This is a genomic window from Segniliparus sp. (assembly GCF_051660745.1).
Lineage (GTDB): Bacteria > Actinomycetota > Actinomycetes > Mycobacteriales > Mycobacteriaceae > Segniliparus.
This window is the reverse complement of the sequence record NZ_JBOFQF010000029.1, coordinates 1-52,434: the sequence shown is the minus strand read 5'-3', so window position 1 is coordinate 52,434 and position 52,434 is coordinate 1. Positions and strand designations below refer to the sequence as shown.

The 52,434-nt window shown below is 67.4% G+C and carries 57 protein-coding genes; 35 read left to right on the top strand and 22 right to left on the bottom strand.

The genetic code is table 11. The features are described 5' to 3' along the window. Both ACRC20_RS10210 and ACRC20_RS10205 read left to right on the top strand, forming a co-directional pair. Positions 1-986: DUF222 domain-containing protein (locus ACRC20_RS10210; protein ID WP_438686268.1), on the top strand; the 986-nt coding region annotated here is incomplete at its 5' end. A gap of 9 nt (positions 987-995) precedes the next feature. Continuing rightward, entirely contained in the window at positions 996-2,606 is a 1,611-nt protein-coding gene (locus tag ACRC20_RS10205; protein WP_438686267.1) for a recombinase family protein, read from the top strand. A 116-nt stretch (positions 2,607-2,722) separates the two neighbouring features. Here the strand turns inward: ACRC20_RS10205 and ACRC20_RS10200 are convergent, their stop codons facing one another. After that, the gene (locus ACRC20_RS10200; protein WP_438686266.1) at positions 2,723-3,178 is read right to left on the bottom strand and encodes a helix-turn-helix domain-containing protein; all 456 of its coding nucleotides are present in this window, start codon (positions 3,176-3,178) and stop codon (positions 2,723-2,725) included. Positions 3,179-3,456: 278 nt separating this feature from the next. On the opposite strand from ACRC20_RS10200, the gene ACRC20_RS10195 reads away from it, so the two are divergent. The 5 genes from ACRC20_RS10195 (at position 3,457) to ACRC20_RS10175 (ending at position 7,321) form a co-directional block, all read left to right on the top strand. Continuing rightward, positions 3,457-3,729, top strand: coding sequence for an exonuclease V subunit alpha (locus ACRC20_RS10195; RefSeq protein ID WP_438686265.1), 273 nt, complete (start codon positions 3,457-3,459; stop codon positions 3,727-3,729). Then, positions 3,726-4,019 carry a hypothetical protein gene (locus ACRC20_RS10190; protein WP_438686264.1) on the top strand — a complete coding sequence of 98 codons (294 nt, stop codon included), beginning with the start codon at positions 3,726-3,728 and terminating at the stop codon, positions 4,017-4,019. Before ACRC20_RS10195 ends, ACRC20_RS10190 begins: the two co-directional genes overlap by 4 nt. Further along, positions 4,016-5,887 (top strand): alpha/beta hydrolase, encoded by a 1,872-nt coding sequence (locus tag ACRC20_RS10185; protein ID WP_438686263.1) that lies wholly within the window; start codon positions 4,016-4,018, stop codon positions 5,885-5,887. Before ACRC20_RS10190 ends, ACRC20_RS10185 begins: the two co-directional genes overlap by 4 nt. A 101-nt stretch (positions 5,888-5,988) precedes the next feature. Further along, a complete protein-coding gene (locus tag ACRC20_RS10180) occupies positions 5,989-6,516 on the top strand; it encodes a hypothetical protein (RefSeq protein WP_438686262.1) in 528 nt (175 codons plus the stop codon). Positions 6,517-6,943: 427 nt separating this feature from the next. Continuing rightward, positions 6,944-7,321: a hypothetical protein gene (locus ACRC20_RS10175; protein ID WP_438686261.1), complete on the top strand. Its 378-nt coding sequence runs from the start codon at positions 6,944-6,946 to the stop codon at positions 7,319-7,321. Here ACRC20_RS10175 and ACRC20_RS10170 read toward each other — a convergent pair. After that, a complete protein-coding gene (locus tag ACRC20_RS10170) occupies positions 7,311-7,877 on the bottom strand; it encodes a hypothetical protein (protein WP_438686260.1) in 567 nt (188 codons plus the stop codon). The two genes, ACRC20_RS10175 and ACRC20_RS10170, sit on opposite strands and share 11 nt — an antisense overlap. A gap of 128 nt (positions 7,878-8,005) precedes the next feature. Between ACRC20_RS10170 and ACRC20_RS10165 the strand changes: the two genes are divergently transcribed. The 5 genes from ACRC20_RS10165 (at position 8,006) to ACRC20_RS10145 (ending at position 12,424) form a co-directional block, all read left to right on the top strand. Next, positions 8,006-8,290, top strand: coding sequence for a hypothetical protein (locus ACRC20_RS10165; RefSeq protein ID WP_438686259.1), 285 nt, complete (start codon positions 8,006-8,008; stop codon positions 8,288-8,290). A gap of 90 nt (positions 8,291-8,380) precedes the next feature. Further along, the gene (locus tag ACRC20_RS10160) at positions 8,381-9,397 is read left to right on the top strand and encodes an AAA family ATPase (RefSeq protein ID WP_438686258.1); all 1,017 of its coding nucleotides are present in this window, start codon (positions 8,381-8,383) and stop codon (positions 9,395-9,397) included. Positions 9,398-10,869: 1,472 nt separating this feature from the next. After that, the gene (locus ACRC20_RS10155; RefSeq protein ID WP_438686257.1) at positions 10,870-11,634 is read left to right on the top strand and encodes a hypothetical protein; all 765 of its coding nucleotides are present in this window, start codon (positions 10,870-10,872) and stop codon (positions 11,632-11,634) included. 134 nt (positions 11,635-11,768) lie between these two features. Then, a complete protein-coding gene (locus tag ACRC20_RS10150; protein WP_438686256.1) occupies positions 11,769-12,149 on the top strand; it encodes a hypothetical protein in 381 nt (126 codons plus the stop codon). After that, positions 12,149-12,424 carry a hypothetical protein gene (locus ACRC20_RS10145; protein WP_438686255.1) on the top strand — a complete coding sequence of 92 codons (276 nt, stop codon included), beginning with the start codon at positions 12,149-12,151 and terminating at the stop codon, positions 12,422-12,424. Before ACRC20_RS10150 ends, ACRC20_RS10145 begins: the two co-directional genes overlap by 1 nt. Positions 12,425-12,759: 335 nt before the next feature. Here the strand turns inward: ACRC20_RS10145 and ACRC20_RS10140 are convergent, their stop codons facing one another. The 4 genes from ACRC20_RS10140 to ACRC20_RS10125 form a co-directional block, all read right to left on the bottom strand. Further along, complete coding sequence (locus ACRC20_RS10140; protein ID WP_438686254.1) at positions 12,760-13,836, bottom strand: D-alanine--D-alanine ligase family protein; 1,077 nt, start codon at positions 13,834-13,836, stop codon at positions 12,760-12,762. Then, the gene (locus ACRC20_RS10135; RefSeq protein WP_438686253.1) at positions 13,833-14,831 is read right to left on the bottom strand and encodes an NAD(P)H-dependent glycerol-3-phosphate dehydrogenase; all 999 of its coding nucleotides are present in this window, start codon (positions 14,829-14,831) and stop codon (positions 13,833-13,835) included. The genes ACRC20_RS10140 and ACRC20_RS10135 overlap by 4 nt, the downstream gene beginning before the upstream one ends. A gap of 71 nt (positions 14,832-14,902) precedes the next feature. Next, positions 14,903-15,178 (bottom strand): hypothetical protein, encoded by a 276-nt coding sequence (locus ACRC20_RS10130; protein WP_438686252.1) that lies wholly within the window; start codon positions 15,176-15,178, stop codon positions 14,903-14,905. A gap of 180 nt (positions 15,179-15,358) precedes the next feature. Then, positions 15,359-15,838 carry a hypothetical protein gene (locus ACRC20_RS10125; RefSeq protein WP_438686251.1) on the bottom strand — a complete coding sequence of 160 codons (480 nt, stop codon included), beginning with the start codon at positions 15,836-15,838 and terminating at the stop codon, positions 15,359-15,361. A gap of 186 nt (positions 15,839-16,024) precedes the next feature. Between ACRC20_RS10125 and cofC the strand changes: the two genes are divergently transcribed. Further along, positions 16,025-16,708 (top strand): 2-phospho-L-lactate guanylyltransferase, encoded by a 684-nt coding sequence (gene cofC, locus ACRC20_RS10120; protein WP_438686250.1) that lies wholly within the window; start codon positions 16,025-16,027, stop codon positions 16,706-16,708. A gap of 12 nt (positions 16,709-16,720) precedes the next feature. On the opposite strand, the gene ACRC20_RS10115 is transcribed toward cofC, so the two are convergent. Then, positions 16,721-17,374 carry a TetR/AcrR family transcriptional regulator gene (locus ACRC20_RS10115; protein ID WP_438686249.1) on the bottom strand — a complete coding sequence of 218 codons (654 nt, stop codon included), beginning with the start codon at positions 17,372-17,374 and terminating at the stop codon, positions 16,721-16,723. 78 nt (positions 17,375-17,452) lie between these two features. On the opposite strand from ACRC20_RS10115, the gene ACRC20_RS10110 reads away from it, so the two are divergent. The 6 genes from ACRC20_RS10110 (at position 17,453) to ACRC20_RS10085 (ending at position 25,120) form a co-directional block, all read left to right on the top strand. Continuing rightward, complete coding sequence (locus tag ACRC20_RS10110; RefSeq protein WP_438686248.1) at positions 17,453-18,322, top strand: hypothetical protein; 870 nt, start codon at positions 17,453-17,455, stop codon at positions 18,320-18,322. Between the two features lie 34 nt (positions 18,323-18,356). After that, a complete protein-coding gene (locus ACRC20_RS10105; protein ID WP_438686247.1) occupies positions 18,357-19,781 on the top strand; it encodes a cytochrome P450 in 1,425 nt (474 codons plus the stop codon). Between the two features lie 50 nt (positions 19,782-19,831). Continuing rightward, positions 19,832-22,006: an RNA degradosome polyphosphate kinase gene (locus ACRC20_RS10100; RefSeq protein WP_438686246.1), complete on the top strand. Its 2,175-nt coding sequence runs from the start codon at positions 19,832-19,834 to the stop codon at positions 22,004-22,006. 1 nt (position 22,007) lies between these two features. Beyond that, positions 22,008-22,967: an NUDIX hydrolase gene (locus tag ACRC20_RS10095; RefSeq protein ID WP_438686245.1), complete on the top strand. Its 960-nt coding sequence runs from the start codon at positions 22,008-22,010 to the stop codon at positions 22,965-22,967. 50 nt (positions 22,968-23,017) lie between these two features. Further along, positions 23,018-24,751 (top strand): alpha/beta fold hydrolase, encoded by a 1,734-nt coding sequence (locus ACRC20_RS10090; protein WP_438686244.1) that lies wholly within the window; start codon positions 23,018-23,020, stop codon positions 24,749-24,751. A gap of 90 nt (positions 24,752-24,841) precedes the next feature. Continuing rightward, positions 24,842-25,120 (top strand): hypothetical protein, encoded by a 279-nt coding sequence (locus tag ACRC20_RS10085; RefSeq protein WP_438686243.1) that lies wholly within the window; start codon positions 24,842-24,844, stop codon positions 25,118-25,120. Positions 25,121-25,135: 15 nt separating this feature from the next. On the opposite strand, the gene ACRC20_RS10080 is transcribed toward ACRC20_RS10085, so the two are convergent. From ACRC20_RS10080 to argC, 4 genes are read right to left on the bottom strand one after another with little or no spacing between them, the layout of a single operon-like run. After that, positions 25,136-26,317, bottom strand: a complete 1,182-nt coding sequence (locus tag ACRC20_RS10080; protein WP_438686242.1) for an acetylornithine transaminase — start codon at positions 26,315-26,317, stop codon at positions 25,136-25,138. After that, positions 26,314-27,198 (bottom strand): acetylglutamate kinase, encoded by an 885-nt coding sequence (argB, locus tag ACRC20_RS10075; protein WP_438686241.1) that lies wholly within the window; start codon positions 27,196-27,198, stop codon positions 26,314-26,316. The genes ACRC20_RS10080 and argB overlap by 4 nt, the downstream gene beginning before the upstream one ends. 32 nt (positions 27,199-27,230) lie before the next feature. Next, the gene (gene argJ / locus ACRC20_RS10070; protein ID WP_438686240.1) at positions 27,231-28,427 is read right to left on the bottom strand and encodes a bifunctional glutamate N-acetyltransferase/amino-acid acetyltransferase ArgJ; all 1,197 of its coding nucleotides are present in this window, start codon (positions 28,425-28,427) and stop codon (positions 27,231-27,233) included. Then, positions 28,424-29,467, bottom strand: coding sequence for an N-acetyl-gamma-glutamyl-phosphate reductase (argC, locus tag ACRC20_RS10065; RefSeq protein ID WP_438686239.1), 1,044 nt, complete (start codon positions 29,465-29,467; stop codon positions 28,424-28,426). Before argC ends, argJ begins: the two co-directional genes overlap by 4 nt. Before the next feature lie 115 nt (positions 29,468-29,582). Here argC and ACRC20_RS10060 point away from each other — a divergent pair, with 115 nt between their 5' ends. From ACRC20_RS10060 to ACRC20_RS10050, 3 genes are read left to right on the top strand one after another with little or no spacing between them, the layout of a single operon-like run. Further along, positions 29,583-30,530, top strand: coding sequence for a tat pathway signal sequence (locus tag ACRC20_RS10060; protein ID WP_438686238.1), 948 nt, complete (start codon positions 29,583-29,585; stop codon positions 30,528-30,530). 14 nt (positions 30,531-30,544) lie between these two features. After that, complete coding sequence (locus ACRC20_RS10055) at positions 30,545-31,429, top strand: serine hydrolase (protein WP_438686237.1); 885 nt, start codon at positions 30,545-30,547, stop codon at positions 31,427-31,429. 10 nt (positions 31,430-31,439) lie between these two features. Next, the gene (locus ACRC20_RS10050; RefSeq protein WP_438686236.1) at positions 31,440-32,006 is read left to right on the top strand and encodes a hypothetical protein; all 567 of its coding nucleotides are present in this window, start codon (positions 31,440-31,442) and stop codon (positions 32,004-32,006) included. A gap of 12 nt (positions 32,007-32,018) precedes the next feature. Here the strand turns inward: ACRC20_RS10050 and dxs are convergent, their stop codons facing one another. Together dxs and ACRC20_RS10040 are read right to left on the bottom strand one after the other, a co-directional pair. Continuing rightward, positions 32,019-33,938: a 1-deoxy-D-xylulose-5-phosphate synthase gene (gene dxs / locus ACRC20_RS10045; RefSeq protein ID WP_438686235.1), complete on the bottom strand. Its 1,920-nt coding sequence runs from the start codon at positions 33,936-33,938 to the stop codon at positions 32,019-32,021. A gap of 9 nt (positions 33,939-33,947) precedes the next feature. Continuing rightward, on the bottom strand, positions 33,948-35,963 hold the full coding sequence (locus ACRC20_RS10040) for an APC family permease (protein ID WP_438686234.1): 2,016 nt from the start codon (positions 35,961-35,963) through the stop codon (positions 33,948-33,950). 82 nt (positions 35,964-36,045) lie between these two features. On the opposite strand from ACRC20_RS10040, the gene ACRC20_RS10035 reads away from it, so the two are divergent. Both ACRC20_RS10035 and ACRC20_RS10030 read left to right on the top strand, forming a co-directional pair. Further along, positions 36,046-36,714, top strand: a complete 669-nt coding sequence (locus ACRC20_RS10035) for a potassium channel family protein (RefSeq protein ID WP_438686233.1) — start codon at positions 36,046-36,048, stop codon at positions 36,712-36,714. Then, positions 36,711-37,367 (top strand): potassium channel family protein, encoded by a 657-nt coding sequence (locus ACRC20_RS10030; protein WP_438686232.1) that lies wholly within the window; start codon positions 36,711-36,713, stop codon positions 37,365-37,367. Before ACRC20_RS10035 ends, ACRC20_RS10030 begins: the two co-directional genes overlap by 4 nt. 120 nt (positions 37,368-37,487) lie before the next feature. Here the strand turns inward: ACRC20_RS10030 and ACRC20_RS10025 are convergent, their stop codons facing one another. Beyond that, complete coding sequence (locus ACRC20_RS10025) at positions 37,488-37,865, bottom strand: OB-fold nucleic acid binding domain-containing protein (protein ID WP_438686231.1); 378 nt, start codon at positions 37,863-37,865, stop codon at positions 37,488-37,490. Between the two features lie 88 nt (positions 37,866-37,953). On the opposite strand from ACRC20_RS10025, the gene ACRC20_RS10020 reads away from it, so the two are divergent. Beyond that, positions 37,954-38,664: an alpha/beta fold hydrolase gene (locus ACRC20_RS10020; protein WP_438686230.1), complete on the top strand. Its 711-nt coding sequence runs from the start codon at positions 37,954-37,956 to the stop codon at positions 38,662-38,664. On the opposite strand, the gene ACRC20_RS10015 is transcribed toward ACRC20_RS10020, so the two are convergent. Next, positions 38,661-39,344 carry a DUF3710 domain-containing protein gene (locus tag ACRC20_RS10015; protein WP_438686229.1) on the bottom strand — a complete coding sequence of 228 codons (684 nt, stop codon included), beginning with the start codon at positions 39,342-39,344 and terminating at the stop codon, positions 38,661-38,663. The genes ACRC20_RS10020 and ACRC20_RS10015 overlap by 4 nt on opposite strands. A 63-nt stretch (positions 39,345-39,407) precedes the next feature. Beyond that, a complete protein-coding gene (gene dut, locus ACRC20_RS10010) occupies positions 39,408-39,878 on the bottom strand; it encodes a dUTP diphosphatase (RefSeq protein ID WP_438686228.1) in 471 nt (156 codons plus the stop codon). Positions 39,879-39,901: 23 nt separating this feature from the next. Here dut and ACRC20_RS10005 point away from each other — a divergent pair, with 23 nt between their 5' ends. After that, positions 39,902-40,381, top strand: a complete 480-nt coding sequence (locus tag ACRC20_RS10005) for a DUF3093 domain-containing protein (RefSeq protein WP_438686227.1) — start codon at positions 39,902-39,904, stop codon at positions 40,379-40,381. Here ACRC20_RS10005 and ACRC20_RS10000 read toward each other — a convergent pair. Next, positions 40,378-40,677: a DUF4193 domain-containing protein gene (locus tag ACRC20_RS10000; RefSeq protein ID WP_438686226.1), complete on the bottom strand. Its 300-nt coding sequence runs from the start codon at positions 40,675-40,677 to the stop codon at positions 40,378-40,380. The two genes, ACRC20_RS10005 and ACRC20_RS10000, sit on opposite strands and share 4 nt — an antisense overlap. Positions 40,678-40,831: 154 nt before the next feature. Here ACRC20_RS10000 and cei point away from each other — a divergent pair, with 154 nt between their 5' ends. After that, positions 40,832-41,464, top strand: a complete 633-nt coding sequence (cei, locus tag ACRC20_RS09995; RefSeq protein WP_438686225.1) for an envelope integrity protein Cei — start codon at positions 40,832-40,834, stop codon at positions 41,462-41,464. On the opposite strand, the gene ACRC20_RS09990 is transcribed toward cei, so the two are convergent. Next, the gene (locus ACRC20_RS09990; protein ID WP_438686224.1) at positions 41,461-42,363 is read right to left on the bottom strand and encodes an inositol monophosphatase family protein; all 903 of its coding nucleotides are present in this window, start codon (positions 42,361-42,363) and stop codon (positions 41,461-41,463) included. The genes cei and ACRC20_RS09990 overlap by 4 nt on opposite strands. Positions 42,364-42,468: 105 nt before the next feature. Between ACRC20_RS09990 and ppgK the strand changes: the two genes are divergently transcribed. From ppgK to ACRC20_RS09975, 3 genes are all read left to right on the top strand, one after another. After that, on the top strand, positions 42,469-43,251 hold the full coding sequence (gene ppgK, locus ACRC20_RS09985; protein ID WP_438686223.1) for a polyphosphate--glucose phosphotransferase: 783 nt from the start codon (positions 42,469-42,471) through the stop codon (positions 43,249-43,251). 47 nt (positions 43,252-43,298) lie between these two features. Next, positions 43,299-44,666 carry an RNA polymerase sigma factor gene (locus ACRC20_RS09980; protein ID WP_438686222.1) on the top strand — a complete coding sequence of 456 codons (1,368 nt, stop codon included), beginning with the start codon at positions 43,299-43,301 and terminating at the stop codon, positions 44,664-44,666. Between the two features lie 109 nt (positions 44,667-44,775). Then, positions 44,776-45,729 carry a YihY/virulence factor BrkB family protein gene (locus ACRC20_RS09975; RefSeq protein ID WP_438686221.1) on the top strand — a complete coding sequence of 318 codons (954 nt, stop codon included), beginning with the start codon at positions 44,776-44,778 and terminating at the stop codon, positions 45,727-45,729. A gap of 7 nt (positions 45,730-45,736) precedes the next feature. Here ACRC20_RS09975 and ACRC20_RS09970 read toward each other — a convergent pair whose 3' ends face one another. Next, on the bottom strand, positions 45,737-46,006 hold the full coding sequence (locus ACRC20_RS09970; RefSeq protein ID WP_438686220.1) for a DUF3039 domain-containing protein: 270 nt from the start codon (positions 46,004-46,006) through the stop codon (positions 45,737-45,739). Positions 46,007-46,042: 36 nt separating this feature from the next. Here ACRC20_RS09970 and ACRC20_RS09965 point away from each other — a divergent pair, with 36 nt between their 5' ends. The 3 genes from ACRC20_RS09965 (at position 46,043) to ACRC20_RS09955 (ending at position 48,295) form a co-directional block, all read left to right on the top strand. Then, a complete protein-coding gene (locus tag ACRC20_RS09965) occupies positions 46,043-46,375 on the top strand; it encodes a DUF3099 domain-containing protein (RefSeq protein ID WP_438686219.1) in 333 nt (110 codons plus the stop codon). Between the two features lie 74 nt (positions 46,376-46,449). Then, on the top strand, positions 46,450-47,595 hold the full coding sequence (locus ACRC20_RS09960) for a sigma-70 family RNA polymerase sigma factor (RefSeq protein WP_438686218.1): 1,146 nt from the start codon (positions 46,450-46,452) through the stop codon (positions 47,593-47,595). A 10-nt stretch (positions 47,596-47,605) separates the two neighbouring features. Continuing rightward, positions 47,606-48,295, top strand: coding sequence for an iron dependent repressor, metal binding and dimerization domain protein (locus ACRC20_RS09955; RefSeq protein WP_438686217.1), 690 nt, complete (start codon positions 47,606-47,608; stop codon positions 48,293-48,295). A 9-nt stretch (positions 48,296-48,304) separates the two neighbouring features. On the opposite strand, the gene ACRC20_RS09950 is transcribed toward ACRC20_RS09955, so the two are convergent. Then, a complete protein-coding gene (locus ACRC20_RS09950) occupies positions 48,305-49,303 on the bottom strand; it encodes a DUF4192 domain-containing protein (RefSeq protein WP_438686216.1) in 999 nt (332 codons plus the stop codon). A gap of 115 nt (positions 49,304-49,418) precedes the next feature. On the opposite strand from ACRC20_RS09950, the gene ACRC20_RS09945 reads away from it, so the two are divergent. Next, positions 49,419-50,360 carry a PAC2 family protein gene (locus ACRC20_RS09945; protein WP_438686215.1) on the top strand — a complete coding sequence of 314 codons (942 nt, stop codon included), beginning with the start codon at positions 49,419-49,421 and terminating at the stop codon, positions 50,358-50,360. Here ACRC20_RS09945 and nrdR read toward each other — a convergent pair. After that, positions 50,357-50,818 carry a transcriptional regulator NrdR gene (gene nrdR, locus ACRC20_RS09940; RefSeq protein WP_438686214.1) on the bottom strand — a complete coding sequence of 154 codons (462 nt, stop codon included), beginning with the start codon at positions 50,816-50,818 and terminating at the stop codon, positions 50,357-50,359. The genes ACRC20_RS09945 and nrdR overlap by 4 nt on opposite strands. Positions 50,819-50,885: 67 nt before the next feature. Further along, positions 50,886-51,254, bottom strand: a complete 369-nt coding sequence (locus ACRC20_RS09935) for a hypothetical protein (RefSeq protein ID WP_438686213.1) — start codon at positions 51,252-51,254, stop codon at positions 50,886-50,888. Positions 51,255-51,642: 388 nt separating this feature from the next. On the opposite strand from ACRC20_RS09935, the gene lexA reads away from it, so the two are divergent. Beyond that, positions 51,643-52,389, top strand: coding sequence for a transcriptional repressor LexA (lexA, locus tag ACRC20_RS09930; RefSeq protein WP_438686212.1), 747 nt, complete (start codon positions 51,643-51,645; stop codon positions 52,387-52,389). Positions 52,390-52,434 lie beyond the last annotated feature (45 nt).

The following is a 52,434-nucleotide window of genomic DNA, read 5'->3' as shown; positions in this document are numbered from 1 at the left end:
GAACCGGTTCGGCGGTGAGGGATTTGTTCGCCGCGCTCGCAGAAGTGGAGCGCGAGGAGTCCCTGCTGCTCTCCCGGAAAGCGGTGCTGGTGGCGAGGATCGCCGAGAAGGTCGCGGAGCGCCAGATCGTGGAGGAGCGTCAGTGCGGGAAAGGGATTTTCTCGTTCGCGACCCGCGAGGCGGTGTTGTTGGAGCTCGGCCCGGCGCTCGGGGTTTCGTCTCGCGGCGCGGAGGCGATGCTCTCCTTCGCGGAAGACATGACGGTCAACTACCCGAAACTCGGGGCGAAGCTGGCGGCGGCCGAAATCACGGCGAAAGCCGCCCGGTTTATCGGGGAGAACCTGGGCTTCGCGCCCGCGCAATGCCGGGAAGAACTCGACGCGTGGCTCGCGGCGCAGGCGCCGCGTTGGCGCATGTGCTCGTACGGGAAGATCTCGCACTTGATGGAAGCCCAATTTCTGAGGCTCGACCCGGAGTGGTGCAAGCAGCGTCGCGAACGCGCCCACAGGCAACGTGGGTTCTTCATCACCCCGATCAGTGACGGCATGGCGGACCTGCGCGGGACGATGCCCCTCGAACAAGCCGCCGAGCTGCGCGAGCGGCTGACCCAGATCGCCAACACCGTGTGCCCGAAGGACGGCAGGCCCTTGTGGACCAGGCACAGCGACGCATTAGCTGTCCTCGGGAGCGACGAAGAACAGCTCGTCTGCGAATGCGACAGGCCAACTTGCGAAGCGGCCCGACGGCCCCAGCATCAGCCGAAGAACATCGAACTGATCGTCCAACTCCCCGCCCTCGTCGGAAAAGCAGAACTCCCCGCATTGCTGGACGGAGCCCCGATTGACTCCGAGCTGGCGCAAATGTTGGCGAAAGCAGCCAAACGAATCAAATTCACCACCACACCAGACCAATACAAACCCACACCCACAGTCGAAACCCACGTCAACGCACGCGACCAGCACTGCCGATTCGCCAGTTGTGCATAATTACCTCCCATGAGCAAGCGGGCATTGATCGACATTCGGTTGTCGCGGTTGACGGACGCGACGACTTCGCCGGAACGGCAGCTGGATGACAGTCGAACCCTGTGCGAGCAGCGTGATTACGTGATCGTGGGGTCTGTCGAGGATCTGGACGTGTCGGCCACGCTCACGTCCCCGTTCGAGCGCCCCGCGCTTCAGGAGTGGATCGGGGACGGCAAGAACGACCACGGGCGGATGCACGAGATCGACGTGTTGGTGTTCTGGCGGATGGACCGCGTCGTACGGCATGTGTTCGACATCTTGGACTTGATGCGCTGGTGCCAGGCGCATTCGGTGAAGCTGGTCAGCGTCAAAGAGCCGTTCCTGGATTTCGACTCCCCGTACGGGATGCACAGCGCGATGTCGATCGCGTGGGTGGCGCAGATGGAGTCGGCGGCGAACTCGGAGCGCAGCTCGTCGGCGGCCCGGTTCAACACCAGGGCCGGGAAGTTCCGGGGCGGCACCCCGCCGTGGGGGTATCTGCCGGACAAGTCGTCCGGGCAGTGGCGCTACGCCCCGGACCCCGTGCAGGTCGCGGCGATCTTGGAGGCGGTCACGCGGATTTTGGACGGGGAGTCGTTGCGGTCGGTGGCGCACGACTTCACCGCGCGGGGCGAGTTGACCCCGCGCGACCGCTTCGCCCAGGCGCAGGGGCGCGAGGTCAAGGGCTACCAATGGCAGATCCGTGTCATGCAGCGAGCGCTCAAGTCCCCCACTCTCTTGGGCCAGATCGTCGTGCGGGAGGCCGCGACAGACGACGAGGGGCGCGCGCTCCGCAATCATCGGGGCCGCAAGATCGCGGGGCCTCAGACCGTGGTCCGCGACGACGACGGGTCCCCGGTGGTGCGCTCCGAGCCGATCCTCACCAGAGACGTGTTCGACCGGCTGCAAGCGGAGCTTCAGAGCCGTGGGCAGGGGCAGCGCAAAGGCCAGCGCGAGAAGAGCGACAGCCTCTTGCTGCGGGTCCTCTCGTGCGGGGAGTGCGGCAGGCCGATGTACCGGCACGCGGGCGATCAGGGCCGCCAGCAGCGCTACCGGTGCGCCTCTAGTGTGAACCGTGAGCCGTGCGGCAACCGCTCTGTGACACTCGACCACGCCGACACATTCCTGAACGAGAACCTCCTAGACCTGTTCGGCGACTCCGAACGGCGAGAGCGGACGTGGGACGCGGGGTCGGACCACTCCACCGAGCTCGCCGACATCGACGCCACGTTGGCGGACCTCACGGACCAGCTCGGAAGCGCGGCGTTCCGCAAAGGAACACCCCAACGCGACCGACTGGACCAGCGCATCACGGCCCTCGCGGGCCGTCAGACCGAACTCGCCTCGCGCGCGGTCCGCCCGTCCGGCTGGACCTGGACGCCGACCGGCGAGAAGTTCGCCGACTGGTGGGAGAACCAAGACGTCAAAGCGAAAAACGAATGGCTCCGCTCGACGGGCGTCCGCCTCACCTTCAAGAACACCACCGGAGCAGCGGAATGGGCAATCGACCTCGGAGACCTGAAACGGTTCGAGGAACAGCTACAGTTCGGCGAGGCCGCGAACCGGGCCGTACGCCAGATCCTCGAAGCCAACGAGGACTGAACGGCGCTGATGCTTTCACAGAACGATCCCCGTGCCCTGTCCAGCCACATGACCTAGGCGATGACGGAAAACGGCTTAGAAGCCGAATCGGGGCTTATTTTAATCGGCGGGATCATTCAGGCCGGTGTCCCCGGTGGGCGGTCCCGCGCCCTCTGCCATGCCACGTGGATATCGTCGGCGCTGACGCCGAGCAGTGGCGCGAGCGCTTGCGCCCTTTGTTCGGTGAGCGGTGTTCCGCCGCGTTCGAGCATGGACAAAGCCGTCGTGCTCATGCCCGCCGCCTTGGCGAGTTGAGGCTGGGTGAATCCGGCGAGGATGCGAAGATCCCCGAGGGTGCGCTTCTCTGCCGGGATGACGACGACTTGGCCGACTGGGACGCCGAGCACGGCGAGTGTGGCGCTGAGTTTGTCGATGGTGGGCAGGACTTCGCCGCTCTGCCAGCGTCTCAGTGTGTTCTCCCCAACCCCTGAGAGCCTGCTGAGGTCGTGATTGCTGATGCCTTTGCGTTTGTAGGCGAGGCGTGCCTTGGCGAAGGCGTGACGGCGGAAGCCGCGCGTGATACGGCGGCTCACGCCCTGTCGCTCTGGTCGCCTGGTCTCATGCGCCCATGCTCCGCATACGAACGGTGGTCGTCACATCTGTGTGAAATATATGGTAGATACAAATGTTAGATACCGGGTAGCGGGGGCGGCTTCTGGCCTGTACGATCAGCGCGACACCTGATGCCGTTGACGAGCGCGTTCCGGCGCGCTCGTCGGCGTGGCGCGGGTTATGATTTCTGTGATAACGAGGTTCGTCGCCCTGTTGGGCGGCGGGTCCGGGACGAGGAACGTGGAAAGGTTCTCACCTGATGGCGCGACATCTAGGGCAATCACGCGGTTATGACGACCTCGGCCCTGCCGTGAAACGGTTCGACTATATGGACCGCATGGACGAGGACGACGAGAGGGCGGTCGCGGAGCAGCGCGCGGAGGCGGCGCGGAAGAGCTTCGCCCCGGTGGTGCCGGACAAGGTCCTTGAGCTGGGTGGCTCTCGGTTCGCGGTGTATTCGGGGGCGGGCGCTTTGGAGATGCGCCGTCGTGAGGCCGTGGTGCAGCGGGCCCGTGAGGGTGGCGGCAGGTGAAGCTGGACACGGAGAAGGCCCGCCAGGCGGGCCGTGAGGTGCTTTCGGACGGGGAGGCGCTGCGCGCCGACCAATCGCCGTCCGCGTCCCGTGACGCCGCTGCCGGGCTGGCGGGGCTGGACTTGGCGGACGCTCTTGTGGCCGTCGCGGACGGGCAGCAGGAGTATTTGCGGCGGTTCGCGGACGGGCACGACTGGCTCGGCAACGCGGTCATCGAGGCCGCCGACAAGGTCGACGCGACCGACGACGACGCGAAGGCCAACATTGAGCGCTCGGGGGTTCCGAGGTGAGCGGGCCTCTCACCCGCGCCTTGTTGGAGAAGCTCAACCCGTCTGTGCTCAGCACGGCGGCGCAGGCCCTGCGGGCACGGGCGGGGAAGATCGCGGACGAGCAGGCCCAGTTCCCCAAGCGCCTGCGGTTCCCCGCGAGCGGGAAGGAATGGACCGGGGCCGCGTCCGACGCGCTGCAGGAGCGCGCGAGCGGTTTCGGGCGCGCGTACGGCACGGAGCACACGCGCCTGCTCGCCGCCGCCGAGACGTACACGCAGGCGGACGGGTACATCTCGGAGTCCGCGAAGACCGCGCGGCAGTTCCTCGCCGGGGTGGAGTCGATGCCGATGCTCGTCGCCTCCCCGGACGGGTCGAAGACGTGGGACTGCGGGGAGCCGTTCGAGGTCGCCCAGGACTTCGCCGTCCACGTCAAACCCGGCTCGGTCCCCCAGGGGGCTCCGTGGCAGATCGGACAGCTCCTGCAGTTCAAAGCGGCGGAGCTGACCGAAGACCTCAAGCGCCTGGTGGGGCAGCTCGAAGACCTCGGGCGGGACTGGGGCTCGAAGGTCAGGGAGGCGATGGACTTCAAAGACCTCGCCCTCGACAGCAAAGGCCAGCCCTACACGCCTTACGACTCTCATAGGGCCGCGATGGAGACGATCGAGGGCATGGCTTCGGGAGCGGTGCCTGACAATCCTTTCATCCTGCGCGATCAGTGGGGCAAGCTGAATGACGGGGAGAAGGAAGAGATGTGGCGCAAGCACGCGCATATCGGGGATTTGGACGGGATTCCGGCTGTGGACAAGGACAAGTTCAACCGGGCCACGTTCGACCGGGAGACCGAAGAAAAGAAACAGGGCGTACAGCGCATCTTGGACGAGCACAAGGACTGGAACCTCGACCACGCGCCCCACAATCCAGGCTCGAACGAGGGCCGCCAGTGGCGGGAGTGGAAGAACCGCGCCGATGCCGCGCAAGCCGACCTGCAGAAGAGCCTGGACCTGCAAGGCGCCCTCAAGCCCGTGCTCGACCCGAACGGGAAAGAGATCCCAGGGCAGCACCGCTACCTGCTCCAGCACGCCCAAGACGGCACCAGGGCCGTGGTCAGCGCGGGGAACCCGGACACGGCGAAGAATGTTGCGACGTTCGTGCCTGGCACCACCGAGCACGCAGACCACCTCCCCGGCGACATGCACCGGATCGACGGCATGTTCAACTCTGCCGTGAACGCCGGTTCGCCGAAGGACGGGACTTCGGTGATCGGGTGGTTCGGCTACGACGCCCCGGACTGGGTGGGCGAGAACAACCCCTCCTCCCCGAAAGGCGCGGAGGCGGGCGCTCCGCTCTTGGACCGCTTCCAGGACGGACTGCGTGCCACGCACGAGGGCGACCCCTCCCACAACACCGTCATCGGGCACTCCTACGGCTCAACCGTCGTGGGTGAGGCCGCGTCCCACGGTCGGACGTTGAACGCGGACGACGTGATCTACCTCGGCTCCCCAGGAGTGGAGATGCAATCGCCTAGCGACCTGCGCCTGACCGGCGTGGACCCGTCGCAAGCCGCCAGCCACACCTGGGCCGCCGCAGACAAATGGGACCCCGTGCCCCACTCGGAGAGCATCCCCGTGGTCCATGGCCCGTTCGGTGTTCCGATCCCAGCGCTCCCCGGCACCGGCCTTGGCCCGTTCGGGGACTCGCCTCTCGGCCCCGCGCCCACCGGCTCGGAATTCAACCTGCCCAAAAGCCAGATCATCCCCGTAGACCCCCACCCGCCCACCTGGGACCACCCGATGCCCGGCGGAGCGCACAGCGACTACTGGGACGACACCCAAGGCAAAGACAGCGCCTTGACGACGATGGGCGTGATCATCAACGGGCCCAAGCGATGAGGCGCATGCGGCACTACACGCTGGCGCTCGCCGCGATCATGGCCACGAGCGGGTGCAGTTGGACAAACCATCAGATCGACCATGTAATGAACGGAGGGCAGATGGATAAGAAACCGCTGCCAGGCTTGACGGCAGATCTGGCGAGGGCCAGGATCACCACGTATTTGCAGGACTCCTTGAGGGACTTCCCGGACGGATGGTCCTACGCGTACTACGCCATCGGCGACCATCCCGGCGACTCAGGGTTTCGCGCTGCCAGGAGCGGCAAGGTCAACGACTACGGAGATCCGAAGAAAAGCCCCTACAAAACCCAGGTGTATTACTGGGTGCACTACCCCGAGGGCACTGGAGAAGAGGCATTCCACAAGCTCGCGGCCTACTGGGCCCAGCACGCGCGTACCACAGAAGCTCCGAGCGTGCCCGCGAAAACCGCTATTAGCAATTATCTATGGTGGGCAAGCTTCGCGACAGAGGACCACTACAGTTTTGATTTGAATGTGAATCAGAACCACGCGGTGGCGGTTGTCTGGAACAGCCCGTATTACGCCTACGACCCGAATGATGACGGCTATATGCCCGAGACTGTCACGAAGAACGGCTCCAGCGCCTTCGGCGAGCCGCCGAAATGAGAGTTGAACCGCACTGGGTTTAGCGCAGAGCGGTTCCTCGGCGATGGTCGCCGTCAAGGTCTAGCTGTAGCGTAGGATGCGGTATGAGCCTGCGGAGGTGCCGTCGTTTGCGGCCGATCCGGGCGAGGACGAGTATGAGCCGCCTTCGAGTTGGTTGCAGAAGCTCTAGCCAGTGGCGTTAATGGCGCTGAGGTTAAGTTAGAGGCGCGTTCGCCCGCTTTCGCTATCCGTCATACGGTTTTAGTTTTTTCGTCGCTCTCGGTTGATCTGAGGCGGTATTTTCGTTCTAAGGCTGTAGCAGGTTCGTATTCTTGGGATAAACTCTTTTCGGGTTTGTGTTTGAGTTTTCATTGTCGAGATTATCGGTGACAAGCAGCAGCGGGCGCAGCTCGCTACCCGGACGGATGTCCTGGACCGGGCGAAGCAGTTGGCGACGGTGCCGGACTATGAGTTCGCCACGACAGTGCAAGTAGCCTCATTCCATGAGGCTGAGCTGAGTACATTGCGAAGTGTTCTCTATGAGCACAGAGACGAGTTCGCCCATACCGGTTACAGGGTGATAAAAGGCCCTGAACTGCGAAAATTGAAAGGGCTGTCCGAAGATCGGACAGCCCTAGGCAAGTCAAATCAGATAGGTATATGGGATCGCAAGGCGGTGTTGTTGCTCGGTATGCTTCTGCGTGACTCGGAGGTGGCGAAGACCGTGCGCGCGTATCTGCTCGCTGCCGAGGAGAGGGCGCACGGGCTGATTGCAGCCTGGATGGCCGTGGTTCAGCTGAGTCCGTTGGCCGGACTCAGTCTTTAGTTTTCGCTGGTCGGGCGTGTTGTTTAAGGATTTCTTGGGCTTTGGGGGTGAGTTGTCCCCCTGCTCGTCCGGGAGTTCCGGTGAGAAGGCCCTGTTTCCTCGCTTGCCAGAGGTGCCCACGGATTGTGCTCACGGTCTTGCCGACCATCTCGGCCAAATGGTCGTTCGGCTTTGCTTGGTTTCGGTTCACGGCGGACACGTACTCTTGGGCGAGCAGGGCGAGGTATTCGTCGGTCACGCCTTTGTCGAGCGTGTCGCGCAGACGGTTGGCGATGAACTTCTGGAGGCTCTTCGATACGACCTCTCTTCGTTTTGACGCCAGCCAATGCTGATTGAGCATCTCGGCGGCTTTCCGGAAGTCGATCTGGCGGAGGACGGTCGAGGAGAGTCCGCCCTGGGGCGGCTGGTCCGGGCGCAGTGGTTCGATCACCAGGCTGAGGGGGCCGCCGTTCTCGACCCCCTCCGGCCACCGCATCGTCGCGATCCAGTCCCCGAGGTTCTGGACGAACGTCGCCTGCGCGTTCCGCTCGCTTCTGCGCGAATCGTGTTCTTCCATGCGCCGACTGTACCAAACATCATTGGCAAACACGACGTACCCGTCTAGTTTGACAAGCATGTTGGGATGACTTATCGTGGAACGAGCGGTGGGCAGGCCGCCGCGACCAAGGGAAGAATGGGGCAAGGATGAGTGAATGGAATCACGAGGAAGAGCGGGTGAGGTTCGCGGCGAGCGGCGTGGGCCTGAGACTGAGGAAGGGCAAGGCCCGCAATCCCGCAGAGCCGGGTCACGCCGCATACGGGCTCTGCGCGCACGGGCGCGGCGGTGGCCTCGGGCTGTACGGGGAGCCTGACGGCGCGCTCATGTTCTCGGACGGCGCGAGCGGGCACGGGCTCACGTTGGACGAGGCGGCGGGGATCGTGGCGGACGTGGCCGCCGAGCTGGGCCGGTTTGCCGGGGTGTCGGCATAGGCGGTCGGGCCGTGGTTGGGCCTGAGCGGCTTGTGGGGCGATGTTCTGGAAAGGTGTTCGGATCGGTGGGATTCGACGGGAAGGGTGTTGATGGTTGATTCGTGTGTTGACGAGGATGTCGAGCGGTGGCTGGCGGAGTTCGAGCGGGCGAAGGCCGCGTTTCCGATGACGACGCTTGGGGAGGCGGCGCGGCTGGCGGAGGTGTCTGATCCGTGGTTGGTGCCGGGGTTGGTGGCGGCGACTTCGACGCTGCTGTACGGTGAGGCGAAGGTCGGCAAGTCGTGGCTTGTGGCGCATCTGGTGGCGGCGCTCGCGACGGGCGGGGAGTTTCTGGGGGTGCGGCTGGTCGCTGGTGATTATTCGGTGGCGTTGGCGCTCACCGACGACGCGGGGCGTGAGGAGTACGGAGTCCGGATCGGGTCGGTGGTGTCCGATCCGGGCTCGTGCCCGGTCGGTTTGTACCGGATCGGGGTCATGAACGCGCAGCGCTGGGGCGACCTGTTCCAGGTGATCAGATATCACGGGCACAACGTGGTGGTGATCGACAATCTGACGCAGGCGCTCGACGGGTCGATCAATGACGACGCGGTGGTGCGGCGGTTCTTCGAGGGGGTGCGGCTGTTCACGGCGGCGGGTATCGCGGTCGTGGTCGTCGGGCACTCCTCGGACAAGGCCAATGCGAACGGTTTCAAGCCGAGCACGCCAATGGGCTCGGCGTACGTCTCCCAAGCGGTGCGCTGGATCATGCACGTCCGTAAGGCGAGGGGCGGGCGTCTGGGGGTGCGGACGTACGGCAATCTCGGGCACGGCGACGAGTTCGAGCTAGAGCCGGGGGCGGGAGCCCGGTTCGAGGTGGCGGCACGCCGAGAGCGCCCGGAAGGACGGCGGCCTCGGTCCGCTGAGACTCTGGACCGCAACGCGCAGATGGCAGACTGGGTCGTCGCCCACTGCCAGGGCGTGAGCCAGAACAAGACCGCCGAGGCTCTGGCCGAGCAGTTCGGCGGCTCGGCCCACAGCTACCGGACGTGGCTGAGGCCGGGCGGCAAGCTCGGCAGCCTCATAAGACGCGACGGCGAGCGGTGGGAGCGGGTATCCGGGCGACCATAGAAAGCGCAGGTCGGGCATGGCGGGGGTGGATATCCTCGAATACCCACCCGTTCTTGAAACCGCAGATCAGAGCAGGTGGCGAGGTGGAGATGGACACCCCTTATAGGTAGTTCGTTCCTCACCACCTTGATCCCCACTGGAAGGAGTCCCGGCACGGGCCTTCGGCCCGCGCTGCGGACGACGGAAGAACAATGATGACCGATGAAGGCAGAGCCCTTCGGGGGCTCTGATCTTCGAGGGAAGGAAGAGAGTTTGAAGTAGTAGGGACCGGCTTCGGTGCCGGTCCTTGACTTCTGGAATATGAATATCAAGAGCCGCTTGCGGCGGCTCCTGTGTGTTCTCTCCATTCTTATTCCAGGACCGCCTTCGGGGCGGTTTGGGATCAACTCTTCCCTAGAAGCCGCCTCGGAGCGGCTCCGAGAAGACAAGTCTTATTCATAGAGCGCCTTGTTGGCGCTCAAGAACTAAGCTTTGTTCGAACGCGGCCAGAAAAGGCCGCTACTCGACCGGTCTCCGGTTTTCAACCGTCGACCGCAGAACCGGCTGGCGCGTCGGGCATTGGCGACACGCCGAAGAGATATCCTCCCATGGTTCATGAACTGGGAATTTCATGATTGTGACGAAATATTGTTTCGTGTTCGCTTGCATTGTCGGCTGTTTGCCGTAAAATGGAATACGGAGGCGGTGCGGAAGCGCGGAAACAAATATGCGTGCCACAGTCTGGTTATCGGCCGTTCGGGAAACGTCGATAAAGGCCCCTAGCGCAGCCGTAGACGAGAGAATATCGTTCTACGGTATTCGGATACCAGGGAGATAGTTCTATGCGTTTAAATCGGGCGTGAGGGCGATTTAGTTTGCGTGAGGAAGAATTTAGTGTCGGCAGGAGGTTTCATCAACGTGTGTGTTTCATCACGATTTGGCGTTTGGGGTAGGATTTTTATGAAATTCCCACCCTATTTATGGGTGTAGAGCAAAACACAAAACGATTCGTTTTCGTCCGCTCTACGCGAGCACGCGAGAAGTGGGTTTCTTGTGTGTTCTTTTTATTTGCCGAATGTTTCTGTGCACAGAGGAGAGGGGTTGTCATGGCTGGTCGGGCGTGTGTGAACGGGCATGTGTTGAGGGGGCCTGGGGATTGTTTCCACGACGGTCGGTGCCGAGTGTGCGACAAAGCGCACGGCGCGGCCTACCGCGCACGTCGCCGGATCGCCCTTCGGTTGGTGCGGTTGTTGGAGGGCGAGGGCGTGCCGGTCCCCAAATCGGGCGCGGCTGATTTACAAGGGCTCGCGTCCATGTTGGCCTCTGGTCTCGCAGTCGGGGCGTAGCGCTTTTCCGGCGCGAAACGAGTCTCCAAAGTTTTGGGGATTCGATATTTGTTCAGCGGCCCAACGAGGCCGTTGGTTATCTATTGAGAAAGAAAGGCATCGAGAATGCTTTTAGGCAACGGTGAATTCGACCGCGAGGGCAACGCCTTGACACAGCTTGTGGGCCATGTTCGAAAGCTCGGGATCGAGATTCCAAAACAGGTCGAATCCGAGATCGGTATTTACAAGGATTTGCTGCGGTCCAGATCTGGCGCGGAGCGCGAGTACGACGACGCGGTCGGCGCGTTGCGGACGGTCGACCCCTCGAAATTCCAAGACGCGAAAGCGGAAGTCGTCGCGAAGTCTTTCCAATGGTTCGCTTTGAATCAAGGGGTTGACAAGGTTCTCATCGACGCGGCGGCGACTAGGTTGCACAACGCGGTCTACGACGCTGTCGGAGGTTGGGAGCGCGAGATCGTCTCGCGGTTCAACTCCGTGGTGGAAGGCCACGCGCTCAACGAGACCGCGCCGGATCTTCCGGCGCTCTCCGATCCGCGCGGGTTCAACGCCTGGAATTTGACCGAGCAGCAGGCGCGAGCGGTACAGGCGTGGCGCGAGGCGGCAACGCTCCTGGACCCGCTGTGGTCCGCGTACAGGCGGATCGCGGACTACCACGGCTATCAGATCGGACCCGCGAAATCCGACGACCTCTCGACAAACTTGTTCAGCGCATGCGCGTTGGGAGACCCTGGCGCGTTCTCCACGGCGTACGAGGCGAGCATCGAGCTTGCCCGCATTGGCGAGAACGTCGACACGGCAAGGCCGTACGCGGCCATCACGCCGTACGTCGTCACCGCTATTGCCCGGTATCCGCTGAGGCTGCACACCATCGCGGACGCGGCGAAGATCCGAGCCAGCATCCAACCATCCTGACCAGCTATTTCGGGAGGGGAGGCCCCACCGGGGCCACCCCTCCCCCCTAGCTCTAGACCGGGACGTGATGCGGGTCCCTGGTTTTGTGAGCAAATCCGAACTTCATTTTTTTCGACCGGGAGGAACAACCGGAATTGACTGTGAAACCGAGAGCCCCGCACGGGCTCAAAACGGAAGGGCAACGGCTCTGGCGGGCCGTCGTCGCGGAATTCGACCTCAGCTTCGAACCGCACAAACAACGGATCTTGTTTGACGCGTGCAAGACTGCTGACCTCGTGCAACGCCTGGATGAGGCGGCAGAAGACGCGCCCCTCACGGCGAAGGGGTCAATGGGCCAAGAGGTCATCTCACCTCTCATCGCGCAGAGCCAATCCGCCCGGAGCCTGCTAGCCCAACTCCTCAGCCGATTGGACTTGCCGCCCACCGACGAGGAGCAGGCGGAACGGGCTGAAAAACTCTCACAAACACGTCGGAAAGCGGCGAAAACCGCCCGATTCACGGTGGTGGGCGACTAATGCCGCCACGTAGGAACAAGCGAGCCGCCCGCACCGCTATCGAGGTGGCGGACGACTTACCAGGACGGTTCTACAACCCGCAGCCAGCCGTCAAAGACGGCGACCTCGTCGGACTCCGCGACTACATCCGCGACCTCACCACTTATCTGGACGAACACCTCGCGCCGACACGCCGCGACGACCCTTCCGTCACCGATGTCATGGCAGAGATCGGCATCCCGCCGAGCGAGTGGTACCGGCACGCCCTCGGCAGGAAACAGCACGAAAACGGCTAGCCTGTCCTAGACGAGCTAGCACCGACAAGACGGCTCGTCATCGTCTCCAACCAGCGAAAACACGCCGACCTCGAAAAACATCGGTGGTAAAAGTTGACAACCGATTCCCCGGCTGCTTCCGCCGTGCCCGCACCGAGTTGGATCACACCCTCCCCTTCGACCACGAGCACCCCGAATCCGGAGGCTTGACTGTCCCCGACAATCTCAAACGATTGTGCCGACACCACCACCGCGCGAAAACACATGCCAACTGGCGGGACCACCAAGCACTCGACGGCACCGTCCACTGGACCAGCCCGAACGGCCAACACCACATCACTGTGCCTGGCTGAGCGCTAGCGCAGGCCGACGCCTCGGGCGAACGCCGTCTCGATGAGGGTGGACAACAGCTTCGAATAGTCGAGCCCGGCCTGCTCCCACATCTTCGGATACAACGAGGACGTGGTGAAGCCCGGCAGCGTGTTGAGCTCGTTGATGATCGGGCGGCCGTCTTCATCCAGGAAGAAGTCCACCCTGGAGAGCCCGGAGCAGTCCATCGTCTGGAACGCCCGCACCGCCAAAGCCTTGATCTCGCTCGCAGCAGGCTCGTCCACCTTCGCGGGAACCTGCAGCTGCGCGACGTTGTTCAAATACTTCGTCTCGAAGTCGTACGCGTCGGGGACGACGATCTCGCCGAGCTCGCCCGCCTCGACACGCCCGTCCGGGAACTCCAGCACGGCGCATTCGACCTCACGCCCCGAAATCCCGGTCTCCACCAGAACCTTCGGGTCGTATTTCCGGGCCGTGGCGATCGCCTCGGACAAATCGTCCCACCGCTCGACCTTCACCACGCCAAGCGAGGAGCCCCCTCGCGCAGGTTTCACGAACACCGGCAGTTCGAGCTGCTCCCGCAGCGCCGCCTCGTCCACGTCCTGCCCCGGCTGGAGCACCGCGTACGGGCCGACCGGCAGGCCGCCCCCGCGCAGCAACGCCTTCATCTGCGCTTTGTCCATGCAGGCCGCGCTCGCGAACACGCCGCAGCCCACATACGGGAGATTCGCGAACTCCAGAAGACCCTGCAGCGTGCCGTCCTCGCCGAACGGGCCGTGCAGCACCGGGAACACCACGTCCGCCTTGGCCGCCAAAGAGCCGTCTGCGACGTGGCGCAGCTCCCCCGCCCCCGTGCGTCCGACGGCGAGCGCCACCTTCGGGGCCGTCGCGTCCACTTGGGGCAGCCCGCCCGTCTTGTCCCCGAGCTCCTCGGGAGACCGGCTGTCGAGCACCCAGTCGCCCTCTCTCGTGATCCCCACCGGGACGGCCTCGTACCGGCCCTGGTCCAGCTGCGACAGGACCGAAGCCGCAGAGAGGCAGGAGATCTCGTGCTCGCTGCTCACTCCGCCGAACACAACGAGGACCACTGTTTTCCGGGTCATTCCGCACCGATCTTCCTGCCCATGAGGCTCTCGACCGCCTCGCGCACCGCCGCGCCCTCGTGGCACACCTGGTACACCGCCTCAGTGATCGGCATTTCCACGCCATGGTCGGCGGCCAGCTCCCGCACTGCGCCGCAGCTGGCATAACCCTCGACCACGCCATGCGGGCCGCCCGTTGCCGCTTTCGCCGCTTCGCCCAAGCCGAGGCGCACGCCGAACGCGCGATTGCGGGACAGCGGCGACGTGCAGGTGGCGACGAGGTCGCCCACCCCGGCAAGACCGGAGAAGGTCGAGGCTTTCGCGCCCATCGCGACGCCGAGCCTGGTGATCTCCGCGAGGCCCCGGGTGATCAAGACCGCGAGGGTGTTCTGCCCGTACCCGAACCCGGAGGCGATGCCGCAGGCAAGCGCGATGACGTTCTTGACCACGCCCGCGAGCTCGACCCCGACCACGTCGTCATTCGTGTAGACGCGGAAGTTCGGGCCCGAGCAGAGCCGCTGCAGAGCGAGCGCCGCCGACTCGTCCGAGCAGGCGATCGCCGCGCCGGACGGCTGGCCCGCGGCGACCTCCAAGGCGAGATTCGGCCCGGAAAGGACGGCGATCTCCCCCGTCGGCCTGCCCAGCACTTCTTCCACGACCTCGGTCATCCGCAGTTTCGTGCCACGCTCCAGGCCTTTGGCGAGCGAGAGCAGGAGGGTGCCCGGCTTGATCGCCCCGCCCCACGACTCCAAATTCGTCCGCAGGCTCTGCGCGGGGGTCGCCAGCAGCACTGTGTTCGCCTCGGCGACCGCGAACACCGGGTCCGCCGTCGCGACGAGCGATTCTGGAAGCCGCCAACCGGGCAGGTACTCCCCGTTCTCCCGGTCCTGGTTGATCGCGTCGGCGAGCGCCTCGCGCCTGGACCACAGCACCACGTGATGTCCGAGATCGGCGATCACTTTTGCCATGGCGGTGCCCCACGCGCCAGAACCCATGACCGCGACCTCGGCCGTCATCGCGGCACCGCCTCGAACTTCATCTGCCCAGACTAATGCCGCATGCGGCCGAAGCTCGCATCAACCCCGGCCTACTGGGGATTCGAGTTTTTCGGTGGAAGGATGTGGATGCTGTTGTCCGGCTTGGAGTTGGGCAGTGGCAGTTTCGCGTATGGGTTGTTCTTCCCCTGCTGCGCGGTGTTGCACGGCACGGGGTTGTAGTAACAAGGCCCGTAGGAGGACCCGTCGCCGGTGAGCCGGGGCGCCGCCGCGCTCGCCGCATCGGTCGATGCGAGCCCGCCGAAGGCGACCACGCCGAAGGCTGCCGCGCATACGGCGCGGGCCGCTTTTCCGAAAGAGGACATCATGCCTCGCCTCCTGGCGTTGCCAGCGCTTCGTTGCGCTGTACAACCAGGATGGCTCGCCGAGACTGAAGCTTGTGAGTCGATTTGATGGAGATTGGGCTGTCATTTCGGGCGCCAAAAAGCCACGGCCTGTGCCGGGACGCGTCGCGTCCCGGCACAGGCCGTGGCAAAGGGGGCTGTCGCTTACTCCGCGTCGGCCCCGAAGCCTGCCTCGCTGTCGAAGCCGGCGTCGCCGCCGATGTTCGCGTCCACACCGATGTTCGCGTCCACGCCGCCACGGATGTCGGAGTCCACGCCGATGTTCGCGCCGCCGTTCAGGCCTGCGCGGAAGTCGCTGTCCTCGCGGTCGCCACGGTTCCAATCGTCGCCGTCCTGGTGGTCGCGGTCCCGGTCGCCACGGTTCCAATCGTCGCCGTCCTGGTGGTCGCGGTCCCGGTCGCCACGGTTCCAGTCGTCGCGGTCCTCGTGCCCACGGCCACGGTCGTGGTCGTCGTTTCCGTGTCCGGGCGGGAACGGCGGGTTGTGCGGGTCGTCGAGGACGACCGGAGCCTGCTGGTCGGGCGCGACTGTGGAAGCGAGCGCCGGAGCCGCGAGCCCGCCGAAGGCCGCGAGCCCGAGCGAAACGATCGCGGCCCCACGGGCCGCTGGGAAAATTCGGGACACTGCGTATCTCCTTATTTGTTCTTGTGCGGAACTCGTCGTCGAGTCCTTGCCCAGCATGGCGGGAGGAGCTGTGCGCGCTGCCGTGCCGAGCTGTGGATCTGCTGTGGCTTCCTGCGCCCCGTTGACAGCAAAGCCTGGAAGTTCCCCCTGGGATTTCCCCGAGAGCCCGCGCCGACCGCGCATACAATGGTCGTCGTGCCCAGACAAACGACCCCGCACGCGGTCGTCCTCATCGCGGTCAAACCCTTGACTGCCGCGAAAACACGGCTCGCCCAGGCGCTTTCCGCCGAGCAGCGGGCCCAGTTGACGCTCGCGATGCTCACCGACGTCCTCGAAGCAGCGCGAGGCGCCGCGTGGACGCGGGCCATCGCAGTGGTCACTGAAGACGCTCGGGTGAAAGCCCTCGCGGAGGCGTACGGCGCGGTCGCGCTCGACGAGCCGGAGGCGCAGGCGCAGGTCGGCGGGCTCAACGCCGCGTTGCAGTCGGCGGACGCCTGGGCGCGGGACCAGTTCCCCGCAGCGATGCGCGTCGCCCTGCACGGCGACCTCCCCGCGCTGCGCCCCATGGAGCTGCAGCAGGCGCTGTGCGCCGCCCGCGAGCTCCGCCGGGCCTACGTCGCCGACCACGAGGGCTCGGGGACCACCGCCCTCATCGCCGCCGCGTCGACCGAGCTCGCGCCTGCTTTCGGCCCAGGCTCCGCCGCCCGGCACGCGGCTTCGGGAGCCGTCGCAGTCTCGGACCCGTTGCCGGGATTGCGCCAGGACGTGGATGTTCCGGGGGATTTGCGGATGGCGGCCGAGCTCGGCCTCGGCCTCGCCACGAAAACCCTCGTGTCCAGCCCTCAGCACATCCATCTGGTGACGCCGTAGCCGCGTCGAGCGCTATCCCTGGAACAGGCGCCCGACGACCTCGCCGATGTAGTCGTCGGCCAAGGGCCCGCTCCCCCTCTGACGAGCCCCGCCGGGCACCAGCACCAACGACATCGCCAGCCTGACGACCGCGTCCGCGACAAGGTCGGCCTCCCGAGGCGGCAATGGGTCCGCCAATCCCTGGTCCTGCAAGAGCCCCGAGACGAATATCCGCCCGAGCGTCTGGCCCGAGGGCTCCCGCTCGCGCCAGAGGCGCACCACATAGCCGGGCTGGACACGCACCAGCCACTGCACCACAGGGCTCTTCTCCGCGTTCTCCACCAGGCGGGCGGCGACGACAACGGCCCGCTCTCTCGCTGTCGTGGCGCGGTGGGCGTGCTCGCCGACATCGCGGAGCACTGCCCGCAGCTCTCGCTCGTACACCGCGTCGATGAGCCTCTGCTTCGAGCCGAAGCGGCGGAACACCGTCATCCGCGAGAGCCTGGCGTGCTCTGCGACCAGGTCGATCGTCAGATTCTGCTCGCCGTGAGAGCCGAGGACCTCGACGGCGGCGTCGAGGATCTTCGCGTCCGACCGGCCCGGCGAGCCCTCTTGGCCGGGCTCCTGCCCCGCCATCGCCGCCACGATCAGCGCCTCCAACTCGCTCACCGGTTCGCTGCTGGCCACGCGCCTGATTCTGCCACAGGGCAAAGTCAAGAGCAGCGCTCTATTGACTAATGTTACTCAATAGGTATTATCAGTAACATGACTACTGTAAGCCTCCTCACAGAGACCGCGAGCGGCGTGCTGCTCCCCGGACAGGGCGGCGTCCCTGTCGCGCCCGAGCTGCACGCGAACCAGGCCATCGCCTGGCTGATGATCGTCGCGGGCTACGCCACCGCGGCCATCACTGCGGCGTGGGCGGTGTGGAAGCTCGTCAAAGACCGAGAGCTCCTGCCTTTGGTCCTCGTGGCCGCAGGCTTGGTCGCCGCGAACATCGAGCCGACGGGCGACCTGGTCGGCTCGATCGTCTACGCCAACGACATCCCCTGGTTCGGATACACCGTGATGGGGCACCGCATGCCGGCGTTCATCCTGGTCGGCGCCATGCCGTACGTGGCGCTCGGCGGCTATCTGGCGTACCGCTACCTGCTCGCCGGACGCTCGCTCCGCGACATCCTGCTCCTCTCGGCGGTCTTCGTCGGCCTCCCGGAGATCGTTTTGGAAATCGCCCTGCACCATTGGGGGATCATCGCGTACTACGGCGCGAACCCCACCCGGATCGGCGGCATCCCGCTGTACTCGATCGTGCAGAACACGACGCTGCTGCCGGTCTACGGCGTGGTGGTCTACTTCGCGGCGAAGTATCTGACCGGCCCCCGGATCTGGTGGTTGCTGCTGTTCATCCCGGCCACCACCATCGGCTACATCGTCGGCGTCAGCTGGCCCGCATACCAGGCCGTGCAGTCCTCCGCCCCCGCCGCCGTGACATGGCTGGCCGCCCTCGCGGTGATCGCCACCTCGATCGCCAGCGCGTACGCGCTCCTGCAGATCCCCGAGCTGCGCGACATCCGCGAACGGCGCGCCGCCGACGAGGGCACGTCCGTCCAGCGCGCCGCCTCTGCCCTCGTCTGATCCCGCGCCTCGCCCGACCCCGAAAGGACTCCTTATGACCGGATGCCCCGTCAACACGACCGGAACCATCGCGCCGCCCGCGCCTGCCGCCGGGACCGCCCCGCCCCCGCCGGGGCCGAAGGGCAAGCGCGAGAAGCTCTCGGCGCTCTCCAAACTCGCTCGCGACCCGTGGTTCTACCCGTTGGAGCTCACCCGGAAATACGGCGACGTGGTCTCCGTCCCCACCCCGTTCGTCAAGACCGTGTACCTCGGCCACCCGGACCACATCGACCACGTGCTCGTCAAACACGCCGACAAATACCGACGCTCGGACATGGTCTCGAAACAGATGGTGCCGCCCAAACTCGGGCACAATTTCTTCGCCTTCGCCGACGACGCGGAGTGGCAGCGCGGGCGGGCGCTCTACCGGCCGAGCTTCACCCAGAAGAACCTTGCCGACCTCGGCGACCTGTTCACCGAGTCGGTCACCGCGCAAGTCGGCTCCTGGGCCCGGGCTGCCGACAGCGACGGCGTCGTGGATATCGCCGAGAAGACCCACGAGCTCGCGTTGGTCGTCCTGTTCAACGCGATGTTCGACGAACATATCTCGCTGCGGCTGCTGCCGCTCATGAAAAAGGCGCTCGTCCCCGCGATGCTCGTCACGACGATCCGCGTCGCCATGTACTCCCTGCCGGAATGGGTGCCGCGCCCGTTCGACAAGACCGCCGCCAACATCTTGAAGACCTACGGCGGGGCAGCCGTGGACCAGGTGGTCGAGACGCGCCGCAGGCATCCGACCGACCGTCCGGACCTGTTGAACCTGCTCATCAACGCCACCTACGACGACGGACGGCCGCTGGAGACCGAGAAGATCATGGTCGAGATCGCCGGGATGGTCGTCGGCGGCCACGAGACCACGGCGGCGGCGCTGGCCTGGACCTTCGCCCTGCTCGCCAGCCACCCAGAGGTGGAAGAGCGCCTCGTCGCGGAGGTCGACGCCCTCGGCGGCGCTCCCGTCACGGTGGCCGATATGCCCAAGCTCCCACTGGTCCGGGCGTGCTTCGACGAGGCGCAACGCCTCCAAGGCGGCTTGGTGATCAACCCGAAGACCGCCGTCGTGGACGACGAGATCGGCGGCTACCACATCGCCGAGGGCACGACCATCCTGTATTCCTCCCTCGCGCTGCAACGCGACCCGAGGTTCTGGAAGCGTCCGGACGAGTTCGACCCGGACCGCTTCCTGAACAACGAGGCCGACCTGCGCGCCTTCGTCCCCTTCGGCAAAGGCCAACGCCTGTGCCTCGGCATGCGGATGGCCTACATCGAAGCGGTCCTCACCATCGCCACCGCGTACCAGCAGTACCGTTTCACGCTCCAGCCCGGCTACCAGATCCAACACAAGTACCGCATGTCCATGGGTTTGAAGGGCGGGCTTCCGGTGCGGCTCGCGCCGCGCGAGGCGCCGAGGGGAGCCGTCTGAGCCCTCACCCCGCTGTGGCGCGAGAACCGGCGCTGAGGGATGATGATGCGGTGACCGAAGCAGCGAAGTTCCCGGCGGACGCGACGAACTCGGCTGCCAACGGGCACGCCGCCCCCGAGGCGAGCCTGCCCGAGGACCGCTACCTGAACCGAGAGCTGAGCTGGCTGGACTTCAACGCGCGCGTCCTCGCGCTCGCCGAGGACGACTCCTTGCCGTTGTTGGAGCGCGTGCAGTTCCTGGCGATCTTCGCCTCGAACCTCGACGAGTTCTATATGGTCCGCGTCGCGGGCCTCAAACGGCGCCACCAGACCGGGCTGTCCGTGCGCTCCGCCGACGGGCTCTCGCCGAAGGCGCAGCTCGAGCTCATCGCCGCGCGCACCCAAGAGCTCGCCAGCAGGCACGCCCGCGTGTTCCTCGACGTGATCGCCCCTGCGCTCGCCAAGAGCGAAATCCGGATCGTGTCCTGGTCGGACCTCGAAGCCGGGGAACAGGGCAGGCTCTCCGCGTACTTCCGCGAGCAGGTCTTCCCCGTCCTCACGCCCCTCGCCGTCGACCCCGCGCACCCGTTCCCGTACATCAGCGGGCTCTCGCTCAACCTCGCCGCGACCATCCACGACGAGTCCGGCGGCGGCCAGCACTTCGTCCGGATCAAAGTGCCCGACAACGTCGACCGCTTCGTGCCGGTGCGAAGCTCCGCCTCGGCGGCGGAGGCGGACTCGGCGCGCCCCTCGGCGCACCCAACAGTCCTGCTCCCCATGGAGGAGCTGATCTCCGCGCACCTCGGCGACCTCCTCGAAGGCATGCGCGTCGTGGAGCACCACGTCTTCCGGGTGACCCGCAACGCCGACTTCGAGGTGGAGGAGGACCGGGACGAGGACTTGCTCCAAGCCCTCGAACGCGAGCTCGCGCGCCGCCGGTTCGGCTCGCCGGTCCGCCTCGAAGTCTCCGACACCATGAGCGAGCACATGCTCGAGCTCCTGCTGCGCGAGCTCGACGTGGAGCCGCACGAGGTCGTGCAGGTGCCGGGACTTTTGGACCTCTCCTGCCTGTGGCAGATCTACGGCATCGACCGGCCGGAGCTCAAGGACAAGCCGTTCGTCCCGATCACCCACCCCGCGTTCGCGGAGCGGGAGACCCCCAAAAGCGTGTTCTCGACGCTGCGCGAGGGGGACGTGCTGGTCCACCACCCGTACATGTCCTTCTCCACGAGCGTGCAGCGGTTCATCGAGCAGGCCGCCGCCGACCCGCAGGTGCTCGCGATCAAGCAGACCCTCTACCGCACCTCCGGCGACTCCCCTATCGTGAACGCGCTCATCGACGCGGCGGCGGCGGGCAAGCAGGTGGTCGCGCTGGTGGAGATCAAAGCCCGCTTCGACGAGCAGGCCAACATCAAGTGGGCCCGCGCGCTGGAGCACGCCGGGGTCCACGTCGTCTACGGGCTCATCGGCCTCAAGACCCACTGCAAGACCTGCCTCGTGGTGCGCAGGGAGGGCAGCCACATCCGGCGGTACTGCCACATCGGCACCGGGAACTACAACCCGAAGACCGCCCGCATCTACGAGGACCTCGGCCTGCTCACGGCTTCCGACGACGTCGGGGCCGACCTCACGGACCTCTTCAACTCGCTGACCGGCTACTCCCGCAAGACCAGCTACCAGCGCCTCATGGTGGCCCCGCAGGGCATCCGCTCCGGCATCCTCCGGCGGGTCCAGGACGAGATCGACCACCACCGCGCGGGCTGGGACTCGCGCATCCGGGTGAAGGTCAACTCGCTGGTGGACGAGCAGATCATCGACTCCCTCTACCAAGCGTCCCAGGCGGGCGTGCCGGTGGACGTGGTGGTGCGCGGGATCTGCGCGCTCAAGCCGGGGGTGCCCGGCCTGTCGGAGAACATCACCGTGCGCTCCATCCTCGGCAAGTTCCTTGAGCATTCGCGCACCTTCCACTTCAAGGCCTCGAACCAGCATTGGATCGGCAGCGCCGACATGATGCACCGCAACCTCGACCGCCGGGTGGAGGTGCTGGTGCACGTCAAAGATCCCAAGCTCACCGCCCAGATCGACTGGATGTTTGACAGCGCGATGGCCCCCGAGACCCGCTGCTGGGAGCTGGACCAGGCAGGCGTGTGGCACGCGACGCCGAACAGGGACGCGGTTGCTGCCGGAATCGAGAAACGCGACCATCAACGCGCCCTCATCAAGCACTACCGGGAGCTCACCGACTAGCATGTCTGACGTGTCATCGAGACAGGAGATCCGCGCCGCTGGCGGCGTGCTCTGGCGCCACGCGGACGAAGAAGGGGCCGAGCCCCTCATCGCGCTCATCCACCGCCCCCACTACGACGACTGGACCCTCCCGAAGGGCAAAGTCGACCCCGGCGAGATCCCTCCGGTCGCCGCCGTGCGGGAGATCGCCGAGGAGACCGGGTCCCGGGCCGAGCTCGGCCCGTTCCTCGCCACGGTCCACTACCCCGCCAAGGGGGCGCCCAAGCGCGTGGACTACTGGGCGGCCTGGGCGGCCACCGCGCCCGAGTTCGTCCCGAACGACGAGGTCGACCTCCTGGAGTGGGTCCCCGTCGGCGAGGCGAGGGACCGTCTCAGCCACGATCTCGACCGCGAGGTGCTCGACGTGTTCCGCGCCATCCGCCTCGACGTCGAGACCTTGGTCGTGGTGCGGCACGCGAGCGCAGGGACGCGCGACGAGGCCGACCCGGAGGCCGACGAGCGGCGCCCGCTGGACGAGCTGGGCCTCGCCCAGGCCGAGGGGCTCGCCCACTTGGGCGGCGCGTTCGGCGTGTCGAGACTGCATGCCGCCGACAAGCTCCGCTGCCGCCAGACCCTCGACCCGCTCGCCCAATTGCTCGAAGTGGAGACCGTCTCCGAGCCGTCGCTGACCGAAGAGCCGTTCGCCGAGAACCCGAACGCCGCCCTCGACCGGCTCCGCGAGCTCGCCCAAATCGGGCACACGACCATGGTCTGCAGCCAGGGCGACGTGATCCCACCGCTCGTGGCCGAATGGTGCGGCGACCCCGAACTGGCGGCCAAGATCGACGTGGCGAAGGCCTCGGCCTGGGTGATCTCCGTCGGCGCGACCCCGAACGGACCGAAGCCTGTCGCCGCCCAGTTCATCGCCAGCCCCTTGGCCGATAGCACCTGGGACGACGAGATCCCGCACTTCACCTGGTGAGCGCCCTGAACCGCTGCACGGCCCGATTGCTGCCCTGCTAACCTTGCGGGATGTCGCGGACCAACGTCAGGCGTGTGTTCGCCTCCTGTTGCGCTCCGCTGTTCTCTCTGCTGCTGCTCGTCGTCTCGACGGCGCCCGGCGCGAGCGCCGAGCCGGGCGGATTCGCCCAGGGCTGGTTCAAAAAAAGCACACTGCACTTCGCTGTCGCCATCGGCCCTGATCGAGATGTGGACTGCGACATCGTCGGCGACCTCTACCTCCCCAAGGACGCGGGGCCCGGCCACCGAGTGCCCGCGATTGTCGCCACGCACGGCTTCGGCGGGACGAAAGACGACCAACGAGGCCTCGGCGAGTTCATGACGGGCCGGGACTACGCCGTGCTCGCCTTCTCCTCCCTCGGCTTCGGCGGCTCCACATGCCGGATCACCATGGACACCCCCGAATACGACGGCGTGGCGGTGAGCCAGCTCATCAGCTTCCTCGGCGGGGCCGACCGGATCGCGTTCGAAGACGCCGAGCACAGCCGTCCCGTCCCGCCACTGGACGCGATCCAGCTCGACTCGTCCGACCACGCGGGCCGCTCTGCCGCCAACGACCCCCGGGTCGGGATGATCGGGGCCTCCTACGGCGGCGGGGTGCAGTTCGCCACTGCCTCTGTGGACCCGAGGCTCGACGCCATCGTGCCGATGATCACGTGGAACGACTCGCTGTACTCGCTGGCCCCGAACAACGCGGACCTGCCCGAGGGCGTGGACGAGCGGATTCCGGGGCCGAGCAAATACCTCGTCGCCCAAGACCTGCTCACCAACGCCGCGAAGGAGCCGGACCAGGCGCCGCCGCCGACGAGTTGGAGCGACCAGAACTGCCCGCGCTTCTACCCCGCCGCCTGCCAGGTCATTTTGAACTGGTACATCTTCGGAGCCCCGAGCGCGGCGGACATCGAGTCCGTCCGATACGGGTCGGTGGTCACCTACGCCGACAAAATCCGCATCCCCACCCTGTTGGCCCAAGGCCAGCAGGACACCATCTTCCTGCTCAACGAGGCTGTCGCCACCTACCAGGCCCTCGCCGCCAACGGGGTCGAGGTCAAGATGCTCTGGCACCGTTGGGGGCATGACACCTCGAACGTCGTCCCCGGCGAGTTGGACTGGGCGCACCCCGGGTGGGAGCAGCGCTACCAGATCGACGCGACCCTGCGCTGGTTCGACCGCCACCTGAAGGGGACCGGCTCGGACGATCTGCCCGCGCTCAGCTATTTCCGCGACTGGATCCCCGAGGGGTCGGCAGCCTCCCCCTGGGCGACGAGCGACCGCTACCCGGTCGCCGGGACGGCCGCCTACCGCCTCGTCGGAGCGGACTCCCTCGTCGCTGCCGGGGCGCCCGCCGCCGCCGCGACCACCGTCGCGTTGCGCACCGGCCCTTCGGGCGACTCCATCGCATGGTCGACGGAACCGCTCGCGTCGCCCATCACCGTGGTCGGCGTGCCCCAGGTGAAGATCCCGGTCACCGCCAACGGGACCGCGACCGTCTTCCTGTACCTGGCCGACGTCGACCAGTCCGGCAACGAGGAGACGATCTACCGGCAAATCGCCCCGGCGAAAATCTCGGGATCCGGCCTCGTGGCCTTCACGCTGCCGGGGATCGTGCACCAATTCCCAGCCGGGCACCGGCTCAGGCTCGTCGCCACGGGCTCGTCCGACGCGTTCCGAGGCGACCCGTTCCCCGTCTCGACGCAGTTCGAGACGGGCGGCCAGAGCGAGTTGACCCTTCCGGTCGTCCCGTAAGAAAGGCCGATGGTAACGTTCCGCGCAGGTCCGTTCGGGGGGAAACGCCTGGGGTGGGCTCTCTCATAACTCTCATGAAAGGTTTGCCCCATGCGACACGCGTTCTTCGTCCTCGCCGCCTCGTTCGCCCTCGCCATCAGCGGAGTCGGCGCGGCTGCCGCGCTCGCCGACCCGGACCCGGACTGCGCCCTGCTGTGCGGGAAGACCCCGTCGTCCGACGACCTCTCGTTCATCGGGCAATGCTCGAACACGATGGTGTTCGGCGGGCATCACACCGAAGAGGAATGCGAGCCGTACAAAGCCGCGATGTCCAAATACTGCGCCCGGATGCACGCGCACATGGACCTGTGCGACTGGGCCAAGTCGTAGCCGAACGGCCCTAGCTCAGCTCCCGGCTGCCGCGTCGAGGATCGAGCCGAACGCGCTGACGAACGCCCCGGCCTGGTCTGCGGAGAGCGTCAGCGCAGGCGCGAGCCGGACGACGTCCGGGCCGGTCGCGCCGACCAGGAAGCCCGCGTCCCGCGCGGCCGCCTCCACCAAGGCTGCCTTCGGCTCACTGAAGCGGACCCCGATCAGGAGCCCCTTGCCCCGGACCTCTGCGACCAGCGGGTGCCCACTGGCGCCCAGCTTGTCTTTGAGCTCGCCGCCGACGTCCTTCGCGTGGGCGATCAGGCCGTCCTGCTCGATCACGTCGAGCACAGCGAGGGCCGCCGCCGCGCACACCGGGTTCCCGCCGAACGTGCTGCCGTGCTGCCCCGGCTCGAAGAGGTCCGCCGCCGCGCCGGTGGCGATGGTCGCGCCGATCGGCAAACCGCCACCGAGCCCCTTCGCGAGGGTGACCACGTCTGCCACGACGCCCTCCTGCTCGTGGGCGAAGAACGTCCCGGTGCGGCCCATGCCGGTCTGCACCTCGTCGAGGATCAACAGCGCCCCCGCCTTCGCAGTGATCTCCCGCGCGGCTTTGAGGTAGCCCGCCGGGGGCACGACGACGCCGCTCTCCCCTTGGATCGGTTCGAGGACCACGGCTGCGGTGTCCGGGCCGACCGCCGCGTCGAGCGCCAGGACGTCCCCGTACGGGATGTGCCGCACACCGGGGACCATCGGCGCGAACGGCTCCTGCTTGGCCGGTTGGCCGGTGAGCGCGAGCGCCCCCATGGTGCGCCCGTGGAAGCCGCCCCAGGTCGCGACGATCTCGCTCCGGCCGGTGCGCCGGGCGATCTTGAAGGCCGCCTCGTTCGCCTCCGTGCCGGAGTTGGCGAAGAAGACCTTCGCGCCCTCGCCGCCGGGGATGAGCGCCGCCAGCCGGGCGGCGAGCTCCACCGTGTTCGGGGACATGTACAGGTTGGAGACATGGCCGAGCGTCGCGATCTGCTTGCTCACCGCCTCGACGACAGCTGGGTGCGCATGGCCGAGGACGTTCACCGCGATCCCGGCCAGCAGGTCGAGGTACTGCTTGCCGTCCTCGTCCCAGACATGCGCGCCCTCGCCCCTCACCAGCGCGAGCTTCGGCTGCCCGTAGTTGTTCATCAGGTGCGCGGCCCAGCCTGCCTGCAGCTTCTCGGTCATGCTTTGTCTCCTGTCTCGATGATCATGGTGCCCACTCCGGTGGGGGTGAAAAGTTCCACGAGCGTGGCGTGCGCGACGCGCCCGTCGATGATGGAGGCCGCGCGCACGCCGCCTTCCACGGCGCGCACGCACGCCTCAAGCTTTGGGATCATGCCGCCTGCCAGGCTCGGCAGGAGCGCCTTCGCATCGGCGAGCGAGATCTCGCTGACAAAGGAGTCCTGGTCGGGCCAGCGGGTGTAGAGCCCGGCGACGTCCGAGAGGACGATGAGCCGGTCGGCCTTGAGCGCGGCCGCCAGCGCCCCTGCCGCGACATCCGCGTTCACGTTGTGGACCACGCCCTCGGCGTCCGGCGCGAGGGAGGCGACCACGGGGATCCGCCTGCCCGCGACAAGCTCCTCGATCCAGTCCGCGTCGACCGACTCGATATCGCCGACCAGGCCGATGTCCACCGCCTCGCCGTCCACCGTCGCCGTGGTGCGCTCGGCCGTGAACAGGCGCGCGTCCTCCCCGGAGATCCCGACGGCGTACGGCCCGTGCGCGTTGATCGCGCCGACCAGCTCCCGGCCCACCCTGCCGAGCAGCACCATCCGCACGACTTCGAGCACTTCGGGCGTGGTCACCCGCAGGCCGCCCCGGAACTCGCCCTCGATGCCGAGCCTGCCCAGGTGCTCGTTGATCTGCGGCCCGCCGCCGTGCACCACCACCGGGCGCACGCCGCAGGCCCGCAAGAGGACCATGTCCTCGGCGAAGGTCCTCGCCAGGTCGGGGTCGACCATGGCGTTGCCGCCGAATTTGACGACGACGACCTTGCCGTGCAGCTTCTCGATCCACGGGAGGGCCTGCGCGAGGATTTCGGCCTGCTGCAGCGCTGTGGTGCTCATGGCGGGTGTGTTCCTTCGGTGGGGTAGCCGGGTTATGTCGAGTAGTCCGAGTTCAAGCGGACATATTCCGTCGAGAGGTCGGTGGTGCGGATCCATGCGGCCGCTTCCCCGGAACCGAGGTCGATCTCGACCTCGATGTCGGGGCCGGAGAGGTCGACGTCGCGCGCGCCGGGGACCGCCCCCCCGTTCGCGCAGACCTGGTGCCCGTTGAAGCGCACCGAGATCTTGTCCGGGTCGAGCTCCACCGGCGCGCAGCCGACGGCGGCGAGGACTCGGCCCCAGTTCGGGTCGGACCCGAAGAGCGCGGTCTTCACCAGGCTGTCCCGGGCCACCGTCCGAGCGGCGGCGAGGGCTTCGTCCTCGCTGCGCGCCCCGACGACACGGATCATGGCTCGTTTGGTGACGCCTTCCGCGTCGGCCTGCATCTGCGCGGCCAGGGAGGAGCAGACCGTGAAGACGGCGCGGTTCAGCGAGTCCTGGTCCGCCTCGATCCCGCTCGCCCCGGAGGCCAGCAGCAGCACGGTGTCGTTCGTGGAGCTCACCCCGTCCACGTCGAGCCGGTCGAAGGTGTGCCGGGTGGCGCCGCGCAGCGCGGCGTCCAGCTGCTCAGGCGTGGCGACGAGGTCCGTGGTGAGGACGACGAGCATGGTCGCGAGCGAGGGCGCGAGCATCGCCGCTCCTTTCGCGGTCCCGCCGAGCCGCCAGCCGGAGGGATGCTCGACGGCGGCCAGCCTCGGCACGGTGTCGGTGGTCATGATCGCACGCGCGAAGGCCTGCGGATCGGCTTCGCCCGCCGCAGCCTTGCCGACCAGGACGCCGACGCCGTCGAGCAGTTTCTCGATCGGCAGCCGCTCGCCGATGAGCCCGGTGGAGCAGACCGCGACTTGCGCCGCCCCGATGTCGCCGACGCCTTTGGCCACCAGCCCCGCCGCCACGGTCTCGGCGCTGCGGTGCGTGTCCCCGAACCCGTCCGGCCCGGTGCACGCGTTCGCGTTGCCCGCGTTGAGCAGCACCGCGCGCAGTTGCCCGCCCTTGAGCACCTGCCGGGTCCAGAGCACCGGCGCGGCCTTCACCTGGTTGCGGGTGAACACGCCCGCCGCGTCGAACCGGGGGCCGTGGTTCACGAGCAGCGCGAGGTCGAGGTTGCCGGAGAGCTTGATCCCGGCGGCGACGCCTGCGGCGAAAAAGCCTTGCGGGGCGAGCACGCCCTGTTGTTCGAACGCTGTCATGGCGCTGATCCAACCACAGGCAGGCCTTCGGCCTCCGACCAGCCGAGCGCGAGGTTCATCGACTGCACCGCTCCCCCGGCGGTGCCCTTGACGAGGTTGTCGATCGCGGAGACGGCAATGAGCTTGCCCGCCGCCTCGTCCACCCCGACGCCGACAGCGGCGATATTCGTGCCGAGCACCGACGCGGTGGACGGCCACTCGCCGGGAGCGAGCAGTTTGACGAACGCCTCGTCCGCGTACGCCTTCTCATAGGCGGCGCGGATCTCCGCCGCGCCCGCCACAGCTTTCGCCGTGCACGTGGTGACAATGCCCCGTGTCGTCGGCGCGAGCACCGGGGTGAACGAGGCAGTCACCGCTCCGGCGGAGCGGGTGGAGAGCTCTTGCACGATCTCGGCGGTGTGCCGGTGCACGCCGCCGACTCCGTACGGGGTGAGCGCGCCCAGCACCTCGCCCGCGAGCAAATTGGGCTTGGGCACCCGGCCCGCCCCGGAGACTCCCGACACCGCGACGACAGTGACGTCGGGCTCGACAAGGCCCGCCTCGATCGCGGGGGCGAGGGCGAGCAGCGCGGCGGTCGGGTAGCAGCCGGGCACGGCGATCCGCCGCGTGGACCGCAGCCGGTCCCGGCCGCCGGAGAGCTCGGGGAGCCCGTACGGCCAGCTGCCCGCGTGGTGGCCGCCGTAGTACTTCTCCCACGCGGCCGCGCCTGCCAGCCGGAAGTCCGCCCCGCAGTCGATGATCAGCGTCGTCTCGGGCAAGGTCTTCGCGAACTCCGCAGACGCGCCGTGCGGCAGCGCGAGGAAGACGACATCGTGCTTGGCGAGGACGTCGGACGTGGTCGCCTCCAGCTCACGTCCGGCGAGCGGCCACAGGTGCGGATGATGCTCGCCGAGCTTGCTCCCCGCGTTCGCGCCCGCCGTCAGCGCGCCGATGGACAGGCGCCCGTCGGCAAACGCCGGATGGCCGAGGAGCAAACGCAAGATTTCACCGCCTGCGTACCCGCTCGCGCCCGCGACAGCGACGGTCAGATTTGTAGCCATGCGAGTAATAATACACATCTCCGAATTATTATACAAAATGGGCCAGGGATGTGCCCTTGATCACGCCACGCCTAAGTAGGTAAACCCCAGGAGAATATGTCAATCTAATAGCAACATGAACCGACTATTCGACCTCCGCGCGCGCGAGCCGGGGCGACAGGCGGGGAGCCCAGGACGGGAGGTCCGACGCAAGCCCGATCGCCTCGCTCGGCTCTCGCGCGCCTGCGCGGCGGCGGGCTTCGGGGCGGTCGCATTCGCCGGGCAGGCCGCCATGGCTCCGCCCGCCGCGCCCGACCCCGACACACGGTCTGCGGTCGACTGCCCGATTCTCGGCTCCGACCTCGACTGCGACCTGCAGCGTCGCGTCGCGCGGGCGAACGCCATCCTCGCGGCCGAGGCCCCCGGCACGGGCTACGTCCTGCGGGACCGGGTGACCGGCGGGGCGTACCGGAACGCGCACGCGGACGACTTGATCTTCGCCGCCTCCACGGTGAAGCTCGCGATGGCGGTCGACCTGCTCACCAGGGACCGCGCGAGCCTGATCGCGTTGAGCGCCTCGGACCGCTCGCTGATCCACGCCATGCTGCACTCCTCGGACGACAACGCCGCCGACACGCTGTGGATGAAGTACTGGGGCGACGACCACATGGCCTTCATGAACGACTTCCCGAACTACGGGATGGCCGATCTGCGCTCCCAAGGCGGCTACGACGGCATCGACGTGTACTGGGGCGCCGCCGCGTGCACCACGAACGACCTCGACCGGCTCATGCAGTTCGTGCTCGAGAAGATGGACCCGGCGGACACCGCCTACATCGTCAACGAGATGCAGAACGTCGACTCGGACCAGCAGTGGGGCGTGTGGGGCGCAGGCGCGTCCGCCCATCCCGGCGACAAGAACGGCTGGTCCGGAGTCGGCGGCTGGGTGCTGCACTCGGTCGGCTTCGCGGGAGCCGGACAGCGCTACACCCTCGCGATCATGAATCCTTCCGCGGCCAGTTTCGAGGACGGCACCGCCACCGACACCCATATCGCGGAAACACTCTTGGCGGATCGGGAATGACGGGAGCGAGCAGTATGAGACGAGTTCTACAAGCCTGCGCGGCGGCAGCCTGCTGCGCGGCCCTCGCCGCGCCCCTCGCATGGGCGGACCAGAACGACGGGGAAGAGGCGAGCTCGCAAGTCGGCTGCTCGTCCGCACAAGCGGGCGCCGCAGACCTCGACTGCGACCTGCAGATCCGGATCGCGAAGGCGAACGCCTACATCGCCGCCCGCCCCGGCGTGGTCAGCTACGTGCTGCGCGACCGCAAGACCGGCGCCACCTACCACAGCCCGCACGCGAGCGAGCTGATCTTCACCGCATCCACCATCAAACTGCTCGTCGCGACCGACCTCCTGGTCCGACAGCGCGCCGGACAGCTCACGCTGACCGGCGCCGACCAAGACCTGATGCACCGGATGCTCAACTACTCGGACAACGACGCCGCGAACGCGCTGTGGGACAAGTACAACGGGCCCGGCGGCACGACGCTCCTGCGGGTGTTCCAGTCCTACGGCTTCATCGACGAGATCGCGCAGGGCTCGCCGTCCGCGTCGAGCATGTACTGGGGCAACCACAAGGCCACCGCGGACGACCTCGGGCGGCTCATGCTCTACATCCTCGAGCAGACAAATCCCGCAGACCGGGCGTACCTGCTCGGCGAGATGCGCGGCGTCGCCCAGAACCAGCAGTGGGGCGTGTGGGGCGCAGGCGCCTCGATGGCCCCTGGGGACAAGAACGGCTGGTCCGAGGAGCCGACCGGCTGGGTCGCCAACTCGGTCGGCTTCGCCGGACCGGACGAGCGCTACATGCTCGCCATCATGAACAACCTCGCGGGCGCGGGCGGGCAGGCCGAAGGCTGGGCCACAGACACCCAGGTCGCGAGCATCCTCCTCGCGGGACGAGCCGACGACATCGGGTAGGGTGAGCCCCATGAGCTTTGATCGTGGAACATTCGGCTTGGGGAAGCTCGGTCGGGGGAAACTCGCCGCGGCGCTCGCCGGGGCCGCCTTGATCACAGGCGCGGCGGGCTGCGGCAACGACACCCCTCCGCCAGCGGGAGGCGCCCCGACTCCGAGCCCCGCCTCCGCGCCGAGCGCCCCGCCCGCGACCACGTCGAGCGCGCCAGTTTCGTCGAGCTCCGCCGAGGGCGAGGGCGGCGACGACAGCTCTGACTCCAGCGGCACGTCGACAAACGGCTCCACGAGTTCGACGCACAGCACATCGACGACCTCCTCCAGCGCGGAGACGCCTTCGGAGACTCCGACGGGGTCCAGCCAGCCCGCCGACATCACGTGCGCCACGTTCAACTCGTTGGGCGCGGGCAGCCAGCGCGACACCCTGTCCAGGATCGCCAAGGCCAACCCGGGCAGCCCGCTGGAGAAATACCCGGACGCCTATGTGAACGACGTGCGCGCCACATGCTCGCAGCCGGGCCAAGAGGGCACGAAAGTCCTCAGCGTCCTCGCGCTCGACGGCACGAAATACACGGCCCAGTAAGTCGCCCGGGGCCTACGAGGCCCTGGTGCTGGCACGGCTGCCGGTGTATTTCTCCGCCCAGCCGCTGACCTTGTCGACAAGCGCGTCCACCGTGATACCGGCCTCTTCGAGCACCTGCGCCCGCGTGCCGTGGGCGTAGAACCGCTGCGGCAGGGCGATGTCCCGGCACGGGACGTCCACGTCGCGGGCGCGCAGCGTCTGCGAGAGCGTCGAGCCGACCCCGCCGCGCTCCCCGCTGTCCTCCAACGTCACCACCACCGCGTGCTCGGCCGCGAGTTCGAGCACCGACTCGGGCAGCGGCAGCACCCAGCGCGGGTCCACCACGGTCACGCCGAAGCCTTTCTCCCGCAGCGCCTTGGCGATCTGGAGGGAGAGCTGCGCGAACGCGCCGACCGAGACGAGCAAGACGTCGTTGCGGCCCGCCTGGTCCTCGTCGAGCACATCCGCGCCGTCCGCGAGCCTGCGCACAGCCGGGACGTCCGAGGGGACCTGCCCTTTCGGGAAGCGCAGCGCGGTCGGGCCGTCTGCCGTGTCGAGCGCCTCGCCGAGCTCCTCGCGCAGCCTCGCCCCGTCCCGTGGCGCGGCGGCCCGGAGCCCCGGCACGATGGAGAGGATCGAGAAGTCCCACATCCCGTTGTGGCTCGCGCCGTCGTCGCCGGTGACCCCCGCCCGGTCGAGCACCAACGTCACCGGCAGCTTGAGCAGCGCGACATCCATGAGCAACTGGTCGAAAGCCCGGTTGAGGAACGTCGAGTACACCGCGACCACCGGATGCTGCCCGCCGAGCGCGAGCCCGGCCGCAGAGGTCACCGCGTGCTGCTCGGCGATCCCCACGTCGAACATCCGGTCCGGGAACCGCTCGCCGAACGCTTTCAGCCCGGTCGGCCCCGGCATCGCGGCCGTGATCGCGACCAATTCCTCCCGCCGCTCCCCCTGCGCCACAAGCTCTTGGGAGAAGACGCTTGTCCAACCCGGCTTCGCGGGGACGAGCGCGCGGCCTGCCACCGGATCGATCGCCCCGATGGCGTGCATCTGCTCGTCCTCGTCCGCCTCGGCCGGGGCGAAGCCCTTCCCCTTCTGGGTCAGCGCGTGCACGATCACCGGGCCGCCGAAACGCTTGGCGCGGCGCAACGCCTCCTCGAGCGCGGGCTCGTCGTGCCCGTCGATCGGCCCGAGGTATTTGATCCCGAGGTCGGAGAAGAGCGCCTGCGGGCTCACTGCGTCCTTCACGCCGGTCTTCACCGCGTGGATGAACCGGTACGCCGTCTCCCCGACCAAGGGGACGCGGCGCAGCGCCTCGCGCCCGCCGCGCAGGATCTGCTCGTACTCCGGCTGCAGCCGCAACGCCGTGAGCCGTTCCGCGAGCCCGCCGATCGTCGGCGAGTACGAGCGCCCGTTGTCGTTCACCACGACCACCACAGAGCGCCCCGACGAAGCGATGTTGTTGAGGGCCTCCCAGCACATCCCGCCGGTGAGCGCCCCGTCCCCAACGACCGCGACCACCGAGCGCCCCTCGCCCCGCCCGCCCGTGGCACGAGCGCCCAGCTCGAAGGCCTTCGCGAGGCCGTCGGCGTAGGACAGCGCGGCGGAGGCGTGCGAGGACTCGGCCCAGTCGTGCTCGCTCTCGGCCCGGTCCGGGTACCCGGACAGCCCCCCGCGCTTGCGGAGCCGGTCGAAGCCCCCCGCACGCCCGGTCAGCAGCTTGTGCACATAGCTCTGGTGCCCGGTGTCGAAAACGATGGCGTCGTTCGGCGACTCGAATACCCGGTGCAGGGCCACGGTCAGCTCCACAACGCCGAGGTTCGGCCCGAGGTGCCCCCCGGTCGCGCACACTTTCTCGATGAGGAATTCTCGGATCTCGCCGATCAATCGCGTCACCTGGCTCGGGGAGAGCGCGCGCAGATCGCTCGGGGAAGCTATCGAGCTGAGCATCCGCCCAGTCTACGCCACCGGCTTGCCGCCGGGCCCGCTCGTCAGACCACGGCGGAGCGCTCCGGGGGCGAGCCCGAGGGTGTCGTCCCGTTTGCGCCGCTCGGAAGAATGCAGCTGCCACGGCACCGAGGTGACCATCACGCCGGGCTCGAAGAGCAGGGCGCCTTTCAGGCGCAGCGCGCTCTGGTTGTGCAGCAGCTGCTCCCACCAATGGCCGACCACGTACTCGGGGATGAAGACGCTCACCACCTCCCTCGGCGAGTCCCGGCGCAGCCTGCGCACGTAGTCCAGCACCGGCCGGGTCACCTCGCGGTACGGGGAGGCGATCACCTTCAGCGGCACCTCGATGCCGCTCTCCTCCCACGCCTCCACGAGCAAGTGGGTGTCTTTGTCGTCCACGTTGACGGTGATCGCCTCGAGCGTGTCCGGGCGGGTGGCCTTCGCGTAGGCGAGCGCCCGCATCGTGGGCAGGTGGACTTTCGAGACCAGCACCAGCGTGTGGCTGCGGCTCGGGAGGACCTTGCTCAGCTCCTGCGCGGCGAGCTCCTCGCCCACCGAGTCGTAGTGCTTCCGGATCAGCCGCATCACCACGAAGATGACCGACATCGCGAGGATCGCGATCCACGCCCCGGCGAAGAACTTCGTGACCAGCACCACGACGAGCACGAAACCGGTCATCACGAGGCCGATCGCGTTGATGAGCCTCGAACGCACCATCTTCTGGCGCGCGCCAGGGTCGGCCTCGGTCTTCAGCAGCCTCGTCCAGTGCCGGATCATGCCGGTCTGGCTGAAGGTGAAGGAGACGAAGACGCCGACGATGTAGAGCTGGATGAGCGAGGTCACTTGGGCGTGGAAGCTGATCACGAACGCCGCCGCCGCGACCGCGAGGAACCCGATGCCGTTGGAGAAAGCGAGCCGGTCGCCCCTGGTGTGGAACTGCCTCGGCAGATAGCTGTGCTGGGCGAGCACGGAGCCGAGCACCGGGAACCCGTTGAACGCCGTGTTCGCCGCCAGGGCCAGGATGAGGGCGGTCACCACGGCCACGAAGTAGAAGCCCGCCGGGAAGTCCGCGAACACCGCCTGCGCGAGCTGCGCGATCACCGTCTTCTGCTGGTAGTCGGCGGGGGCCCCGACCAACTGCTGCGCCGACTCCGCGTAGTGCACCCCGGTCTTGATCGACAGGACCAGGATGCCGAGGAAGAGCACGACCGCGACCGAGCCGAGCAGGAGCAAGGTGGTCGCGGCGTTCTTCGACTTCGGCTTGCGGAAGGCGGGGACGCCGTTGCTGATCGCCTCGACGCCGGTCAACGCCGCGCAGCCGGAGGAGAAGGCTCGGGCGATGAGGAACACGAACGCCGCCTGCGTCATCTGGGAATGCTCCGCCAAGAGGCCGAAGTCCGCCGACTCGGCCTTCACCGAGTGCCCCGTCGCCAACTGTGCGAACCCCCATCCGAGCATGACCAGGATCGCGCCGATGAACGCGTATGTGGGGATGGCGAAGGCCGTGCCGGACTCGCGCACCCCGCGCAGGTTCATCGCGGTGAGCAAGACGATGAGGACGACCGAGGTCAAAACCCTGTTCTGGTCGATGAACGGCACGGCAGAGCCGATGTTCTCCACGGCCGAGGAGATGGAGACCGCCACGGTGAGCACGTAGTCGACCATGAGCGCGCTGGCCACCACGAGGCCGGGGGTGTCGCCCAAGTTCGTGGTGACCACCTCGAAGTCGCCGCCACCGGACGGGTAGGCGTGCACGTTCTGCCGGTAGCTCGCCACCACGACCGCGAGGACGAACGCCACCGCGAGGCCGATCCACGGCGCGTGCGCGTACACCCCCAGCCCTGCCGTCGACAGGACCAGGAACACCTCTTGCGGGGCGTACGCCACCGAGGACATCGCGTCGGAGGCGAACACCGCGAGCGCGATGCGTTTGGGCAGCAGCGTGTGGCTGAGCTTGTCGCTGCGGAAGGGCCGCCCCAGTACCAATCGTTTGACGGCTCCTGAAAGCGTCGACGTCACCGCCAAACCGGGCCTCCTCAGGCTTGTTCGTGGCACGGGCTTCTGGCGCAGCCCGTGGCCTCTAGGAATAGTAAGGTAGCCTCTGGTCGTGCGTGTAGTAGTCATGGGCTGTGGCCGAGTCGGAGCCTCCCTCTCCCTCGCCCTCGTCAAACTCGGCCACGAGGTCGCGGTGATCGACCGCGACCCGACCGCGTTCCACCGCCTCGGCCCGGACTTCCCCGGCGAATGCGTCCTCGGGCAGGGCTTCGACCGGGACGTGCTGCTGCGTTCGGGCGTGAAGAAGGCGGACGCCTTCGCGGCGGTGTCCTCGGGAGACAACTCGAACATCATCTCCGCCCGGGTCTGCAAAGAGATCTTCGACGTGCCGAAAGTGGTGGCGCGGATCTACGACCACAAGCGCGCGAAAGTCTACGAGCGGCTCGGTATTCCGACGGTGACCACCGTGCCGTGGGCCACCGAGCGTTTCTTGTTCGCCATCACCGAGGCCAGCGAGATCACGACATGGCGCGACCCGTCCGGCGGCATCGAGGTCACCGCGCTGCCCCGCCACGAGCAGTGGGCCGGGAAAGCGGTGAAGCGCTTCGAGGAGGCGACCTCGTCGCGGGTGGTGTTCCTGCACCGCTTCGGCGAGGCGATCCTGCCGACCGGAAAGACCATCTTGCAGGACGAAGACGTGGTGTACGCCGCCGTGCGAGTCGGCGAGCTGCCCAAAGCCCTCGCCATCGCGAGCGCGGAGCCGAAAGAGGAGGACCTGTGAGGGTCGCGATTGCAGGCGCGGGCGCCGTGGGCCGGTCCATCGCGCGGGAGCTGATCCAGCACGAGCTCGAAGTGCTGCTCATCGAGCGCGATCCCAGCCATATCGACCAGGAGTCCGTGCCCCAGGCCAGCTGGATGCAGGCGGACGCGTGCGAGCTCAAGCATCTCGAAGCCGCCGGTTTGGAGAACTACTCCGTCGTGGTCGCCGCGACCGGGGACGACAAGGCCAACTTGGTGGTCAGCCTGCTCGCGAAGACCGAGTTCGCCGTGCCCCGCGTCGTCGCGCGGGTGAACGACCCCCGCAACGAGTGGCTGTTCAACGACTCCTGGGGCGTGGACGTGGCCGTGTCGACGCCCCGCATGCTCGCCGCGCTCGTGGACGAGGCTGTGTCGGTCGGCGACTTGGTGCGCCTGATGACCTTCCGCCAGGGCAAGGCGAACCTCGTAGAGCTGACGCTGCCGCAGAGCACGCCGTGGGCGGGCAAATCCGTCCGCCAGCTCACCCTTCCCAGGGACACCGCGCTGGTGGCGATCCTGCGTGGGGAGCGCGTCATCGTGCCCTTGGCCGAGGACCCGCTCGAAGGCGGCGACGAGCTGGTGTTCATCGCCCTGCCAGAGGTCGAGGGCGAGCTGCGCGACATCCTGGAGTCTTAGGCTTCAGGATCTGCGGGATCAGGCTTCTTCGAGCAACTCGTACAGCGCTAGTCGGGACACTCCGGCCTCGTTCCTCAGCCTGCGCGTCCTAGGGTATTACGAGCCCGTCAACCTGCGGGATCAGGCTTCTTCGAGCAACTCGTAATACGGGTTGTACATGACCTTCCGACCGCTCTCCTTGCAGCCGAGGCGGCCCTTGACGGAGATCGAGCGGCCCACTTCGAGGCCGGGGATCCGAGTGCGGCCGATCCACACCAAGGAGACGGTGTCCGTGCCGTCGAAGAACTCCGCGTGCACGCCGACGTTCAAGCTCTTCGGGCAGTTCGAGACGCTGCGCAACTCGCCGACGAGGGTCACGAGCGCGCCCGGGGAGCACTCGCCCGCCCGGTCGGCTCCGAGCGCGCGGGCCTCTTCGCGGATCTCCTCGTCGTCGAACTCGCTCGGGTCCGCGGTGAGCTTCCTCGCCAGTTGTTTGAAGTACTGAGTTGCACTTGCCACACCGCCACAGTAGACCTCTTTCCCGTCCAATGCCACTCGCCCCCCGCGAGCCTTCGACAATGGCCCCGATGACATTATCGAGAGCACTGTGCCTCTGTTGAAAACCGTCGCGTCCGTGGTCGTCGCCCTGCCGGGCGCGGGGTCGGACGCCGCGTTCATGGCGGAAGTCTTCGGGCCCGCCGCCGCAGCGCTCGGCCTGCCGCTCATCCCTGTCGACCCGGATCCGAGGGCGGTGCGGGCCAGTTACGAACAGGCGCTCGACGCTGCCGTCCAGGACGCGGGCCCCGTGATCGTGTGCGGCTTCTCCATCGGCTCGCATATCGGCGCGCAATGGGCGAGCGAGCATCAGGACCAGTGCGCGGGCGTGCTCGCCTGCCTGCCCGCCTGGCTGGGCGACCCGGCTGGCGCGGCAGCCGCGGAGAACGCGAAGCACACCGCGAAGCTGCTGCGCGAGCAGGGCCTCGGGCCGATCCTCGCGGACATGCGCGCGGGAAGCCCCGGCTGGGTCGCCGAACGGCTCGCCCGCTCGTGGACGGCGCAATGGCCCGGCTTGCCGGACGCCTTCGAAGAAATCGGCAAGACGGCGCTGCCGACCGAAGCGGCGCTGGCGGCGCTTCGGATCCCGGTCGTCCTCGGCGCGGTGCGCGGCGACCCGATCCACCCGGTCCAAGCGGCTCGCCGCTGGCTGGGCGCGCTGGCGAAAGGGACCTTGGTCGAGCTCGATTTCGCCGAGGTCGGCGCGGACCCGTCCCGGCTCGGCCACGCGGTGTTCGACGCGTTCGCGGAGCTCGCCGCCTAGGGCTGCAGGGCCCGGAGCTGCTGCATGGCGGACCCTTTTGCTCCCGGCTCGCCGGGATCGGGGAAACGCGGCCGGAACGGCTCCGGCTCGGCCGCGCCCGGCTCGTGCGGGACGAGGTCGGCCCGCTCCCAGTCCCCGAGCCCCCCGGGATCGACGATCCGCAACGGCAACAACGCCTTCGCGGGCTGCGGCTCGTCGCCCCGGCGCACCTCGGTTCCGGCCAGCACCTCGTGGATGAAGCCGGTGAGCATCTCGGCGTGTTTGGCCGGTCCGGCCGCGACGGCGACGAGGGTCCAGCGGCCTCCGTCCCGCCCGACGAGCCTTCGGCACGTGCTGCCGTGCGTCGCGGCAAGCTCGCGCCCCCACGGCCCGTCTTCGAAAGCGAGCTGCAGACCCGCCGCGTGCAGCTCGTCCGCGAGTTCGGCGAGCATCGCGCGCCACTGCCCGGCGAGGCCCTCCCCGCCCGCCGCGTCGGCGTAGCGCTGCCTCGGCGCCGCATGCGCGCGCACCTCGACCTCGCCGAACGGGCAGAGCAAGGCCGCCGCGAGGAGCGCGTCGCCGGGGCCGAACGCAAGCCGCAGCCTGCTGCCCTCTGGGACATACAAGACAATCGACCCCAGATCGACTTTCGTCGCGCCCAGATGGCGATCTGCTGCGTTATCGTCGCCTCGTGTACCCATACCGCCTCCGTACACGTCGGCTCCTGCTGCCCTGCATCTCATCCATCTGGACTGCGACGACCCTCACAGCGCCGCGTGCCCTCCGGAGGAGCCGTACCCCCCGGAGCCGCGCGTCGTCTCGTCCAGCGAGTCGACTTCTCGGAAGACCGGCAGCTCGACGCGCTGGACGAGCAGCTGGGCGATCCGGTCGCCGCGTTTGATCTCGATAGGGGCGAGCGGATCGTGGTTGACCAGGCAGACTTTGATCTCGCCCCGGTAGCCCGCGTCGATCGTGCCCGGCGTGTTCACGATGGACAGGCCGACCCTGGCGGCCAGCCCGGAGCGCGGATGCACCAACCCGACGTAGCCGACCGGTATCGCGACAGCGATCCCGGTGCCGACGATCCCGCGTTCGCCCACGCCGAGCACGATGTCCGCGACCGCGCGCAAATCGACGCCCGCGTCCCCTGGGTGCGCCCGTTCCGGAGGGTCGAGCCCAGGGTCGAGGCGCACGAACGCCACCGTGTCGAGAGAGCCGTCATTGGGTGAAACCACGCTCAGAGACTACCGTGCTTCTCATGGCGTATCGCGAACAGCTTTCAGTGCCCTGGTGGTGGTGGCCGCTGGGCATCTCCGTCTCCGGGTCTATCGCTTACACCGTGAGCTTGGCCTTCCGGCCCTTCCCCTACTGGATCCCCGCCCTGGTGTGCGCGGCCCTCGCGGCGCTCGCGTTGTTCTGGCTCTCCCGAAACCAGGTGGAGGTCGACGACGACGGCGAGCTGCGAGTGGGCGAGGCGCACATCCCCCTCTCGGCCACGAGCCGCTGCGCGGTGATCGGCCCGAAGGAGAAATCCGCCGCGCTCGGCAGACAGCTCGACCCTGCGGCGTTCGTCTGGCACCGGGCCTGGGTCCCCTCCCTCGTCCTCGTGGTGATCGACGACCCCGAGGACCCGACGCCCTACTGGCTCTTCTCCAGCGCCGACCCGCAGAAGATGGTCGCCGTCATCGAGCGCTGGCAGAACAAGCGCCAGCCCTCTCCTGGAGCATCAGAGGCCTAGGCGCAGTCGATGCAAATAAGCTCGCTGCCGTCCTCATGCGCCAGCCTGCTGCGGTGGTACACCAAGAAGCAGCTGGTGCAGGTGAACTCGTCCGCTTGTTTGGGGAGGACTCTGACAGAGAGCTCCTCCCCGGAAAGATCTGCGCCGGGCAGCTCGAAGGCGTCGAGGGGATCGCCGTCGTCGATGTCGACGAGCTCGGACTGTCCGTCATGGCGACGGGAGGTCAGCTCTTCGAGCGAGTCCTCGACGAGGTCGTCGGCCTCTGTGCGCCGGGGTGCGTCGTAGTCAGTGGCCATAATCTTTGTGCCTACTCCGTTCCTGGATGATCCCTGGGGCTGCAAGAGTGTACATGATTCTGAGGGCTTTATCAGAAGTGCTGATGAACGACAGGAGAAGACCGGATAATCTGATGGTCCGAGCTTGACGACAAAGCAGGAAAGGCTTCCGCAATTGGTATCTCTGATCACCGCCGGGTCGGCGACAAACCCGAAGGGCGAACCATGGCCCCTTCGGCGGCCGACGCCCTACTACATCGTCGTCGGGGTCTTGGCCGTGGCCGCGCTCATCGCATGGATCGTCGTCTGGCCGAAGAGCGAGTCCGGGCCGAGCACTGACTGCGGGCAACCGCCCGCCGGGGAGAACGTGCCCGCCCAATGGGTGAAGGCCAGCCGGGAGCAAATGCTGAAAGCCGAGCCCGCCGCGCTCGCCGACGTCCGGGTCCGGGTGCTCAACGCCAATGGGGCCGACCAACAGGCGAGCCGCGTCTCCGGCGAGCTCAACGGGCTCGGCTTCCGAAGCACGGCCGACAACGACTCGGTGTACACCGAGCACAAAATGTCCTGCTTCGCGCAGATCCGCTTCGGCCCGTCCGGCCAGAAGCAGGCCGCGTCCGTGTGGCTGACAGTCCCCTGCGCCGAGCTCATCCGGGACGAGCGCGACAACGACTCGATCGACCTCGCCCTCGGCACGGGATTCCACACCCTGAACCACAACGCGTCGAGCCGTTCGGTCCTCCAGGCGCTCCGCAAGGGCGACCCTGTCGATCCGAACACGATCAGCGCCCTCCACACCCCGACCTGTTAGGCGATCGGCCCCAGGAAGCCCAGTTCTTCGAGGACTGCGCTGAGCTCGTGGTAGACCTTCGGGGTCGCGACCAGGACGAGCTCGCCCTGCGGGGACCGGGCCGAAGTCGGCGGGACCCGCACCAAAGCGCCCGCCTCTTCCGCGATCAGCCCGCCAGCGGCGAAATCCCACGGGTTCAGGCCGTGCTCGACATGCGCGTCCAAGCTGCCCGCCGCCACCAGGCACAGGTCCAGAGCCGCCGCGCCGATCCTGCGCAGGTCGCGCACGACCGGCAGCAACGAGCCCGCCAGCCGCGCTTGGGCGATCCTCCGCTCGGCCTGGTAGCCGAACCCGGTGGAGACGAGCGCCATGCCGACCGACTCCGTCTCGGAGACCCGCAGCTCCTTGGAGCCGTGGTCTGGCCGCCACACCGTGGCGCCCTCGCCGCGCGCCGCCGAGTACACCCAGCCCTGCGGCACGTCCACGACAGCGCCCGCGACGGTCTTCCCGTCCACTTGGGCCGCGATGGACACCGCGTACGCGGGCACGCCGTACAGGAAGTTGACGGTGCCGTCGATCGGGTCCACAACCCAGACGACCCCGGTCTCGGACGCGGGTTCGGTGTTCCCGGTCGCCTCCTCGCCGAGGAACCCGTCGCCGGGCCTGAGCCGCGCGAGCGACTCGCGGATCAACGTCTCGGATTCGACGTCGACAATCGTCACCGGGTCCGTCTCGCTCGTCTTCGACCGCACCGAGTCCCCGTCTGCGCGGCGGTCGCTCGGGGAGGCGAAGACTTCCGTCCGGCGCTTGCGGATCATTTCGGCCGCAGAAGTCGCGACGTCGCACGCGAGAGCGCGCAGCAGGGCATAATCTGAGACGGGCGCCGGAGCGCTTGCTTCTGTGCTGGGCTGTGCTGGCATAGTGCCCATCGCAGCACAAACGCCCCGTGCCCGCCACCGGACCGCGCGCGGGACAGCGTGAAGATTGCGTCAAGACCAATCTCAAGACCGAGGAGCAAACAACCTATGAGCGACGTTGCGGCTACCACAGACTCCTCAGGCCAGAAGGGGTTTGGCATCGATATCGGCGGCAGCGGCGTCAAGGGCGGCGTCGTCGACCTGGCCAGTGGCGAGCTTCTCACCGACCGGATCAAGTACGACACGCCACAGCCCTCCACTCCCGAGGCCGTCGCGGAGGTGGTCGCGAAGATCGTCGACGAAGCGGGCTGGGACGGCCCCGTCGGCATCACCTATCCCGGCGTGGTGCGCGACGGGAAGATCCTCACCGCCGCGAACGTCGACCAGGGCTGGATCGGGACGGACGCCGCAGAGCTTTTCGCGAAGGCGCTCGGCGGACGCCCTGTGGCCGTCCTCAACGACGCGGACGCGGCGGCGATCGCCGAAGACCGGTTCGGCGCGGCCAAGGACTCCCAGGGCACGGTGCTGCTCTTGACCTTCGGCACGGGCATCGGATCGGGCCTTTTGCGCGGCGGGGTGCTCGTCCCCAACACCGAGCTCGGGCATTTGAAGATCGGCAAAGCCGAGGCCGAGCACATGGCCTCGTCCCACGCGAAAGACCGGGACGAGTTGAGCTACCCGGAGTGGGCCAAGCGGGTCTCTGTCGTGCTGGAGGAGCTCGAGTCCCTCCTCTGGCCGGACGTTTTCGTGGTCGGCGGCGGGATCAGCCGCAAGGCCGACAAATGGGTGCCGCTGCTGACCTGCCGGACCCCGGTCGTCCCCGCCGTCTTGCGCAACTCGGCGGGCATCGTCGGGGCGGCCCATGCGATTGCGGCAGGCGCACAGCCCTAACCGGGTTACAATGGTTCGCGTCACTGTAGAAAGCTAGAAAGGGTCCCGTGGTAGCCACTCAACAGCGCCGAGGAGCCGCTCCCGCGTCGAAAGAAGACGGCCGACTCGAAGCTGGAGCCGCGGCCGCTCCACCCGCCCGCGCGCGTCGGACCACGAAAAAGACCGCCGAAGCAGGCGCGTCCCCCGCTGCGAAAAAGGCCCCCGCCAAAGGCAAGGGCGCCCGTTCCGGCGGCGAGGACGAGCCCTCGCTCGACGAGCTTGAGCCGGTCGACATCGACATCGACATCGCGCTCGACGACGAAGCCATCGTCGAAGAGGGGGACGACGAGTTCGAAAGCGACGAGAGCTCCGAAGGAGAAGGGGCCGGGAGCTCCGAAGCCGCCGCCAAAGAGAGCCCCGACAGCGCGAGCCCGGAGCGGACGTCCGGGGACTTCGTCTGGGACGAGGACGAGTCCGAGGCCCTGCGCCAAGCCCGGAAGAACGCCGAGCTCACCGCCTCCGCCGACTCTGTGCGCGCGTACCTCAAGCAGATCGGCAAGGTCGCGCTCCTCAACGCCGAGCAGGAAGTGGAGCTCGCCAAGCGGATCGAAGCCGGGCTCTACGCCCAGGAGCGGCTGCGCGTCGCGACCGAGGAGGGCGACCGGCTGCCCACCACCACGCGCCGGGATCTGAACTGGGTCATCCGCGACGGGAACCGCGCCAAGAACCACCTCTTGGAGGCGAACCTCCGCCTCGTGGTCTCGCTCGCCAAGCGCTACACCGGTCGCGGCATGGCGTTCTTGGACCTGATCCAGGAGGGCAACCTCGGCCTCATCCGCGCCGTGGAGAAGTTCGACTACTCCAAGGGCTACAAGTTCTCCACGTATGCGACGTGGTGGATCCGACAGGCCATCACCCGCGCCATGGCCGACCAGGCCCGCACGATCCGCATTCCCGTGCACATGGTCGAAGTCATCAACAAGCTGGGCCGCATCCAGCGCGAGCTGCTCCAAGACCTCGGCCGCGAGCCCACCCCCGAGGAGCTCGGCCGGGAGATGGACATCCCGCCGGAGAAGGTGCTGGAGATCCAGCAGTACGCCCGCGAGCCCATTTCCCTGGACCAGACCATCGGCGACGAGGGCGACAGCCAGCTCGGCGACTTCATCGAGGACTCCGAGGCCGTCGTCGCGGTCGACGCGGTGAGCTTCACCCTGCTGCAAGACCAGCTCCAAGCGGTGCTGGAGACCCTCTCCGAGCGCGAGGCCGGAGTCGTGCGGATGCGATTCGGCCTCACCGACGGGCAGCCTCGCACGCTCGACGAGATCGGCCAGGTCTACGGCGTCACCCGCGAGCGGATCCGGCAGATCGAGTCGAAGACGATGTCGAAGCTGCGCCACCCGTCGCGCTCCCAGGTGCTGCGAGACTACCTCGACTGAGGCGGCCTCTGGCATAGTGTCCCCCATGGCTCGAGCGCGCACCGGTCCGATTCGGGCGGTCGTGTCGGGTATTCGGAATTCGGCGCGCACTCTGGGCCGAAGCCTCGCAATGAGCTGGGAGCACTCGATCTTCGCGGAGTCCGCCGGAGCGGCCTTCTGGCAGATCCTCTCCCTCCCGCCGATGTTCCTCGGGCTCTTGGGCACCTTGGGCTACGTCTGCCCGTGGTTCGGCCCCGACGTGCTCGAAGACGTGCAGCACAAGATCCTCGCGTTCGCCCAGCAGGCGCTGAGCCAGCAGCTCGTCAACGAGGTGATCCGTCCGACCTTGCTCGCGGTGACCGCGCGCGGCCGGGAGGAGGTGGTCTCGTTCAGCTTCCTCTTGTCGCTCTGGGCGGGCTCCTCGGCTATTTCCGCGTTCGTCGACTCCATCGTGCGCGCGCACGGCCAGACCGAGCTGCGCCACCCTGTCCGGCAACGCATTTTCGCGCTCGGGCTCTATATCGTCTTCCTCTCCTGCGCGATGCTCGCGCTGCCGCTCTTGTCGGTCACCCCGCACCAGGTCACCACGCACCTGCCAAGCGAGACGCACCCGGTGCTCAGCGAGCTGTACAACAACCTGTACGGGCCTGCTCTGTTCGTTGGCGTGACGCTCTTCCTGTCCTGGTTCTACCGCATCGCGCTGCCCGTCCCGCCCACGTGGTGGCGGTTGATCCCCGGCGCGGTGCTGGCCGTGATGCTCTTCCTGGCCGGGCGCTCGGGCCTTTTGTGGTACCTCAACTGGGTCACCTCGACGGGCTACACGTACGGAGCGCTCGCCACCCCCATCGCCATGCTGCTGCTGGCCTTCTTCATCGCCATGTCGGTCATCTTCGGCGCAGAGCTCAACTCCACCATCGAGCACTACTGGCCGACGCGGCGCAAGGAAAAGGAAGAGGGCCTGTTCAAGGGCTCGGTGTCCGCCGCCATCAGCCAGGCCACCGCGACCTTGGGCCGCGCGGTCGACGACGTGCTGCCCAACGGCTCCCGCAAGGGCTCCGCCGAGAAAGAGAAAGAAACAACCTAGCCGCAACCTACGGGTTGAGCGAGCCGATCAGGTCGTACATCTCCTTGCAGCGCGGGCAGACCGGGGAGTTCGGCTTCGGGGCCTTGGTCACGGTGAAGATCTCGCCGCAGAGCGCCTCGACGACCGTGCCCATGACCGCGCTCTCCACGATCTTCGCCTTCTTCACGTAGTGGAAGAATTTCGGGCGGTCGGAATCGACGTCCTCGTCGACGCCGACATCAGGCCGCTCGACCGTCTGCGTGTCGGCAAGGCCGACCCTCGTTTGGCTCAATCTCATGGGTGCAAGTCTACGCCTGAGGCGTAGACTTGAGCTATGGCGCAACGCCCCGAGCCGTCCCTGATCACCGAGGCAGAACCCTCGTTTGAGGATCAGCATCGCGCTCGCGTCCGGAAGTACACGATCATGATGTCGTTCCGGATCCCCTTGTTCATCCTCGCCACACTGGCGTACGCCGCGCTGCACAACGGGATCTTGGCGATGGCGATCCTCGCCGCTTCGATCCCGTTGCCCTGGATGGCCGTGCTCATCGCCAACGACCGCCCGCCCAAAGCCAAGGAGAGCACACACCTGCTCGCTCCGGGGAGAAATCTCAAGCCGCTCGAAGAGGGCTCGGCCGGCCATGATCGACCGACACTCGAATTGTGACCTAGGACACGAAACATTTCTCGCCTCTGACACGTTAAACCCTGTAAGCCGTCCGAGAGAGGAAGGTCAGCAACATGGCAAACGCTGTCAAATCGGCATCAAAAACGACATCGGCAAGCTTCGGCGCGACACCAACGAGGCGAGGCGCGAAGCGCCAAGGCCCGGTCGGGATCAAGCCTGTGGGCAACGCCCCGGAAGAGGGAGCCGCAGAGACGGACTCCCTCGTTTCGAACGAAGAGCCCGCCGAGTCCCCGGAGGCGCCGTCCCCTTTCAGTGAGCGTCTGCCGGAGGGCGACCTCGACACGCAGAGCCCTGCGGCAGACCTGGTCAGGGTGTACCTCAACGGCATCGGGCGCACCGCGCTGCTCACTGCCGAGAACGAGGTGCAGCTCGCCAAGAGCATCGAGATCGGCCTGTACGCGGAGCACCTGCTGAACACCGCGCAAGGCCTGACCCCGCAACGCAAGCGCGACCTGAAAACGGTCGTGCGCGACGGGCGGGCCGCGCGCACGCATCTGCTCGAGGCGAACTTGCGGCTGGTGGTGTCCCTCGCCAAGCGGTACACCGGGCGAGGAATCCCCCTCCTCGACCTGATCCAAGAGGGCAACCTCGGCCTTATCAGGGCCATGGAGAAGTTCGACTACTCGAAGGGCTTCAAGTTCTCCACCTACGCGACGTGGTGGATCCGACAGGCCATCACCAGGGGCGTGGCGGACCAAAGCCGGACGATCCGGCTCCCCGTCCACTTGGTGGAGCAGGTCAACAAGCTCTCCAGGGTCAAGCGCGAGCTGCACCAGCAGCTCGGCCGCGAGGCGACGAGCGAGGAGCTCTCGCGCGAGACCGGCATCCCCGAGCACCGCATCGCCGACCTCCTCGACCACAGCAGGGACCCGGTGAGCTTGGACATGCCGGTCGGCGCGGACGAAGAGGCCCCGCTCGGCGACTTCATCGAAGACTCCGAAGGGGCTTCTGCGGAGAACGCCGTGATCGCAGGCTTCCTGCACCGCGACGTCCGCACCGTGCTGGCCACGCTCAACGAGGTCGAGCAGCAGGTTATCCGGCTGCGCTACGGCCTTGACGACGGGCAGCCCCGGACTCTCGATCAAATCGGCAAGATTTTCAGCCTGTCCAGGGAGCGCGTCCGTCAGATCGAGCGCGAAGTGATGGTGAAGCTGCGCAACGGCGAGCGAGCCGAGCGCCTCCGTTCCTACGCGAGCTAACATAGTCCGTATGAACGATCTCGTCGACACGACGGAGATGTACCTCCGCACCATCTATGATCTCGAGGAAGAGGGCATCCCTCCGCTGCGGGCGCGTATCGCGGACCGCCTCGAGCAGAGCGGCCCGACGGTGAGCCAGACGGTCTCACGGATGGAGCGGGACGGGCTGCTGGTCATCCGGGACGACCGACGGCTGGAGCTGACCGAGAAGGGCCGGATCCGGGCCGTGGCGGTCATGCGCAAGCACCGCCTGGCCGAGCGGCTGCTCGTCGACGTCATCGGGCTCAAGTGGGAGCACGCGCACGCAGAGGCATGCCGCTGGGAGCACGTGATGAGCGACGAGGTGGAGCGCCGCCTCGTCGAAGTGCTGGGCCACCCGGTGAGCTCGCCGTACGGGAACCCCATCCCCGGTCTCACGGAGCTCGGCGAGAACGCCGAGGCCAAGAACGAGGACGAGGGGCTGACCCGCCTCAGCGAGCTGCCGAAGGGCGGCCCGATCCCCGTTGTGATCCGCCGTCTCGCCGAGCATGTCCAGGCGGACGTCGACCTCATCGCCCAGTTCCGCCGGGCCGGGGCCGTCCCCGACGCGAAGGTCACCGCCGAAGTGCGCGGCCAAGCCGTGATCATCGGCGTGCCCGGCCATGAGAGCGTGGAGATCCCCCACGACCTGGCACACGCGGTCCAGGTCGAAAAGGTGTAGTCCGGGCTTCTAGCCCGAATCCTGGACCAACGTCCGCAAGGCCTCCGGTCGCACTCCGGCGAAGAGGCAGGCCTCCAGCAGTTGGGCCAGCTCGTGCGCGGGGTCCGCGACAAGCGCCTCCTCAAGCGCGACCCTCGCCGCAGCGCCTCTGCCCCTGGCGTACCAGGCGAGCGCGAGGAGGGCGGCCGCTTCCGCCCGCGCGTCGTCCGGGAGCATCGGAACAAGCCGGGACCAGAGCAGCTCGGCGCCGCTAGGCTCAGGCCCCGTGGCGGCTTCGACTGTCGCCGAGACCAGGCGGTCCCGCGTCTCCCTCGTCCGAAGCGCCACGGCGAAACGCGCCGCCCGCCCTGGATCGAGCGTGGCGAAGAGCCCCGCTCGCCCGATCGCTTCGAATATCTCCCGCTCTGCCGCCGCCACGGCTCGCCCCGACCCGCCGAGACCACGCGCCGCATGCCTGACGGCTGCGCGATCGAGGGGGTTCGCCCGCAGCAGCTCCCGCAGCTGTTCGCGGCTCGACGCGATCACATCGCCGCGCAGGGCGCCGACGACATGGGCAAGGTCGGCGCGGGGGTCCGCGACCGTCCCCTGCGCCCAAGGGCCCAGCAGAGCCCGCCACAAGGCGCCGCCCGATGTCGACGGAGCCCAGAACGCGGCGGACAGCCGCGCACCGAGCGGCAGCGCGGACTGCGCGAACCGCGCGCACAACGCCGTCCGGTCCGCGTCTGCGCCGCTCCCTCCGAGGACGACGAGGACGCAGTCGGCCTCCGTCCCCGCCGCGAGCGCGAGAAGAGGCCGGATGCGCGCGAACACCTCCTCGTCGAGCCCGTCGAGATCGACGCGCAGCACATGGCCGACCCGCGCGGCGGACGGCCAGCCGGAGACCGTCAGAGCCACCAGCGAGTCGTCCGGGACGAAGCCGAGCAGCGCCGGAAGCGCTGCGATCAGACCGCCCGGCCCGGTCGAGAAGACTCCCGCGCCGTCCTGCGGTGTGTTCCATCCTGTGGTCATACCTGCAGGATCGGCCCGACCACCGACAATGCCACCGGCTTTCTGATCGATCGGGAAAATTGTGGAAATCAGTTTTTTCCCGGTGGATAACCGATGGGTTTATTCTGGAGAGACAATGAACCAAGACCCAGCGCAGCTGTACCAGATCGAGCCCGAAGATCCGGCAAACCCATGGTCCCACCACGGCGGTCTTGTCCTCGTCCACGCGCTGGAAGGCTTCCTCGACGCAGGACAGGCCCCCAAGCTCGCCGCCGCCCATCTCGTGGAGTCGCTGCCTGCGACCATGCTCGCGACGTTCGACATCGACGTCTTGTTGGACTACCGGTCTCGCCGTCCCCCGCTCAAATTCGCCAAGAACAGCTTCGCGCACTACGAGGAGCCCACATTACGGCTGTACGGGCTCACGGATTCGAACGGAACGCCGTTCCTCCTCCTCTCGGGGCTCGAACCGGACCTCATGTGGGAAAGATTCGTGGCGGCGGTCGAGGAAGTCGCACGACATTTCGGCGTGACGCGCAGCATCGGCCTCTCCGCCCTCTCGATGACCGTGCCGCACACCCGCCCTCCGATCGTCATGGCGCATTCCCTCGACCCGGTGCTCATCGCGGACCACCGCAAATACGACGGCGAGGCCTTGATCTCCGGGAGCGCGGCCGCTTTGCTCGAACTCAGGCTCGCGCAACACGGCATCCCCTCGCTCGGCTTCACCGCGTACGTGCCGCACTACCTCACCAATGCGGGCTACCCCGCCTCCGCGCTCGGCCTGCTCGAACAAGTCACGCAGAACAGCGGGCTCGTCTTCCCGTTGGACGCCCTCCACGAGGCGGTCAAAACGACGCATGGGCAAATCGATGAGCAAGTCAGCGCCAGCGACGAAGTGCAGCGGGCCATCACCTCGCTGGAAGACCAGTACGACGGCTACTCGCAGAGCGCAGAGGACGAGCTGCCGCCCCTGAGCGACCTCGAAGAGCTGCCGAGCGCCGAAGAGCTCGGCGCCCAATTCGAACGCTTCCTCGCGACCCGCCCAGAGTCCGCGCCTGGCGAGGACGACGACTAGTTGCCGCGCGACTTCTGGTGCTCGCGCAGCTCGCGGATAGCGGCTTCGAAATCGGCGGCCGAGTCGAACGAGCGGTAGACGGAGGCGAACCGCAAATACGCCACCTCGTCGAGATCGCGCAGCGGGCCGAGTATCGCCAGACCGATCTCATTGCTGGGCACCTCCGCCGCGCCCCCCGAGCGGACGGCGTCTTCGACGTCTCTGGCGAGCTTGAGGAGCGCGTCCTCGTCGACGTCGCGCCCCTGGCAGGCCCGTCGCACCCCTTTGATCACCTTTTCATGGCTGAACGGCTCGGCAATGCCATTGCGCTTGACGACCGAGAGCACGGCGGACTCGACCGTGGTGAACCGTCTGCCGCAGTCCGGGCACGAACGACGCCTGCGTATGCTCCGGCCTTCGTCTGCGACCCGCGAATCCATCACCCTCGTGTCTGGGTGTTTACAAAACGGGCAGTGCATGGCCTGAGATGGTGTGGAAGCCGACATGTCCCGTCATGCCTCCACAATAACGGCCCCGCTTGGGCGGTCACTCGCGGCCCGGCCCTTCTGCGCCGTCGGCCTGCGCGGCCAGCCCCGACGCGTGCACTGCGGCTTCTTGTTGTTCGGAGACGCCCGAGACCGCCGACTGCCGCCACGAGCCGAGCAGGAGCACCCCGAAGGCGATGGCGACGAGGAGCATGGCGGTGAGGAGCGCGGAAGCGCCGCTCACCCGGGGCAAGTCCGGCTGGACGGTTTTGATTCGCGCGCGGTCGCAGCTCGGCTTGCCGACCGGAGCGCCTTTGGGCGAAACGTGCCGGACTCCGCTGGTCAACGCGGTGTTCGAGCACACCCGTCCGGCGGCAAGCTTCCGGGGGGCGACTCGGTCTCGTCGGGAAGCAGTCATAACCTGGCTCATCAAAAGCTCCTCTCTAAACGAACGCGTATTCGATGAACGCGCATAATGGATGTATAGCACGGAGGACCGACAAAAACCCCGACACTAGCGAACACGTGTTTGAAAAATGAATGCCAATCCGTTATAGTCGGCGGGGACGGAAGCTGGCCGGAGAGCCCGGCCTCTTTGGACAAGGAGTCGCCGCCAGGGGGCACAACCCCGAGAAAAACTGACCCGGAGAGGGACTGCCGCACCGCGAATCGATCACGGCGAAAGGGAGAATCCCCACTTCCGGGACACGACAAGAAAGGTTGCCATGCCATCCTCGAGCCGTTCGGCCAAAACCACTGAAGCCAAAGCCAAAACTGGCGGCAGGCCTTTGGGCAGACCCAAAGGGTCCGTCACGAAAGTGAAAAAAGACACATCCGCCGCCGGGGGCGAAAGCGGCTCGTCGGAGCTCGCCCCCCTCTCCGAGGTGCAGGTGACCCCGCTCCCCCCCGAGCTCAGCCCGAGGCAGCAAGAGATCCTGGAGATCATCCGCTCCTCCATCCGAGAGCGTGGATTCCCCCCGAGCATCCGGGAGATCGGGGAGGCCGCCGGACTCGCCTCGACCTCCTCGGTGGCCCACCAATTGCGGTCCTTGCAGCAGAAGGGCTACCTGCGCCGTGAGGCGAACCGCCCGCGCGCGGTGGACACGCGCCAGCTCATCGCCACCAGCGGCGAGCTGACGCCTGCGGGCGAGGAGAAGCCGGAGCAGCCGAACCCCACCGCCGTCCTGGTCCCGCTCGTCGGCCGGATCGCGGCAGGCGCGCCGGTCTTGGCCGAGGAGCACGTCGAGGACCTCTTCCCGCTCCCCCGCGAGCTGGTCGGCACCGAAGCCGCCTTCCTGCTGTCCGTGACCGGAGACTCCATGGTCGAGGCAGGCATCCACGACGGCGACTGGGTCGTCGTCCGCCCGACCAAGACCCCGGTGTACGACGGAGAGATCATCGCCGCCCTTTTCGAGGACGAGGCGACCGTGAAGACGCTGCGCAGGCACGGACGAGAGATCTGGCTCCACCCGGAGAACAAGGCCTACCAGCCGTTCCGTGGCGAGAAGGCGAAGGTCCTCGGCAAGGTGATCGCGGTGCTCCGCAAGCTCACCCCCATGCTGTAGCCACGACCGCGAAAGATGCTGTGGGGCCCCGTCCGGCTGGACGGG

What these genes read in the sequence shown, in the direction of transcription:
- ACRC20_RS10060 (WP_438686238.1), top strand. Translation starts at nt 29,583, where the DNA reads ATGAACCGACTATTCGACCTCCGCGCGCGCGAGCCGGGGCGACAGGCG.
- ACRC20_RS10160 (WP_438686258.1), top strand. Translation starts at nt 8,381, where the DNA reads ATGGTTGATTCGTGTGTTGACGAGGATGTCGAGCGGTGGCTGGCGGAG.
- ACRC20_RS10015 (WP_438686229.1), bottom strand. Translation starts at nt 39,344, where the DNA reads ATGGGTACACGAGGCGACGATAACGCAGCAGATCGCCATCTGGGCGCG.
- ACRC20_RS09990 (WP_438686224.1), bottom strand. Translation starts at nt 42,363, where the DNA reads ATGCCAGCACAGCCCAGCACAGAAGCAAGCGCTCCGGCGCCCGTCTCA.
- ACRC20_RS09970 (WP_438686220.1), bottom strand. Translation starts at nt 46,006, where the DNA reads ATGAGATTGAGCCAAACGAGGGTCGGCCTTGCCGACACGCAGACGGTC.
- ACRC20_RS09965 (WP_438686219.1), top strand. Translation starts at nt 46,043, where the DNA reads ATGGCGCAACGCCCCGAGCCGTCCCTGATCACCGAGGCAGAACCCTCG.
- argB (WP_438686241.1), bottom strand. Translation starts at nt 27,198, where the DNA reads ATGAGCACCACAGCGCTGCAGCAGGCCGAAATCCTCGCGCAGGCCCTC.
- ACRC20_RS10135 (WP_438686253.1), bottom strand. Translation starts at nt 14,831, where the DNA reads ATGACGGCCGAGGTCGCGGTCATGGGTTCTGGCGCGTGGGGCACCGCC.
- ACRC20_RS10080 (WP_438686242.1), bottom strand. Translation starts at nt 26,317, where the DNA reads ATGACCGAGAAGCTGCAGGCAGGCTGGGCCGCGCACCTGATGAACAAC.
- ACRC20_RS09955 (WP_438686217.1), top strand. Translation starts at nt 47,606, where the DNA reads ATGAACGATCTCGTCGACACGACGGAGATGTACCTCCGCACCATCTAT.
- ACRC20_RS10005 (WP_438686227.1), top strand. Translation starts at nt 39,902, where the DNA reads ATGGCGTATCGCGAACAGCTTTCAGTGCCCTGGTGGTGGTGGCCGCTG.
- ACRC20_RS10055 (WP_438686237.1), top strand. Translation starts at nt 30,545, where the DNA reads ATGAGACGAGTTCTACAAGCCTGCGCGGCGGCAGCCTGCTGCGCGGCC.
- ACRC20_RS10195 (WP_438686265.1), top strand. Translation starts at nt 3,457, where the DNA reads ATGGCGCGACATCTAGGGCAATCACGCGGTTATGACGACCTCGGCCCT.
- ACRC20_RS10050 (WP_438686236.1), top strand. Translation starts at nt 31,440, where the DNA reads ATGAGCTTTGATCGTGGAACATTCGGCTTGGGGAAGCTCGGTCGGGGG.
- ACRC20_RS10205 (WP_438686267.1), top strand. Translation starts at nt 996, where the DNA reads ATGAGCAAGCGGGCATTGATCGACATTCGGTTGTCGCGGTTGACGGAC.
- ACRC20_RS09935 (WP_438686213.1), bottom strand. Translation starts at nt 51,254, where the DNA reads ATGAGCCAGGTTATGACTGCTTCCCGACGAGACCGAGTCGCCCCCCGG.
- ACRC20_RS10145 (WP_438686255.1), top strand. Translation starts at nt 12,149, where the DNA reads ATGCCGCCACGTAGGAACAAGCGAGCCGCCCGCACCGCTATCGAGGTG.
- ACRC20_RS09960 (WP_438686218.1), top strand. Translation starts at nt 46,450, where the DNA reads ATGGCAAACGCTGTCAAATCGGCATCAAAAACGACATCGGCAAGCTTC.
- cofC (WP_438686250.1), top strand. Translation starts at nt 16,025, where the DNA reads ATGGTCGTCGTGCCCAGACAAACGACCCCGCACGCGGTCGTCCTCATC.
- ppgK (WP_438686223.1), top strand. Translation starts at nt 42,469, where the DNA reads ATGAGCGACGTTGCGGCTACCACAGACTCCTCAGGCCAGAAGGGGTTT.
- argJ (WP_438686240.1), bottom strand. Translation starts at nt 28,427, where the DNA reads ATGACAGCGTTCGAACAACAGGGCGTGCTCGCCCCGCAAGGCTTTTTC.
- ACRC20_RS10180 (WP_438686262.1), top strand. Translation starts at nt 5,989, where the DNA reads ATGGATAAGAAACCGCTGCCAGGCTTGACGGCAGATCTGGCGAGGGCC.
- ACRC20_RS10170 (WP_438686260.1), bottom strand. Translation starts at nt 7,877, where the DNA reads ATGGAAGAACACGATTCGCGCAGAAGCGAGCGGAACGCGCAGGCGACG.
- ACRC20_RS10165 (WP_438686259.1), top strand. Translation starts at nt 8,006, where the DNA reads ATGAGTGAATGGAATCACGAGGAAGAGCGGGTGAGGTTCGCGGCGAGC.
- ACRC20_RS10000 (WP_438686226.1), bottom strand. Translation starts at nt 40,677, where the DNA reads ATGGCCACTGACTACGACGCACCCCGGCGCACAGAGGCCGACGACCTC.
- ACRC20_RS10105 (WP_438686247.1), top strand. Translation starts at nt 18,357, where the DNA reads ATGACCGGATGCCCCGTCAACACGACCGGAACCATCGCGCCGCCCGCG.
- ACRC20_RS10110 (WP_438686248.1), top strand. Translation starts at nt 17,453, where the DNA reads ATGACTACTGTAAGCCTCCTCACAGAGACCGCGAGCGGCGTGCTGCTC.
- ACRC20_RS10140 (WP_438686254.1), bottom strand. Translation starts at nt 13,836, where the DNA reads ATGACCCGGAAAACAGTGGTCCTCGTTGTGTTCGGCGGAGTGAGCAGC.
- ACRC20_RS10085 (WP_438686243.1), top strand. Translation starts at nt 24,842, where the DNA reads ATGCGACACGCGTTCTTCGTCCTCGCCGCCTCGTTCGCCCTCGCCATC.
- ACRC20_RS09950 (WP_438686216.1), bottom strand. Translation starts at nt 49,303, where the DNA reads ATGACCACAGGATGGAACACACCGCAGGACGGCGCGGGAGTCTTCTCG.
- ACRC20_RS09975 (WP_438686221.1), top strand. Translation starts at nt 44,776, where the DNA reads ATGAGCTGGGAGCACTCGATCTTCGCGGAGTCCGCCGGAGCGGCCTTC.
- nrdR (WP_438686214.1), bottom strand. Translation starts at nt 50,818, where the DNA reads ATGCACTGCCCGTTTTGTAAACACCCAGACACGAGGGTGATGGATTCG.
- ACRC20_RS10095 (WP_438686245.1), top strand. Translation starts at nt 22,008, where the DNA reads ATGTCTGACGTGTCATCGAGACAGGAGATCCGCGCCGCTGGCGGCGTG.
- ACRC20_RS09945 (WP_438686215.1), top strand. Translation starts at nt 49,419, where the DNA reads ATGAACCAAGACCCAGCGCAGCTGTACCAGATCGAGCCCGAAGATCCG.
- ACRC20_RS10090 (WP_438686244.1), top strand. Translation starts at nt 23,018, where the DNA reads ATGTCGCGGACCAACGTCAGGCGTGTGTTCGCCTCCTGTTGCGCTCCG.
- ACRC20_RS10130 (WP_438686252.1), bottom strand. Translation starts at nt 15,178, where the DNA reads ATGATGTCCTCTTTCGGAAAAGCGGCCCGCGCCGTATGCGCGGCAGCC.
- argC (WP_438686239.1), bottom strand. Translation starts at nt 29,467, where the DNA reads ATGGCTACAAATCTGACCGTCGCTGTCGCGGGCGCGAGCGGGTACGCA.
- dxs (WP_438686235.1), bottom strand. Translation starts at nt 33,938, where the DNA reads ATGCTCAGCTCGATAGCTTCCCCGAGCGATCTGCGCGCGCTCTCCCCG.